The organism is Jutongia sp. (genome assembly GCF_057878315.1).
On sequence record NZ_DBLXSO010000012.1, the window covers coordinates 1 to 57,671 of the forward strand.

At 47.5% G+C, this 57,671-nt stretch carries 51 protein-coding genes and 3 pseudogenes (1 of these 54 running past the window's edge); 8 read left to right on the forward strand and 46 right to left on the reverse strand.

Translation table 11 applies throughout. The features are described from left to right. Nucleotides 1-162 precede the first annotated feature (162 nt). Both bsh and ACZLMD_RS04315 read right to left on the reverse strand, forming a co-directional pair. Nucleotides 163-1,137: a choloylglycine hydrolase gene (gene bsh / locus ACZLMD_RS04310; RefSeq protein ID WP_489495177.1), complete on the reverse strand. Its 975-nt coding sequence runs from the start codon at nucleotides 1,135-1,137 to the stop codon at nucleotides 163-165. Nucleotides 1,138-1,201: 64 nt separating this feature from the next. Continuing rightward, nucleotides 1,202-1,978 carry a helix-turn-helix transcriptional regulator gene (locus ACZLMD_RS04315; RefSeq protein ID WP_482522426.1) on the reverse strand — a complete coding sequence of 259 codons (777 nt, stop codon included), beginning with the start codon at nucleotides 1,976-1,978 and terminating at the stop codon, nucleotides 1,202-1,204. Nucleotides 1,979-2,385: 407 nt separating this feature from the next. On the opposite strand from ACZLMD_RS04315, the gene ACZLMD_RS04320 reads away from it, so the two are divergent. From ACZLMD_RS04320 to ACZLMD_RS04330, 3 genes are all read left to right on the forward strand, one after another. Next, nucleotides 2,386-3,756 (forward strand): putrescine aminotransferase, encoded by a 1,371-nt coding sequence (locus tag ACZLMD_RS04320; RefSeq protein WP_489495178.1) that lies wholly within the window; start codon nucleotides 2,386-2,388, stop codon nucleotides 3,754-3,756. A gap of 88 nt (nucleotides 3,757-3,844) precedes the next feature. Next, the gene (locus ACZLMD_RS04325) at nucleotides 3,845-4,189 is read left to right on the forward strand and encodes a P-II family nitrogen regulator (protein ID WP_243100707.1); all 345 of its coding nucleotides are present in this window, start codon (nucleotides 3,845-3,847) and stop codon (nucleotides 4,187-4,189) included. 130 nt (nucleotides 4,190-4,319) lie between these two features. After that, nucleotides 4,320-5,723 carry an APC family permease gene (locus ACZLMD_RS04330; RefSeq protein ID WP_022305169.1) on the forward strand — a complete coding sequence of 468 codons (1,404 nt, stop codon included), beginning with the start codon at nucleotides 4,320-4,322 and terminating at the stop codon, nucleotides 5,721-5,723. A gap of 531 nt (nucleotides 5,724-6,254) precedes the next feature. Here ACZLMD_RS04330 and ACZLMD_RS04335 read toward each other — a convergent pair. From ACZLMD_RS04335 to ACZLMD_RS04465, 27 genes are all read right to left on the reverse strand, one after another. After that, the gene (locus ACZLMD_RS04335) at nucleotides 6,255-7,598 is read right to left on the reverse strand and encodes a hypothetical protein (RefSeq protein ID WP_489495179.1); all 1,344 of its coding nucleotides are present in this window, start codon (nucleotides 7,596-7,598) and stop codon (nucleotides 6,255-6,257) included. A 165-nt stretch (nucleotides 7,599-7,763) separates the two neighbouring features. Then, nucleotides 7,764-8,561: an Rpn family recombination-promoting nuclease/putative transposase gene (locus ACZLMD_RS04340; RefSeq protein WP_489495195.1), complete on the reverse strand. Its 798-nt coding sequence runs from the start codon at nucleotides 8,559-8,561 to the stop codon at nucleotides 7,764-7,766. Between the two features lie 413 nt (nucleotides 8,562-8,974). Beyond that, on the reverse strand, nucleotides 8,975-9,460 hold the full coding sequence (locus ACZLMD_RS04345; protein WP_484107100.1) for a site-specific integrase: 486 nt from the start codon (nucleotides 9,458-9,460) through the stop codon (nucleotides 8,975-8,977). Nucleotides 9,461-9,481: 21 nt separating this feature from the next. Continuing rightward, complete coding sequence (locus ACZLMD_RS04350; protein ID WP_484107099.1) at nucleotides 9,482-10,594, reverse strand: tyrosine-type recombinase/integrase; 1,113 nt, start codon at nucleotides 10,592-10,594, stop codon at nucleotides 9,482-9,484. A gap of 208 nt (nucleotides 10,595-10,802) precedes the next feature. Then, nucleotides 10,803-11,297 carry a stage V sporulation protein AC gene (gene spoVAC / locus ACZLMD_RS04355; RefSeq protein ID WP_118559408.1) on the reverse strand — a complete coding sequence of 165 codons (495 nt, stop codon included), beginning with the start codon at nucleotides 11,295-11,297 and terminating at the stop codon, nucleotides 10,803-10,805. A 62-nt stretch (nucleotides 11,298-11,359) separates the two neighbouring features. Beyond that, nucleotides 11,360-11,782 (reverse strand): stage V sporulation protein AB, encoded by a 423-nt coding sequence (locus ACZLMD_RS04360; RefSeq protein WP_489495180.1) that lies wholly within the window; start codon nucleotides 11,780-11,782, stop codon nucleotides 11,360-11,362. Beyond that, nucleotides 11,779-12,402, reverse strand: coding sequence for a stage V sporulation protein AA (locus ACZLMD_RS04365; RefSeq protein ID WP_022305453.1), 624 nt, complete (start codon nucleotides 12,400-12,402; stop codon nucleotides 11,779-11,781). Before ACZLMD_RS04365 ends, ACZLMD_RS04360 begins: the two co-directional genes overlap by 4 nt. Before the next feature lie 190 nt (nucleotides 12,403-12,592). Beyond that, complete coding sequence (locus tag ACZLMD_RS04370) at nucleotides 12,593-13,381, reverse strand: sigma-70 family RNA polymerase sigma factor (RefSeq protein ID WP_022305451.1); 789 nt, start codon at nucleotides 13,379-13,381, stop codon at nucleotides 12,593-12,595. 30 nt (nucleotides 13,382-13,411) lie between these two features. Continuing rightward, nucleotides 13,412-13,837, reverse strand: a complete 426-nt coding sequence (gene spoIIAB / locus ACZLMD_RS04375) for an anti-sigma F factor (RefSeq protein WP_022305450.1) — start codon at nucleotides 13,835-13,837, stop codon at nucleotides 13,412-13,414. Continuing rightward, complete coding sequence (locus ACZLMD_RS04380; protein WP_199877048.1) at nucleotides 13,834-14,211, reverse strand: STAS domain-containing protein; 378 nt, start codon at nucleotides 14,209-14,211, stop codon at nucleotides 13,834-13,836. Before ACZLMD_RS04380 ends, spoIIAB begins: the two co-directional genes overlap by 4 nt. Nucleotides 14,212-14,472: 261 nt before the next feature. Further along, complete coding sequence (locus ACZLMD_RS04385) at nucleotides 14,473-15,918, reverse strand: tetratricopeptide repeat protein (RefSeq protein ID WP_022306773.1); 1,446 nt, start codon at nucleotides 15,916-15,918, stop codon at nucleotides 14,473-14,475. Between the two features lie 10 nt (nucleotides 15,919-15,928). Further along, nucleotides 15,929-16,081, reverse strand: coding sequence for a hypothetical protein (locus ACZLMD_RS04390; RefSeq protein ID WP_022306774.1), 153 nt, complete (start codon nucleotides 16,079-16,081; stop codon nucleotides 15,929-15,931). A gap of 62 nt (nucleotides 16,082-16,143) precedes the next feature. Then, nucleotides 16,144-18,789, reverse strand: coding sequence for a valine--tRNA ligase (locus ACZLMD_RS04395; protein WP_118559412.1), 2,646 nt, complete (start codon nucleotides 18,787-18,789; stop codon nucleotides 16,144-16,146). Between the two features lie 98 nt (nucleotides 18,790-18,887). After that, entirely contained in the window at nucleotides 18,888-19,892 is a 1,005-nt protein-coding gene (locus ACZLMD_RS04400) for a hypothetical protein (protein WP_484107097.1), read from the reverse strand. Between the two features lie 11 nt (nucleotides 19,893-19,903). Then, complete coding sequence (locus ACZLMD_RS04405) at nucleotides 19,904-20,308, reverse strand: hypothetical protein (RefSeq protein ID WP_489495181.1); 405 nt, start codon at nucleotides 20,306-20,308, stop codon at nucleotides 19,904-19,906. A 115-nt stretch (nucleotides 20,309-20,423) separates the two neighbouring features. After that, on the reverse strand, nucleotides 20,424-21,863 hold the full coding sequence (locus ACZLMD_RS04410; RefSeq protein WP_489495182.1) for an alginate O-acetyltransferase AlgX-related protein: 1,440 nt from the start codon (nucleotides 21,861-21,863) through the stop codon (nucleotides 20,424-20,426). Between the two features lie 86 nt (nucleotides 21,864-21,949). Beyond that, complete coding sequence (locus ACZLMD_RS04415) at nucleotides 21,950-23,368, reverse strand: MBOAT family O-acyltransferase (protein ID WP_482522979.1); 1,419 nt, start codon at nucleotides 23,366-23,368, stop codon at nucleotides 21,950-21,952. A 70-nt stretch (nucleotides 23,369-23,438) separates the two neighbouring features. After that, nucleotides 23,439-23,795, reverse strand: a complete 357-nt coding sequence (gene rplT / locus ACZLMD_RS04420) for a 50S ribosomal protein L20 (protein ID WP_022306780.1) — start codon at nucleotides 23,793-23,795, stop codon at nucleotides 23,439-23,441. Between the two features lie 18 nt (nucleotides 23,796-23,813). Next, complete coding sequence (gene rpmI, locus ACZLMD_RS04425; RefSeq protein WP_022225708.1) at nucleotides 23,814-24,014, reverse strand: 50S ribosomal protein L35; 201 nt, start codon at nucleotides 24,012-24,014, stop codon at nucleotides 23,814-23,816. 104 nt (nucleotides 24,015-24,118) lie between these two features. After that, nucleotides 24,119-24,628: a translation initiation factor IF-3 gene (infC, locus tag ACZLMD_RS04430; protein ID WP_118559416.1), complete on the reverse strand. Its 510-nt coding sequence runs from the start codon at nucleotides 24,626-24,628 to the stop codon at nucleotides 24,119-24,121. Between the two features lie 219 nt (nucleotides 24,629-24,847). Then, nucleotides 24,848-26,059 carry an AAA family ATPase gene (locus ACZLMD_RS04435; protein WP_484107094.1) on the reverse strand — a complete coding sequence of 404 codons (1,212 nt, stop codon included), beginning with the start codon at nucleotides 26,057-26,059 and terminating at the stop codon, nucleotides 24,848-24,850. Between the two features lie 22 nt (nucleotides 26,060-26,081). Beyond that, entirely contained in the window at nucleotides 26,082-26,918 is an 837-nt protein-coding gene (locus ACZLMD_RS04440; RefSeq protein WP_022306783.1) for a tetratricopeptide repeat protein, read from the reverse strand. 13 nt (nucleotides 26,919-26,931) lie between these two features. Beyond that, entirely contained in the window at nucleotides 26,932-28,200 is a 1,269-nt protein-coding gene (locus tag ACZLMD_RS04445) for a DUF5716 family protein (RefSeq protein ID WP_118559420.1), read from the reverse strand. After that, on the reverse strand, nucleotides 28,187-31,789 hold the full coding sequence (locus ACZLMD_RS04450) for a DUF5717 family protein (RefSeq protein ID WP_482522981.1): 3,603 nt from the start codon (nucleotides 31,787-31,789) through the stop codon (nucleotides 28,187-28,189). Before ACZLMD_RS04450 ends, ACZLMD_RS04445 begins: the two co-directional genes overlap by 14 nt. 210 nt (nucleotides 31,790-31,999) lie before the next feature. After that, complete coding sequence (gene rfbC / locus ACZLMD_RS04455; protein WP_482522982.1) at nucleotides 32,000-32,563, reverse strand: dTDP-4-dehydrorhamnose 3,5-epimerase; 564 nt, start codon at nucleotides 32,561-32,563, stop codon at nucleotides 32,000-32,002. Nucleotides 32,564-32,623: 60 nt separating this feature from the next. After that, a complete protein-coding gene (locus ACZLMD_RS04460) occupies nucleotides 32,624-33,460 on the reverse strand; it encodes a MerR family transcriptional regulator (protein ID WP_482521453.1) in 837 nt (278 codons plus the stop codon). 20 nt (nucleotides 33,461-33,480) lie between these two features. Continuing rightward, nucleotides 33,481-34,281 (reverse strand): hypothetical protein, encoded by an 801-nt coding sequence (locus tag ACZLMD_RS04465; protein WP_022306788.1) that lies wholly within the window; start codon nucleotides 34,279-34,281, stop codon nucleotides 33,481-33,483. Nucleotides 34,282-34,584: 303 nt separating this feature from the next. Between ACZLMD_RS04465 and ACZLMD_RS04470 the strand changes: the two genes are divergently transcribed. Next, nucleotides 34,585-36,708, forward strand: a complete 2,124-nt coding sequence (locus ACZLMD_RS04470) for a C1 family peptidase (protein WP_482522983.1) — start codon at nucleotides 34,585-34,587, stop codon at nucleotides 36,706-36,708. Between the two features lie 229 nt (nucleotides 36,709-36,937). On the opposite strand, the gene cysS is transcribed toward ACZLMD_RS04470, so the two are convergent. From cysS to ACZLMD_RS04495, 5 genes and pseudogenes are all read right to left on the reverse strand, one after another. After that, a complete protein-coding gene (gene cysS, locus ACZLMD_RS04475; protein WP_489495183.1) occupies nucleotides 36,938-38,344 on the reverse strand; it encodes a cysteine--tRNA ligase in 1,407 nt (468 codons plus the stop codon). A 142-nt stretch (nucleotides 38,345-38,486) separates the two neighbouring features. After that, nucleotides 38,487-39,191, reverse strand: a pseudogene (locus tag ACZLMD_RS04480) (sulfate/molybdate ABC transporter ATP-binding protein); the annotation flags it as partial. A 34-nt stretch (nucleotides 39,192-39,225) separates the two neighbouring features. After that, a complete protein-coding gene (gene cysW, locus ACZLMD_RS04485; protein ID WP_118559448.1) occupies nucleotides 39,226-40,113 on the reverse strand; it encodes a sulfate ABC transporter permease subunit CysW in 888 nt (295 codons plus the stop codon). Beyond that, a pseudogene (gene cysT / locus ACZLMD_RS04490) lies at nucleotides 40,105-40,938 on the reverse strand (sulfate ABC transporter permease subunit CysT); the annotation flags it as partial. The gene cysW and the pseudogene cysT, both read right to left, overlap by 9 nt. A gap of 23 nt (nucleotides 40,939-40,961) precedes the next feature. After that, entirely contained in the window at nucleotides 40,962-41,996 is a 1,035-nt protein-coding gene (locus ACZLMD_RS04495; protein ID WP_489495184.1) for a sulfate ABC transporter substrate-binding protein, read from the reverse strand. Between the two features lie 241 nt (nucleotides 41,997-42,237). Here ACZLMD_RS04495 and ACZLMD_RS04500 point away from each other — a divergent pair, with 241 nt between their 5' ends. Beyond that, entirely contained in the window at nucleotides 42,238-42,477 is a 240-nt protein-coding gene (locus ACZLMD_RS04500; protein ID WP_118559428.1) for an alpha/beta-type small acid-soluble spore protein, read from the forward strand. A 108-nt stretch (nucleotides 42,478-42,585) separates the two neighbouring features. Here the strand turns inward: ACZLMD_RS04500 and ACZLMD_RS04505 are convergent, their stop codons facing one another. The 10 genes and pseudogenes from ACZLMD_RS04505 to hemA all read right to left on the reverse strand — a co-directional run bounded on the left by ACZLMD_RS04505 (nucleotide 42,586) and on the right by hemA (nucleotide 51,763). Further along, nucleotides 42,586-43,140: a hypothetical protein gene (locus ACZLMD_RS04505; RefSeq protein WP_489495185.1), complete on the reverse strand. Its 555-nt coding sequence runs from the start codon at nucleotides 43,138-43,140 to the stop codon at nucleotides 42,586-42,588. Nucleotides 43,141-43,347: 207 nt separating this feature from the next. Then, nucleotides 43,348-43,617 carry an FYDLN acid domain-containing protein gene (locus tag ACZLMD_RS04510; RefSeq protein ID WP_022306029.1) on the reverse strand — a complete coding sequence of 90 codons (270 nt, stop codon included), beginning with the start codon at nucleotides 43,615-43,617 and terminating at the stop codon, nucleotides 43,348-43,350. 246 nt (nucleotides 43,618-43,863) lie between these two features. Beyond that, nucleotides 43,864-44,397 (reverse strand): annotated as a pseudogene (locus ACZLMD_RS04515) (histidine phosphatase family protein); the annotation flags it as partial. Between the two features lie 21 nt (nucleotides 44,398-44,418). Beyond that, nucleotides 44,419-45,297, reverse strand: a complete 879-nt coding sequence (locus ACZLMD_RS04520) for a LysR family transcriptional regulator (RefSeq protein WP_489495186.1) — start codon at nucleotides 45,295-45,297, stop codon at nucleotides 44,419-44,421. A gap of 39 nt (nucleotides 45,298-45,336) precedes the next feature. Beyond that, complete coding sequence (locus ACZLMD_RS04525; RefSeq protein ID WP_482521954.1) at nucleotides 45,337-45,549, reverse strand: hypothetical protein; 213 nt, start codon at nucleotides 45,547-45,549, stop codon at nucleotides 45,337-45,339. Nucleotides 45,550-45,563: 14 nt separating this feature from the next. Then, the gene (locus ACZLMD_RS04530) at nucleotides 45,564-46,988 is read right to left on the reverse strand and encodes an NAD(P)/FAD-dependent oxidoreductase (protein WP_482521959.1); all 1,425 of its coding nucleotides are present in this window, start codon (nucleotides 46,986-46,988) and stop codon (nucleotides 45,564-45,566) included. A gap of 112 nt (nucleotides 46,989-47,100) precedes the next feature. Then, nucleotides 47,101-47,703 (reverse strand): bifunctional phosphoserine phosphatase/homoserine phosphotransferase ThrH, encoded by a 603-nt coding sequence (gene thrH / locus ACZLMD_RS04535; RefSeq protein WP_022306034.1) that lies wholly within the window; start codon nucleotides 47,701-47,703, stop codon nucleotides 47,101-47,103. Between the two features lie 248 nt (nucleotides 47,704-47,951). Continuing rightward, nucleotides 47,952-49,553, reverse strand: coding sequence for a uroporphyrinogen-III C-methyltransferase (gene cobA / locus ACZLMD_RS04540; protein WP_489495187.1), 1,602 nt, complete (start codon nucleotides 49,551-49,553; stop codon nucleotides 47,952-47,954). A gap of 52 nt (nucleotides 49,554-49,605) precedes the next feature. Continuing rightward, complete coding sequence (gene hemC, locus ACZLMD_RS04545) at nucleotides 49,606-50,499, reverse strand: hydroxymethylbilane synthase (RefSeq protein WP_489495188.1); 894 nt, start codon at nucleotides 50,497-50,499, stop codon at nucleotides 49,606-49,608. 31 nt (nucleotides 50,500-50,530) lie between these two features. Then, complete coding sequence (gene hemA, locus ACZLMD_RS04550) at nucleotides 50,531-51,763, reverse strand: glutamyl-tRNA reductase (protein ID WP_482523626.1); 1,233 nt, start codon at nucleotides 51,761-51,763, stop codon at nucleotides 50,531-50,533. Between the two features lie 560 nt (nucleotides 51,764-52,323). On the opposite strand from hemA, the gene ACZLMD_RS04555 reads away from it, so the two are divergent. From ACZLMD_RS04555 to hemL, 3 genes are read left to right on the forward strand one after another with little or no spacing between them, the layout of a single operon-like run. Beyond that, the gene (locus ACZLMD_RS04555; protein WP_489495189.1) at nucleotides 52,324-53,010 is read left to right on the forward strand and encodes a LytR/AlgR family response regulator transcription factor; all 687 of its coding nucleotides are present in this window, start codon (nucleotides 52,324-52,326) and stop codon (nucleotides 53,008-53,010) included. Nucleotides 53,011-53,048: 38 nt separating this feature from the next. Continuing rightward, the gene (locus tag ACZLMD_RS04560; protein ID WP_484107085.1) at nucleotides 53,049-54,365 is read left to right on the forward strand and encodes a sensor histidine kinase; all 1,317 of its coding nucleotides are present in this window, start codon (nucleotides 53,049-53,051) and stop codon (nucleotides 54,363-54,365) included. A 12-nt stretch (nucleotides 54,366-54,377) separates the two neighbouring features. Further along, nucleotides 54,378-55,649: a glutamate-1-semialdehyde 2,1-aminomutase gene (hemL, locus tag ACZLMD_RS04565; RefSeq protein WP_489495191.1), complete on the forward strand. Its 1,272-nt coding sequence runs from the start codon at nucleotides 54,378-54,380 to the stop codon at nucleotides 55,647-55,649. 100 nt (nucleotides 55,650-55,749) lie between these two features. On the opposite strand, the gene ACZLMD_RS04570 is transcribed toward hemL, so the two are convergent. Together ACZLMD_RS04570 and ACZLMD_RS04575 are read right to left on the reverse strand one after the other, a co-directional pair. After that, nucleotides 55,750-57,264: a sensor histidine kinase gene (locus tag ACZLMD_RS04570; RefSeq protein WP_489495192.1), complete on the reverse strand. Its 1,515-nt coding sequence runs from the start codon at nucleotides 57,262-57,264 to the stop codon at nucleotides 55,750-55,752. Nucleotides 57,265-57,309: 45 nt separating this feature from the next. After that, nucleotides 57,310-57,671 carry the 3' portion of a response regulator transcription factor gene (locus ACZLMD_RS04575; RefSeq protein ID WP_022306043.1) on the reverse strand. 337 nt of this gene lie beyond the right edge of the window, so only the last 362 of its 699 coding nucleotides appear in the window; the start codon falls outside the window, past its right edge; its stop codon occupies nucleotides 57,310-57,312.

A 57,671-nucleotide genomic window follows, 5' to 3' on the forward strand; every position in this document is an offset into this window, starting at 1 on the left:
TCTCACGATGGACACCCTTGCCTTCGGCTATATCCTTCCCACTACCGGGCGGATTCGGGACTTTAACCCGTTAGAAACGTGCGCCGCTAGGCGCACATCAACAAAACAAAGTGTCCTAAAAACAGGACACTTTGTTTATTTTACGGTATAGAATCTTCTCATTTAGTTTGCCCGGTTGATCCGCTCTCCGGTCACAACCTCGTACGTTACAAGCTGCTCTCCGTCAAGATCCACGCGGTGCATATCCACCGCCGTGATCTGATGATTCTCATAGGTCGTATAATAATAGATGCCCTTTGAGGCGTTACAGCAGGATGTATAGATCGTAATCTCATACTTGTCCTCGCCCACATCACAGCAGCCCCTCGGCTGGTCCACCGCACCAAGAATATGGAAAAACTGACTGACACTCTCCGCCTCACTCTCCCCGGAAACAGAATGCTGCTTCACAAATGCCGCACGCACAAAACGGGAGGAAGAGGACAGATCTCCCGGCAGCCCCATCGCTCCCATTCCGCGGCTGTACGAGGAAAGACCAAGCTCCGGTGCAAAGCTGTTCTCCGGCTGTTTGGCAGAAAGTGACATATAATTATTGAGCTGAAACATCTGCATATCAAACGGAGGATTATTCGTCAGAATTCCTACCGGATTGTCATAAATATGAAGTCCGTCTGCCATGCTCTCCACAGTAATGCAGTCGTCCTTATCTGCAATGATCCAGTGAAGTCCCGCTGTCGGAAGCTGTGGACTAAACGATGTCCCGGTCAGATTGATCCGTTCCAGAAGCGTCCTAACCTCCTTCATCGAAGCACACTGCGATAAAACCCACGGAATAAATTCAAACTGAGCGACATTTTCCCTGTCCGCTTTTTCGGACTCATAAACAGCATTCCCCACAAAATTTAGACCTGCCATTCCGACACCTTTCTCATTGACAGCATCATAATATAACGGATAATCCGCCGCCACATGTGCCATTCCGATCAGAGCATAATGACTTTGCATCTGCCCCATATAACGAAAACGAAACGGATAATTCCGCGGGGTGATCGTAATCTGATCCCCATAAGAAAATTCATAATCCAATGTTCTGCCAATATAAAAATCCTTCGTCTGATAAGTTGCTGCTGTACACATATAATCCCTCTTTTCTGAACAAACCGCTGCGAAGCTGCAACGCTGTCTCCATCTGTTTCAAATTCTATATACAATACTGCCGGAACAGTTCCAGTCTTGATCCAACCCCCAGCTTACGCAGAAGATTCTGTATATGCTTCTGCACGGTCAGGCTGCTGATCCCACACTCTTCTGCAATCTCTTCATTCGAATAAAACTGCAGGATCTTCTCCAGGATCTGTGTCTCTCTCACCGTCAGACCGTGCATTTGCCGGATATCCTCTACTGTCCGTAAAGTGGTACTCTGCTCCCGGTCTGCCGCCAATATTTTGGGAAATACCTTATTCAGATGTACCCCAATGGAACGAAGAAAAAACATATCGTCCGACTGAAAACAGCCATCGATCCTCGTCCGAAATAAAGATAAAACCCCCAGCAGATGATGCTTCGCCACGATACTGTACTGCATCGTGTCATAAATATCATAGCTTTCATAACAAGACCTGTGAAGCTCTCCCTCCAACCGTTCCTTCTCACTTAAGATCTCACTCTCGCAGATCAGCGTGGATTCATTGCCATGGATCAACCACAGCACCGGATCCTGTGCCGCCCTCTGAATATACCGTTTCTCCGCTTCCGCAAATGTGTCCGGCACACAGACCGGCTCCGGCTGATAAAGACTCTCTGCCTGTGCCAGTGACGAGGAATCTATCCCCTCCGCCGCCAGCAGAATGCTGCAGTACGTATACGGAATCAACATACGCACCGGCACCATGAAATCCTTTTTCAATTCTTCCATACCGGTGCAGTTGTACAAGTGGTCGATCAGATCGTTATAGATCAAAAACTGATTTTTCTCCATCGTATTCTCACGCCTTTCCATTCCTATAAAAAGGGCAAAACCGGCGTTTTGCCCACCAAGAATTGCTTCGCAATTCTCGGTGTATTCACTCTACCTTACGAGCATCCTCTATACCCTAAAGGATTACTCCTATCAGAGTATGTTCTCTGCTTCTCATGATTTTCGTTCTTCCGGTACTGGAAACAGAGTACCATATTTTCTACCAGTTAACAAGTAGTTATACCTTTTTACTGGCAGAAATTGCTTGCAAAATGTCATTGCAAACAAGTATACCCGGTGCTATGATAAATGCAACAACAAAATAGCATCTGAAATACAAAGGCGTATTTGCTGAAGTTCATTCGTTTTTACAGCGAACTGATTTCAGCGGATACGTCTTTATTTTTTCCAAAAAGGAGGAATTTATTATGGCACAGAAAGAACAGGTAATTAAAGATCTCGACAAAATCATTTCTCTGATCCGCACAGACAGCGATCAGATCTCCGCTGACGATAAAAAGAAAATGGTGGATGACACACTTCACTATTTTGACAACTATGTAAGTCCGGGATGGCTCAAATACAGAAAATCCGTTTCATCCGATTCCGAGAACGGTGCCGTACTTGAGTGGCAGGATGAAGGTGCTTACTGCTACGGCTTAAACGGCGAGAAATTCATCGACTGTCTTGGTGGTTTCGGTATTTACACATGTGGTCACAGAAACCCGGAGATCCTCGATGTCGTAAAGGCACAGCTTGATCATCAGGCACTTCATTCCCAGGAGCTTCTTGATCCGCTTCGTGGCTATCTTGCAAAGGCTGTTGCTGACATCACGCCGGGTGATCTGCAGTACTGCTTCTTCACAAACGGTGGCGCAGAGGCCGTTGAGATGTCTTTAAAACTTGCACGTATCGCAACCGGCGGCAGATGGTACATTTCCACAGTGGGTGCTTTCCATGGTAAGTCAATGGGTGCCATCTCCATGGGTGGTAAGAGTACATATCGTACTCCATATATTCCAATGGTTCAGCAGGTACAGCATGTACAGTATGGTGTTGCTGAGGATATCCGCAAAGCCATCGAAAACCTTCAGGCAGTCGGTGAGAAGGTTGCCGGTGTTATCCTTGAGCCAATTCAGGGTGAGGCCGGTGTTATCATTCCTCCGGAGGGATACCTTACCGAGGTTCGTAAGATCTGTGACGAGACCGGTGTTGCTCTGATCTTCGATGAGATCCAGACCGGTATGGGACGTACCGGTACAATGTGGCGCTGCGAGGCAGAGGACGTCACTCCTGATATCATGACCTTTGGTAAAGCCTTCGGCGGCGGCATCATGCCGATCACCGGTATTATCTGCAAACCAAAGATGTGGACACAGGAGCTGATCGACAACCCATGGCTTCTCGGTTCTCCTACATTCGGCGGAAACCCTGTATGCTGTTCCGCAGCACTTGCAACGATCAAATATATGCTTGAAAACGATATTCCCGGTGTCTGCAAGAAGAAGGGTGAATTCTTAAAAGCCGGTCTTGAGAAGCTTGCTGCAAAATATCCGGAGGTCATCTCTGAGGTACGTGGTACCGGTCTGATGCTGGCTGTTGAGTTCCACACTTCCGACATTGGATATGAGTGTGCAAAGGGACTTTTCGCAAGACGTGTTATGACTGCCGGTACACTGGTAAATGCAAAGACGATCCGTTTCGAGCCAACCGCTGTTATCTCTCAGCAGGATATGGAGGATGTACTCACCCGTATGGATGAGTCCCTTGCCGATACCAAAAAGGCAATGAATCTGTAACAAACATTTGAAAATAGCAAGAATCCTGTACCAATATACCTGTCCGTATATTGGTACAGGTTGTCTTAAAAAGGAAATGGTGATCATTATGGGATTGAGCAAGATTGAAATTATCACAGGTATGCAGAAATTTAATGGTTTAAAGCGCGTGCTGAGTCAGGCAGGTGTGGGTGGTATGACATTTACACAGGTGCTTGGCTGCGGCCGCGAAAAAGGCACCCGCGAATATGAAGTGGATGAACGCTATGAAATGGAGCTTCTTCCAAAACAGCAGATCAATGTTGTTGTGGATGACAGTCGTCTCGATGAAATTCTGGATCTGATCAAAAAAGAATTATACACCGGACACATCGGAGACGGAAAGATCTTCGTCTATCACATTGACAATGCAATCCGTGTCCGCACCGGGGACGAGGGCATTGATGCACTCTGATGCAGACGTTGTATTTATTTCATATAACAGAATAACAGCACAGATATTTTATCTATGCAGGTCGTAAAGGGAGGTAATACTCGCTGATACAGACTTAACGTCTGTACCGATGTGGGGATCGGAGGTACTTATGGAAGAGAAAAAACTGGGAGTCAGAAATGTGGTATCTGTCTCCGTGGGGTTAGTTATCGCAACAAGCTGTCTTGTCTCTTTGGGACAGGGAGCCGGCAATATCGGTGTAGTCTTTATCTTCGCGATGATTATAGCCTGCATGTTAAATATGATATCCATCGCGTCCATGTCTGAGTTGAATGCATTGATGCCAAATACGACCGGTGGTCTGGCACAATATACACTCACAAGTCTCGGACCGGTGCCAACCATGGTCTCCATGGTCGGTGGATATATTTTATGTAATGTCCTCTCTGCCGGCGTAGAGGCTTCGATCTTCTCCTATGCAATGGGAGAGATCCTGCATCTTCCCATCTCCAATTTCTGGTACACCTTTCTTGTAACTTCAGTTCTTCTGATTGCAAACCTAAAAGGCGTTGACATGTTCGCCAAGATCCAGGATCTTGTTGCCTATCTGCTGCTTGGTTCCATGTTCTTCATGGGACTGATCGGTGCTCTCGGCATGGGAACCGGCGTCAAGGTTGACCAGCCTTATTACATGACGACTAATCCTGCCGATATCGTTCCGATGATCGCGGTTGCTTTCTGGCTTTTCATCGGTGCGGAGTATGCGATCCCAATTTCCAAGGATGTCAAAAACGCCAAACGCAATGTGCCTCTTGGCATGTTCATTGGTCTGGCGATCATGTGTGGCGTGCAGTCTGTGATGATCTTCGGGTTCCACAATTATACCACATGGAAGGAGCTGACCGAGTCACCGGCACCTCACCTTCTCTACGGTATGAATCTTCTCGGAACTCCGGGTAAGCTCTGGATGACACTTGTGGCCGCACTCGCTGTTGTCAGTACGCAGAATTCCAGTGTCCAGGGACTTGCCAATATCTGTCAGGGCATGGCGAAAATGAATATGATGCCGCAGTTTTTTGCGAAAACAAACAAGAATAATGTTCCATATATCGGTGTGTGGTTTGTGAGCCTTTTAATCCTTTTCTTTGGATATATCAGTAATGATTCCTCCAAGCTGATCAGCTTTCTGATCCTTGTCGGTTCTGTTTTCTGGATGGTTTCCTACATCTTTGCGCATATCGACGTCCTCGTCCTGCGCCACCGCCTGCCAAAGGCGCCGCGCACCTTCAAGGTTCCATTCGGTCCGGTGCTTCCATTGATCGGTATCGCCGGCACGGTCTATATGATCATCAATATCTCTACCGATCCTGCTGAGCGTCTGATGATCTGGCTTGTCACCGGCATTACATTCCTGATCCTTTTCGTTTATTCGGTAATCTGGATCAAGTTTAAAATGAAGATACCCGTTTTCAAAAGTGTTCCTCTGGAAAAGGTCATGGCGATGGAAAATGAAATGTACTATATCATCCGAAAGAGACGAAAACTCTGTCGGTAGTGTGGTCATATTATTTCTTATGACCAATTATCCACATGATATTTTGCCATCCCAAGGACTGAAAAATCCGTGAACTATAACGAAAACATTGACTTGTCACTTACGGATTTCGAGAAGTCTATATGCTTTGCTGCTTTGATTTTTGATAAACGCATCCTACCGTACTCGCCCCGAGGTGGGATTCAGATGTTTCGAAAGGCACTTGCACCCGCCGGTACTTACGCCCCAAGTTTTAAATATATATTCTTAATTTGTTTAGTACTTGGGGCGTTATGTACCGCTGCGTGGTGCAGTGGTAGCGGGAGCGTGCCGTCCGAAATAGCTGAGCCCACCTACGGGGCTCAGTCGTGCGGATGCGTATTTATCAAAGCATTGCAAAGCAAAGACTTTTCAGAAATCCTACTGATCTGCGTCAATTTTTTCGTTATAGTTCACGGATTAATTTATTTTTTGAGGCAAAATGTCTATTTGATTTTTCTGTCATAAGAAATAATATGACCACACGTTTACCATCATTTTAAGTGGTATCTTTTAATTTGTATAGGCAACATCGGAGTCTAGTTTATAGTCGTAGCGTTCCCATGTGACGTCGACGGCGGTTGTTTTGCCGCGTTGATATTCTATGTTGATCATCGCCTTGCGACCGCGATATGCAAACATGCCAAGACTTACAATGTTGCTGCTTCCATCGCTTCCATACAAATAGTTTTCGAAGGATTGATGATCTTTTCTTTCCAGTCGGATATACATGGTCTTTCCCGGTCGGATGACAATTTCATCGTCATCGGCAAGCTTCTGATAGGTATCGTCCTTCCTCTGCTTATACGATATATCCATCTGGTCGATCGAGTTCACACCGTCTCCGAGACCTCCCATTTCCATATCTCCGACAAAGAAGTCGAAGCCCCCGCCCCAGCTTGTCCGGCTGTTATATTTCTTTCCAAAACAGATATCTCGTTCGTCCGTAGAGTGGATCTTAAATTCATAATATTTGATTCGTCTGGCATTCTTTACATTGATCTGAGCCATGCATTTTCCATCGGAATTATCGGTTGCGAGCCAGCGCACCTCGGATCTTTCCCCAAGCTTACGTTCGCCGCCAACGATGACATATGGTCTGACCTGATAAGTGTACACCTGCTCCGGCTGTGCCGTGTAATCCTCATAAAGAAAACCTCTTTTCCCCGTGTCAAGCTTTGTCTTCTGAAGCTTTTGTTTCTTCACAACGTCAATCCTTTGCATATTACTCTTTGTCGTACCGCGGTATATTTCAAAGCCATCCGCTTGAACCGAGCCAAAGGTTCGGAATACGAGACGGGAAAAGCCTTTGTCTCCTCTGATGTCATCAATTGACTGATCCAGCGTTGTGCCATACATTTCACAGAATATCTCGCGGCTGTTTCCCTCGCTCTTCGGATCTAAAAGCCACATCCCCCCCTCCTGGAATACCTCGATCTCATAACGAAATACATCGCCGTAAGAAAACTTCTGTGTAAACTCATACTGCTTCTTCCCCGGCTTGTATGTTTTTGTCATTTCCATCCGGTCAGGTTTATCGTCCCGGACGCGGTATCTGGTCAATCGATATTCTTGTGCCTTGGTCAGCGCCTCCCAACTCACCTTGATCGTCTGTTTCTTCTGATCGAGCTTTACCTGCAGATAATCTTTTCTATGTACCATTGACAGAATCTCTTCCTCATCTGCAGCCGGCGCAGCTGTTGGATCCGGTGTCTGCGCCGTATAGGACTGCTTTCCGGTACCACCGCGCTGCCGCATGATTCCCTCACGATCCGTCCACAGGATTGCGCCGATTACTATGATACCCAGTAATATAACACCTGTCACTATAAGAATTTTCTTGTTTATTGTTTGCATGGCACCACTCCCTTCCTGCAAAAAAGGGCAAAACCAGCGTTTTCCCCTCCAAGAATTGCTTCGCAATTCTCGTTGACATAACACTACGCTACGAGCATTTTCCTATATATCAAAAAGCTGTCCCACATTTATGAGACAGCCTCTTACCTTTCACGCTGATCCATCTTACACTTGCGTGAATAATTCCTGCTCAACAGCTTGCAGTTCGGCTTCGGAGTAATCCATAGAAAGGATCATTTCACGGGATAATCCGCTTCCCAGCATTTTGCGTATTGCCTCCAAACGCCCTGCCGTCAATCCTTCTGAACGTCCCTCAGTCAATCCCTCCGAACGTCCTTCTTCTCGAACGATTTTTTCACGTTCTTCCGCATAATTTTTCGCATAATCCTCTACTGTTTTGCACATTTTCCCCAAACCTCCCTCCGTCTCTTTGAAATACTTAACTGCTTTGCTTAATGCGGGGAATCTGGCATCTTCAAATACATCTTTTCGTAAAAATAACTGGAGTAGTTCGGATTTGTCCGAACCATCCTTCACTACTGTATTGGCAAAGAAGATATCTTCCCCGTCATCTACAGGAGCATACCCCTCATTTGTTTTCATGCACCTTTTCACATGTGTGATCATCTGCCCGTTATGTAGAGCGTCATACTCCGTAATATATAAGATGGTTACCTGCGGGATATCCGAAAAATCGGTTCCCTTTGGCGTATATGCTGCCGTAGTTGATGATGCATAAAACCAATTCCTCTTGATATCGTCATTACCGGAACCCTTCTGCATCTCAATGTTCATATATGTTCCGTTTTCCAGAATACAGAGTACATCCAGAATAATCTCTCTGTGTAAACTCGTGATAACACACTGCGGTGTTACGCTTACCACTTTTAGCTGTGGCCGGTCCAACAGTGTGCGGAGTATCTCCTGGCAGACTTCCTTTCGTTCCGCCACCAGCCGGAACATGGCATCATCAATGATCCTTAAATTCTCTGCTGTTTCTCTTATCGCTTTTGAATATTGTTCAGTACCCACTGCCTTACCTCGCTTCCCCTACTTATCGTAGACGTGTTACAAAACAAGCAAGGTTCAGTCTCTGAGGTCCGACATCCCCGCTTGCTTTATGGGGATACCTGGCCCGGAAGGTATCATATGAGCTCTGCTTGAGAGACTCATTTAAGTTCTTTGTTTATATGTTCATCATATCATCATTGGTCACGCAAATCAACACCGACTCGTTAACCGGTGGTGTAAATTTATCTTTGGATTGTGTGTTGCAGAATATGCCTGTCGTGCTTGGAAGCACTAAATGCGAATAAATAGGTTTATTATACTCTTTTTTGCATTATTGACAAGCCCGTTTTTAACTGGAAACGATACTAAGGATATGTAACTGAGAAATGACTTCGTACAAGCTGTCTCTTCAGGTTCTGCGGATATACCTTATCCGTCACCGCAAAAATCTGTATCATCAGTACCTGTCGGTAATTCTTCTGCTCCAACGCCGTACGAAGCAGCGCCTCATATTCCTCCTCTGTCAAACGGTTCTGAATATCTTCGTGGTTGCTCTTTTTGCGGATATTGAGGCTTTTGCACTGCAGATCTGTACGACCGGCAAACTTACAATACGACTTAATACTGGCAATGATCGAATTAATACTACGCGCCTCATATCCTGCTTCCGGCAATGACTTCAAAAACGCATCCAATGAATTCTGAGACAAAGTCTGTGTTTGATCCGACAAAAAATGTGCGAGCTTTTTCACGTCTCGCACATACTTTTTCGCTGTATTCAATTTTACGTTAGAATCCATCAGATACGATTGAAACTGTTTGATATCTGATGAAGTGAGTGAATGAGTCATAATACATATTATGTCGCTTTTTTATAGAATCGTTGGAAAGATCCTGTTTTTCCTGCTTCCGGCAGCATTATCGCTTTGTTCAATCTTCTGATACCACTGCTCCCATTTCTTTTTGTCCGATCCGGAAAGGGTACTCATAAAACACATCATCTCCAGAGGAAATAATATCCGCTGTGAAAGATAGGTGTTGTCTGCCATAACACGGACGTTTTCGGCTGTTGCCAGTATGATCCCGGATTCTGTTATCCGTACCGGCTCATTCCCTGCCAGCCCCCCATCTTTGTGGTCAACGACCATGTTCATCTGATCAAGCTGCTGCTTATGCTCCTTTCCGGTTGATTTCACGTAGATGCGGGTTGTGTCAATGCTGCTGTGTCCGAGTACATCAGCGAGCTTGACGATATCTCCTGTCTGCTGATAGAACTCCCTTGCAAACAAATGGCGCAGATTATGGGGAAATGCTTTGCCGGAGGGCACTCCGGCTGCCATTGCCGCTGCTTTCATCCGCCGCCATACTTCCCTGCGGTCAACCGGCTGATGGTTGCGGTTCTGAAAGACGGCACCTTCACAGATATTATGCTTCTGTACATATTCTTTCAGCAGTTCCTGCAGGGCGGACGGTAACAGGATCCGGCGCACCTTTCCCTTGTTATGGACATCGACCATGCCGTTTTGTAAGCATGCTACATTGATGTAGCTGAGTTCACCGACACGGATGCCGGTTCCGGCGATCGTCTGCAGAAGTCTTGCTGTCTTCTCTTCTCCCTGGCGGCTGGCTGTGCTGACCATTCTTTTATATTCTTCCATGGTCAGCTCTTTTTCTTCGTTTTCAAATGCGGTTCGCTGTACTTTGATCGTCTTGATGCACAGATCGTTCCATTTCATAACGATGCAGAACCGATTGATCGCTGTGAGAAATGAGTTGATGCTGTTCGCTTTATAACCACCCTGTTCCTCCAGTTCTTTTTTGTATGCGATCATCAGGTCTCTGGTGAGACCTCTTCCGTCAGCATACGTCTGCAGTTTCCGCACATCACGTACATATTTGTGGATGGTGTTTGGTGTTTTTTCGGATTTTTTTAATTCTTTTTCAAACCGGGCGATATTCTGCTCTGTTACGATTTTTTCTTTCATCTTTTGTCCTGCTTTCTCCAATAAATGGCATATTTTCTATCATTATATCCAAACAAACCCGGAAGCAAAAGAAGAGAGTCCCTCCCCCTGTTTTTCTGCCTGAAATAATTCTTCAAAAAAATATACTCGTAAGAAAGTAACTTACGAGTATATTTTTTAACCCTTTAAAAACAGAGGAAAAATTTCCACAATCGCCTACAATAACCGGTCACATAATGCTCCCAAGCCAGTAGATCACCCCGACCACCCAGCTGCAAAATATCCCATACAATATCACCGGTCCCGCGATCGTAAAGATCTTGCAGCCGATACCAAAGACCTGTCCCTCTGCCTGAAACTCGATCGCCGGGGATACGACGGAATTGGCAAAGCCGGTGATCGGTACGATGCTTCCCGCACCGCCAAACTGCCCCAGCTTCTGATAGATGTTTAGTCCGGTCAGGATAATGCTTAGCAGGATCAGAGATAATGTGGTATAAAGCCCCGCCAGCTCCTTATCATTGCCGAGATACTGATAAAGACTGTTAAAGCCTTCTCCCACGACACAGATCGCACCGCCCACCAGAAACGCCTTGGCACAGTTTAAGAAACGATTGCTTTTCGGCGTAATATTGCTGACGTAGTCATTATATTTTTGCTTCTGTTTTTCGCTGTCTTTCTCCTGAAGAACCTCCTCAATGGATGGGTCATTATTTGAATTCATATCACTCTCTCCTTTTCTCTGTCCAATTTTACGGACACGTCAATTTTATGGACATATCTGTTTTAATGCTGCATCCGGAAATATAGTTGATAGAAGCAGGCAATCGCCTTGCCAAGTGCAAGCGCCAGGATCACAAGCGGAAGTCCCACCGCGAGCTTTACTCTCTGTACCAGAACCGGAATGACCTTAAGTGTTTCCGCCAGCGCCATGGCAAGACAGCCCACAAAGATGCCGGAAAATAGTCCGAACACAGCTAATGTCGCACTTCCAAACGGAATGGAAATGTGAAATACCGTCAGTACTGCCCCTGTTACACCTCCCAGAAATATACAGTTTTCCAGAAAATAGACACGGTTCGCTGTATGCAGACGGCTCGCCAGCCTCGGCAGCATTTCCAGAATAGAGATAAATGCGAACACGCCGCCGGCAACACTGATTCCGCCCGCAAATCCGATCACTCCCAATAAGATCAACTTCCATATCATGAGATTTCTTTGCCCTCCCTGGATGCATTTTTGATGATCGCATTGTTCATTTCCTGCTCATAATTGCGCATTTCCAGATGAAGCGGTGTCGGATCATCCCTCTCATTCCGGGCAGAGAAATGATTGTAAAAGCCGAGGATTCCTATGGCAATCCCCACGCAGTAGGTAATCTCCATGATGCTGCCCTTGGTCTGCTCCGTCCCCATGACCAGCCTGTAGAACAGAGAAAATACATCACCCACGCTGACATCCGTGTTAAATGTCATAATTGTAAAACCTGCGCCGAAAAATATGATCAGACTGACAAAGGCAGCCTTGACAATCTCCAGCCACTTGGCAGGCTTCGGTGTGTCCTTATATTCTACGATAAAATCCGGTTCTCCGATATTGATCACCTGCAGACCCGGGCGCTGTTTCTGCAAAAGCTCAATGACCTTCATCGCCGAAAAGACAAGCTTTTGCTCTTTCTCCTGCGAAAAAGTATAAAGCACCAGCTTGCCGGATTCCTTCTGCAGCGTCTGATCCGCAGTCAGGATCTCGGCAACATCCTCCAGTAGAACTTTTTTGTGTGACACCTGACTATTTTGTTCCAATTTTAAGTAGATAATATCTGACTTCATTGTCGGTTCCCTCCTGCTCCACAAATTTGCCGTTTGCATAGGTTGTCCGTGCATTACGCATAATTGCTATATAGCAGACGGTACTTAAGGTCATGATGCCAATGAGCAACACATAAAACCACATTTTCTTTTTCCGCATTGCATACACCGCCTTTCTCTTTTGTGTAAAGCATTTCCAAAATCGGAAATTTTATACTAGTTGTTGACGCAATCGAAGCAGGATTTTCTTTTCCAGGCGGCTGACCTGCACCTGACTGATCCCAAGCTCAGCCGCCACCTGCGTCTGCGTCATGTCCTCGTAATAACGCAGACGGATCAGTTTGCGTTCCTTGTCGCTCAGCGTATCAAGAAGCTGTTCCAGCAAAACATGATTGATCACATGCTCTTTTTCTGCATCAACTCCGGAGTCTGTTTCTCCGGTATTGGCTCTTGCAACTGCTGTTCTTGACACATAACCGACACTTGCATTCTCCCCGGCAACCACCTGATCGATCAAGCAGATCTCTTTGCCCTCCGGCTGATAGACCGGACGATAGATAGAGTCCACATCCCTGTTTGCCTCGATTGCCACTGCGATCTCCTCCGGTGCCAGCTCGGTTGCAGCCGCAATCTCATCAACCGTCGCCTGCCGTCCAAGCTCCTGCCCCAGCCGCTGCGCTGCCACTTTGATTTTCCATCCGTTCTCTTTCATGGTACGACTGATCTTTATCATTCCGTCATCCCGCATAAACCGCTTTATCTCCCCCATGATCATGGGCACTGCGTATGTACTGAACCTGACCTCAAAGTCCAGATTAAAATGATCGATCGATTTGATCAGCCCGATGCAGCCAATCTGAAACAGATCCTCCGGATCATATCCTCTTCCATTGAAACGTTTCACAATATTCCAGACAAGTCCCACATTTTCTTCCACCATACGATCTCTTGCCTGTCGGTCTCCGGCACGGGCTTTTTTCAATAATTCTATCGCATCCATAGGATCCTCCATACCTCTGAAATTCCCATTTTACAGGGAATTTTCACACGAATTGCCGATACGCTTACTGAGTTTTACCCGCGTGCCTTTTCCCACCTCCGAATACACCTGCAGCTCATCCATGAATGCCTCCATAAAGGCAAAACCCATCCCTGACCGCTCCCACTCCGGCTTAGTTGTATACAAAGGTTCCATCGCTTTTTCGATATCCGGGATCCCGACTCCGTGATCTGTGATCTCCACAAATACCTCCTGCCCCTTGATCTCACAGGTAATCTCGATCAGTCCCTCCCCGTTGTTGTAACCGTGAAGAATGCTGTTTGTCACCGCTTCCGAAACTGCTGTTTTGACATCCGCCAGCTCCTCTAATGTCGGATCAAGCCTTGTAATATATGCCGCCACAACCGTTCTTGCAAATGCTTCATTCTGCGAATTGCTATCTATGATCAGCTTCATTTGTCCTGTCCTCCTCTTTTATTCAGTCCTGCCACCGCCTGCTCCGGCGTGGCGTACCGCTCGATGATCTTAAACAGCCCGGACAGCCGGAAAATCCGCTCTATTTCATTTCCCACATTAGTCACAGCCGCCTTGCCGCCCCGAAACATCACTCTCTTGTAACGTCCCATGATCAGACCGATTCCGGAACTGTCCATAAAATCGGTCTTTGCAAAATCGAAAATAATATGTCGAATATTGCCGGCATCGATCAGCCGGTCCGACTGCTCCCGCAGCAGATTCACCGTATGGTGGTCAAGATCCTGTGATATGTAAATGATCAGACAATTCTGCTGTATTTCATAATGGATCGATTCTCTTTCTTTCTGGTTCAAAATATCTCCTCCTTCTCTCCAAAAATATAAAGCCCATAAAGAGTCGCTTGCGACTCTTTCGCGCTCGAGCGGTGCTGTTTACAGCTAACTTCTTCTCCGCGAGATGCGCATCCTCGCGGAGCGTTTTTTGCTTTATAGGAAACGAGAAGTTTCCTATAAAGCAAAAAAGACCTGCCAGAGTCATACGTTCTGTATACTCTGACAGGTCTCCCTATCATTTTCTCATGCGATATTCTGTGGTTTCCCACCTTGTCTTATGTGTTACTGACCAATCTCACGCAGTCTGCTCTTTGCCTCCGCAACTCTTGAGGAATCCGGATAATCATTGACCACCTGATCATAATACTGCTTTGCTGTTTCAAAATCGGACTTCTGCTGATAGCTGCGTCCCAGAAAATACATGGCGTCGGTATTATCCGCGTTGAATTTGAGGGACTTTTTCAGAAGCTTGATCGCCTTATCATAGTCCTTCTGTCCGGAATAATCACCCTGACCATTATAGCAGTCTCTTCCCTTTTCAAAATAGGAGGTCGATGCTGTATCGTAGGTTTCCTTCTTGATCTTGTTATAGAACTTCTTAGCTCCGTCACCGGACAGACTGTCGGCATCCACCTTGTCCAGTGCCTTTGCCGCTGACAGCTTATCATCATTCATGTAATACTGCATTGCCTGAATGAGATTATCATAGACCGCCTGAACACCGTCCAGATCAGTCGGACTGCCACTCTGGTAATCGGATAACCGCTTTGTCAGCTCATCCACCTGCTTCTGAAGCTCCGTGTTAGCATTCTTCAAGGTACTGACATCGCTTTCTCCGGATGCCAGATTCTCGCTATAGGTCTTGAATGCCTTATTATCGTTGCTGCTTGATCTCTGCTTCAATGCCGGTGTGATCAGAAACTGCATGATCACAATACCTGCGATCAGACCGAGAAGCACATGAACAAACGGCAGAACGGAAGGCTTCTCCTCCTTGTACAACGTAATCGGCTTGTACGCATTGTCATCCACTCTCGGAAGTGTTTTGCGTGCCGGCTGCTCACTTGTCTTTTCTTCCTTCGGCGTACCGTTCTCCCCTTTGATATGGACGTCTGACAGCTCCTTCAGATAAGCGAGTGTCGTTGTATTAGTCACATCGACACCGCTGATGGATTTCAACAGCTTGTAAGCACGCACGCGGTTCTCCTTCTTGCCGGTCTTCATATAAAGAAGTGCCAGAAGCTGATGCGCACGTATAAACTTCGGATTGGTGCTGACTACCTTTTTGAGCTGGATGATCGCCATATCCTCATCGCCGTTCTGCGCAGACATTAACGCAGAGTTGTACTTTTTGACCATCTGACTGTATGTCTCCAGACGGTTTGGATTGGACTGAACCAGCTGAATGTAGTGGTCTGCCTCGTTATGCTCCTCCTGAAAATGCTTACTGATCACCCACTCACTCAGTGCGGAAACGATCTCGCCCTCTTCAAAATAAATGAGTCCCAGCAGGTTTCTTGCGTTGGTATTTAATTTGTTAAATTTTAAGCTTTTGTGCAAAGATGCGATCGCTCCGGACAGATCTCTGACCTTTGCCTGTTCCAGACCGCGGTTATAGCAAATATTGGACGCACTGAGAACTCTGCGGTAATTGCGCAGCTCCTGTCCACAATTGTCACAACGATCTTTCTTGAAAGACACCTCTGCATTACATCTTGGACATCTCATGTTTCTTCCCCTATTCTGCTTTCTTTGAGCCTGTATTCACATCTGCCAGAATACTCTGGAGCAGATCCATCACATCGGTTGTACTGTTTCCATAAATGGCATCCTCCGCCTGCTCAATATCAAGACTAGGCTGAAATTTTTCTAATTCTGCCTCGAAATCCATCTTACACTACCTCCATTTATTCATCAAATCATTTTTGCCGCAATAATCGACATTCATCGGAATTATTTGTCCAATGCCTTTAATTCTTCTTCCACCTTTGCCATCATGCTGGTGTATTTCTCTAATTTCGCTTTCTCCTCAGCGACCTTTGCCTCCGGTGCCTTGCTCATAAACTTCTCGTTGTTCAGCATTCCGTTGACACGCTTTAACTCGCCCTCCAGACGCTTCTTCTCCTTGGTCAGACGTTCCTTTTCCTTCTCGAAATCAACCAGATCAGCCAGTGGCATATAAATGGTTGCCTTCGGAATAACAACAGAAACAGCATTGTCTTCTACACCTGTCTTATCCATCTGTACAAACAGCTCAGATGCATAGATCATATGCTCATAAGCATCTCGACTTCCCTCGAGTACCTTACAGGTCTCCTCATCATCTGCCACGATATATACCTGCGCCTTGCGTGCATTGGCAACGTTCATCTCGGTACGGATGTTACGGATACCGCGGATCACGTTCTTGATGTGCTCTGCCATTGTCTCTGCTGCAGGATTGTTCCACTCCTCCTTATACTCCGGCCATGAAGAGATCATGATAGACTCCTCCTCTGACTGGATCGTGCAGAAGATCTCCTCTGTGATAAACGGCATATACGGATGAAGCAGCTTCAGAGAATCGATCAGCACGGTACGGAGTGTCCAGAATGCTGCATTTGCAGATGCCGGATCCTTTTCCTGCGCAAAAAGTCTTGGTTTAACGATCTCAATATACCAGTCACAGAACTCGGTCCAGATAAAGTCGTTGATCTTCTGAACCGCAACACCGAGTTCGTATTTCTCCATGTTCTCGGTAACTTCCTTTGCCAGAGTATTTACCTTGGAAAGGATCCACTTATCTGCCTCCTTGAGTTCCTCATAAGCAGGCTCTGTGATCGTATTATCACCCAGATGCATCATAATGAAACGGGATGCATTCCATACCTTATTGGCAAAGTTACGGCTTGCCTCAACACGCTCCCAGTAGAAACGCATGTCGTTACCCGGCGCATTACCTGTAACAAGGGTGAAACGAAGTGCGTCTGCACCGTATTTATCAATAACCTCCAGCGGGTCAATACCATTGCCGAGGGACTTACTCATCTTACGTCCTTGTGAATCACGAACGAGTCCGTGGATCAGAACCGTATCAAACGGAACCTTTCCGGTATGCTCAAGTCCTGAGAACATCATACGGATAACCCAGAAGAAGATAATGTCATATCCGGTAACAAGTGTACTTGTCGGATAGAAATAATCCATCTCCTCGGTGTTGTCCGGCCAGCCAAGTGTGCTGAACGGCCAGAGGGCGGATGAGAACCAGGTATCAAGTGTATCCGGATCCTGACGCATCGGCTTGCCACACTTCGGACAATTGCAGCTGCTTTCCTTGGTAACAACCATCTCGCCACAGTCATCACAGTAAAATGCCGGAATCTGATGTCCCCACCAGAGCTGACGGGAGATACACCAGTCACGGATGTTCTCAAGCCAGTGATAATATGTCTTATCGAAATGAGGCGGTACAAACTTGGTATCACCGTTCTTCACTGCATCGATCGCAGGCTTTGCCAGATCCTCCATCTTCACAAACCACTGAAGAGAAACTCTTGGCTCAACCGTTGTATGACAACGATAGCAGGTACCTACATTATGCTCATGATCCTCGATCTTAAGGAGTGCTCCCTCTGCCTCCAGATCCTTCACGATTGCCTTACGCGCCTCGTAACGATCCATGCCTGCATACTTTGGATAATCGTCCACAATCTTCGCATCGTCTGTCAGGACATTGATGACCTCCAGGTTGTGACGCTTTCCAACCTCGAAATCGTTCGGGTCATGTGCCGGAGTAATCTTTACAACACCGGTACCGAACTCCATATCTACATAATCATCCGCGATGATCGGGATCTGACGGTGTACGATCGGCAGATCAAGCATCTTACCAACCATATCTTTGTAACGCTCATCGTTCGGATTAACAGCAACTGCCGTATCACCGAGCAGTGTCTCCGGACGTGTCGTTGCAAGATCAATATATCCGGTGCCGTCTGTGGTCTTATAACGCAGATGCCAGAAGCTTCCTGCCTGATCCTCATACTCTACCTCAGCATCGGAAAGGGATGTCAGACAATGCGGACACCAGTTGATGATACGCTTTCCACGATAGATCAGACCCTTATTGTAAAGATTAACGAAAACCTCCTTGACTGCCTTAGAGCATCCCTCATCCATGGTGAAACGCTCTCGATCCCAGTCGCAGGAAGAACCGATTTTCTTAAGCTGTTCTACAATACGTCCGCCGTACTGTTTCTTCCAGTCCCATACATGCTCCAGGAACTTCTCTCTTCCGATATCATCCTTGGAAATACCCTGCTCACGAAGCTTCTCTACTACCTTTGCCTCTGTAGCGATGGATGCATGGTCTGTTCCCGGAACCCAGAGTGCCTCATAGCCCTGCATTCTCTTAAAACGGATCAGAATATCCTGAAGTGTGTTATCCAGTGCATGTCCCATGTGGAGCTGTCCTGTGATATTTGGCGGCGGCATAACGATCGTAAATGGTTTCTTGCTGCGATCTACCTCCGCATGAAAATATTTTTTCTCCTGCCATTTGTCATAAGTTCTTTTCTCAATGTCCGCAGGATTGTAGTTTTTCTCCAGTTCTTTTGCCATTATCTTACATCCTTTCTTCTCATTATCTATAAAATTATATGCTTTATCATCACTTGGCAGAGCTTCAAAGCCCCTTAAGATGAGCTCATCAGAGCTCCTTAGATCTTACGTTTGTCCACCGGGTTAAGTCCAAAGCTTTCATACGTACAGTCATAATACTTCCAGAAATCCTTCGCCTTGGAAAACAGATTGTCATATACCCTGCCGTTTAATTCCACCCACGCATGACTGGTGTCGTGGCAGACATATACATTCCGATAACCGATCTCATGAAACAGAAATGCCAGTGCCGAGGATTCAGACACGCAGCAGCCTGCATGATGCTTGAAAATATCATTGGCAAAGGTACATTCCCAGCCCTTTTTCTTGTAGATCGGCTCCAGAAAACGATAACGGCGGTAATCACATTTCATGATGTACCGGTAACATTTCATTTTCTTTTGCTCCATCGTATCCGACGGCTTTGTGATCTTTGCTGCGAGCCTTGCCGCCGTGCGCATCGTGTCGATCTTTCGTACATTCAGCCTGCTTTTGACCGCATGATCCTTCCGGATACGGATACCGTCCACCTTTCCCTGATGTACCATCACACCACTTGCACGGTCAAGATAATAATACTGACCGGCTAATTTCAGCCAGCCCTTATGCATATCTCCGCTTTTATCGAAATAATATGTCTTCTTCCGTATGGTAATAAAAGAATGCTTCAGCTTCTTTCCACCGCAAAAAACATAATTCGTCGTATATTTCCTGTGCACAAGCCTGCCCGGCACCGGCGTTACTGTCGGTTTGACCGTCGGCGATGGCTTTACTGTGGGCGGCTTGCTCTCTGCCGGCTTCGCCGTGGATGCCGCTGCAGGACTTTCCGACAAAGCTGCATCCGCCAACTCCGGCGAATTCACAGACTTTACTGTCTCCGGAGTGTTCTCCGGGCTGTCGACTCGAAAAACACCTCTGGAATCATCATAAAAGGAAATGCCTGCATGGACATTTGCCTCATGTTCCTTTACGGCTGCCTCACCGGTCCGCACTGCACCTCCGGTCAAAAGCAGGATTGCCGTCAATGTCAGGACGGTTCCCATCCAAAATCTGTTCTTATTCATGCTTCTTCCGCCTATTCTACACTATCTACGATCCATGTCTTTCTGTTCTCGGTGTGACAGTAGACGACGAAACCATCATATTTGGCAATACCATCATATTCATTCTCATAATAGCAGCTTGCTGCTTTGGAAAGCTTCTTGTACTTTCCGATGGCTTTTACAAGACTGGTCAGCTTCTTTCCAATATATTTCTTCGCCTTTTTCTTCTGCTGCCGGATCTTCTTCCGGGATTTCTTTGTCTTCTTCCCGGAAGTCGTTGTCTTCTGCGTCTGTGTCGTCGTTGTTGAACGGCTGGCAGCACTGACATATACTGTTTCCGTTCCTGCCTGACCGGCAATATCCGATGTCGGCGCCGTCATGCTGACTGCCAGAATACATGCCAACAGACTTGTAAGTGCTCGTTTATTTTTTTTCATACTAATCCTACATCCTTTCTCAGTCCTCAGATTTCGGACCGCTGGCACAATATCTGCAAAGCACATGATCTCATACGATTGCCTCTTTTACAGATCAATGCCTACAGTATCATGCTCATTTTATCACATATTCCCCCAGAAATCCAGTTGTGTAGTAGTTTCTGTCTTTTTTTGTGATAATTTCCAGCCGATAGTCATCTGACGGCATGGAGGAGATATCAATATACGCACCGTAGCTGTAGGAACGGTCTGCTTTTTCGTCCATCGGATCATAGACTGACGGAAACGCCTCAAACATCAGAAGGTTCTTTTCCCCATAGAAGCTGATGTAAACCGGCGAATCGTCGTCCGTAAAACGGGGATCCGTCTGACCGCTGACCCGGAGCACCCCGTCCTGCTTCTCCGTTTCCATTGTGGCAATTGTTCCTTTGATCTCTTTCACATCCTTATCAAATGAAACGCCCGGTGCCATCATATACGGCACTCCCTCCAGTAATGTCGGGATCTGCCGCTGCGCCAGCTCAATCACCACATCATCCACCTTACTCTGTGACAACAGGCTCAAATCATACGGCACCTCCTTGGTGAAAAATCCCTTCTTATACTCCTGTGCCACAAACGGGACAAGCGCATTGCCAAAGGAATCCCGGTACATTAAAATGTTCCGGTGCTTTGTTTTCTTTCCTCCGGCAGATGAGTCCACAGATTTATTCTCCGTTCTGATCTCCATCTGCTCCGTGGACACCACCTTATTGGTATAGCGGTAATCCTGCTTTTTCGAATAGATCACGTTCCAGTCCTTTTTACTGCTCTTCGGAAACAACATCCCCTGAAGATCTCCGGCAAAACTTTTCTTTCTGGTATATGCCTCCTTCTCATAGGAGGTATGCTTCTTTCCAAGGGCATCCAGAATATTCTCACAGGCAATGGAGGCTCCGATATTATTCCAATGTGTGTCCAATTTATGGTACACCTGCTCCTTCTGCTCAGAAAGGACTTCGCGCAGATCGACATAATGAACCCCCTGCTCCTTCATTGAAGTGATCAGAGCATTCAGATTACCCTGTCCGTTTAATGGGACATACCGGTCCGGCATATATTCTCCGTAAAGCGTGTTCTTATTCGGTGCTGCCACAAATACAAAATCAGCATCACAGACCGCAACGCCCTGTTCAATCAGCTTCAGGACTCTGGCACAATTGTGGATCTGCCGTTTATTCAGACAGTTCCGTTTCATATAATCGTCTAATGTCTCCTCAAAAAACAGCCATCCATCCTTGCCGACGATCACCTTTTCATTTGCCGAGCTTTGAAACAGATCCGCCTTCACCCCGGCATCTGCCGTGATAAGTTCCTGCCGGAATGCAAAATGATCCGCCATATAATCGGTCAGCTCCTGAAAAAACTGCAGATTCACCTTTCCGTCCGTCACCGGCTGTGGCAGTGCTTCGTCATGCTTCTTCTCTATGCTCAGATCCGCCTTGTAGAAGCGCATTCCCACAAATGGAACAAGAAGCAGTCCCATAAATATTATGATAAAAAGTTTCTTCTTCATCAAGCCATCCTTTCCTCTGCTCAAAACAAAAAGTGCAGCGAAACAATGTATCCGGTTCTTCGCTTTCTGCAGATCAGCTTCTCTTTTTAGAACCGGAAATAAATAAATGGGTTATAAGCCGCTCCGGCAAGACTGCAGACGCACAAAAACAAAAGTACCAGTACACCGAGATACTTAAGTACCTCCCATACCGCCGCATATCTGTCCCGCAAGCTTCCGGTACATTTCAAAAGCTTTGCCGTCACCGGATAGGAAAACAGGATTCCACCGGCGATCAGCACCACCGTATATCCATCAAGCTGCTCCATCAGAAAGCTGCGGGACACCAGATCAAACCGCAAGCCGGTAAACATCGTCCGGATCATCCTCCAGCCATACGCCGCCGTGTCTGCCCGAAACATAACAAATGCCGTGATCGCAATGATCCATGTATACAGATTCCCGATCCACTTAAACCGGCACTTACGGATCGGCAGAACCGTATCCTCCAGTACGTTCATAATACCGTGGATCATTCCCCAGATCACAAAGGTCCAATTGGCACCATGCCATATTCCTGTCAGAAGAAAAACAAGCAGCTTGTTGCATTCTGTGCGAAGCTTTCCCTTTCGGTTGCCCCCGAGCGGAATATATACATATTCCTTAAACCAAGAGGACAGGGAGATATGCCAGCGACGCCAGAATTCATGAATGCTGTCCGCACTGTACGGATGCTTAAAATTCTCCTGAAAATGAAATCCAAACATGGATGCCATACCGATTGCCATATCGGAATATCCACTGAAATCATAAAATATCTGAAGCGCATAACACACAGCACCCAGCCAGGCAACCGCCATCCCGTACTGTCCGATATTCAGGGCAAATACATGATCTGCCACCTTCCCCAGTCCATTTGCAAAGATCAGCTTCTTAAATAGACCTTTCACAAAACGGCAGATGCCATCTGCAATCTCTGTCTCATTCAGACAGCGGTGATCGATCTGCTCCTCGATCTCATTCCACCGGACGATCGGACCGGCGATCAACTGCGGGAAGAATGAAATGTAGAGAAGCACCTTCATGAAATCCTTCTGACACATGTCCCGATTTCGGTACACATCGATCACATAGGACATTGCCTGAAATGTGAAAAAGGAAATCCCAACCGGCAGTCTGATCGCCGGAACCGGAAGTGCAATTCCAAACAAAGCATTAACATTCGTAACCGCAAAGCCCGCATATTTGAATACACCGAGAACAGCCAGATCACAGATTACTGCAAGCACAAGGAGCAGTCTTTTCATCCTCTTACCGCGAACCGCCGCAATGCCTCTGCCAAAGCCATAATTGACGCCTGCCGATGCGATCATCAGAAATACATACACCGGCTCGCCAAATGCATAAAAGATCAGACTTGCCAATGTCAGAAATGCGTTCTGCGCCCACCGCTGCCGGATCAGTAAACTGCCGATAAATGTCAATGGTAGAAACGCAAATAAAAATATCGCCGAACTAAATACCATCTTTTGTCCTTTCCGATACTAGAAGAAAAAGAGCCCCGAAGGACTCTCCTTGATTTATATTCGTATGGAATTATGCAAGTTTGCTCTTAGCAACCTCAACGAGAGAAGCGAATCCCTCCGGATCAGAGATAGCCATCTCAGAAAGCATCTTTCTGTTGATATCAATCTCAGCGAGCTTCAGACCATACATGAACTTGCTGTATGAAAGACCGTTAAGTCTTGCTGCTGCGTTGATACGAGCGATCCAAAGACGTCTAAACTGTCTCTTTCTCTCTTTTCTACCTGCGAAGGAAGAAGTCAGGGCTCTCATAACAGACTGCTTAGCCACTCTATACTGCTTAGATCTTGCTCCTCTATATCCCTTTGCAAGCTTTAAAACTCTATTGTGTTTCTTCTTTGCATTTAATCCGCCTTTAATACGTGCCATTTGTCTTTCCTCCTTTTATTATTTAGAATATGGTAAAATGCGCTTCATCATCTTAGCGTTTGTTGCATCTACCTCTACAGCTTTTCTCAGGTTTCTCTTTCTCTTTGTTGACTTCTTATTCAGGATGTGGCTCTTGTAAGCTTTCATCTTCATAAGCTTTCCTGTTCCTGTAGTTTTGAAACGCTTTGCAGCTGCGCGCTTTGTTTTCATTTTTGGCATGATAGTTTCCTCCTTATTTGCATAATATTTATAAACCGGTGTATCTGTCTGCGACAAAACACCATCTTGAAAGCCTTGCTCACCGGTAAACGGTCAGCCAATCTTTACTGTCTCTTCTCTGATAAGAACATTACCATGGTACGACCTTCCATCTTGGCAGGCTTGTCAACAACGGAAATGTCCTCAAGCTTCTCATAGAAGCTGTCCAGAATCTGCTTGCTGTAATTGATGTGTGCGAGCTCACGACCACGGAAACGAAGCGATACTTTAACACGGTCGCCCTTACTCAGGAACTTTCTCGCCTGATTTGCCTTTGTGTTCAGGTCGTTGACATCGATATTCGGAGACAAACGGATTTCTTTGACTTCCATTGTTCTCTGCTTTTTCTTTGCCTCTTTCTCACGACGTGCCTGCTCATAACGGTACTTACCGTAATCCACGATCTTACATACCGGCGGCTTTGCGTTCGGTGCAATCTTTACCAAGTCAAGATCTGCTTCTCTCGCAAGCTTCATGGCATCTCGTGCTGACATGATTCCCAACTGTTCCCCGTCCTCGCCGATCAGACGAATCTCTCTGTCTCTGATCTGCTCATTTACTGCTGTCCTACTAATGATTCTGCACCTCCATAAAAAAAGTGGATAAGCAAAGCTCTATCCACTGATCCTATCACAAATCCCAAACCTGAGATTGATGTCATTATTTAACCCGAGTCACGCTCTGTGCTAAGGTGAGAGTGGATTTCTCTGCTTTGTTGTTATATTCTCCGTTGTACATCGGCTGTATTTCAGCACATTTACTGCACAACAAAAATCATATTATCATATGTTTTTTTATTTGTCAAGCACTTCTTTGATGATTTCCGAACCGTTTTCACTGCTTCCAGCCACTTCACGGATCTGCTTTTCATAATCCTCTTTGACTTCGGTGTTATAACGGATCTGCTCACGCAGCTTCTGCCGTCTCTGATTCAGGTCATGACGGATTTCCACCATCTCGCGGTCATCTAAGATTGCGTAGGTCTGCACCAGCCATACCTCGGTGTCGGAAACCTCATGGCGGTCAAGCTGCTGCTGCAATGCATCATTACTCTTAGAAAGCTGCTCGGTGTTTTCCCGGAACCTCCGCTCGTATTCCTTCGCCTTACAGTATTCCCCCCAGAGTTCTTCAAAATCAGCAGCATTTTTCACACCAAACTTTTCACGGTTATAATCAAGCACACTGACATTGTTGACATACTTGATCTTCGTCCTGTTCAACAGCTCCACTGCCTTGTTATATTTTTTCTCGGACAATGTGATCTCGTACCGGTTCTTGTTAGACTCAGTAAAGATCACAACCGCAGATACCGCCGCAAGTGCCAGTGTCCCAATATATGGATAGGTCATGTTGCTGTCCAGATTAAAGTACAGCAATATAAACAGCACGATCAGCGAGCCGATCAGACCGGATATGCCCTTGGCAAGCTTTTTTAAAAAGTCCTGTCTCCCGGCAATCTCTCTCTGATTCTCCTTAATATATGCCTTTTCTGCCTCGAGATGCTTCATATCACTGTCGATCGCCTTCTGGTACATCTCATTCTCATACATTTTCTTGATCTCATCGATCAGCTCGTCCTGATACCGGTCAAACCGCCGCATCTGACGCTCTGTGATCGTGAGTGTCCGGTTCTTATATTGATTTCTCTCCTGCAGCAGACGCTGGATCCGTTTGCAAAGCTCGAGCAGTTTTTCTCTTTCTTCACCTGCAATCCGGTCAATCTTCTGAATGTCCGTCAGGTATTCCGTCACCTGCCCGTATTCTGCACGGGCAATCTCTGTCTGCCGCTCACATTCCCGGATCGACTCGAGACAGGCCTGTACGAAGCGCTTCTGCTCCGCTTTCCCCTTTGGAACCACACGCTCTGCCGCAAGCTCTTTCTCGGAAAGACGTTTCTCTTCTCCAGTCATCTCTTCTGCCACTTCCTGCGAAAGATTCTGCTCCTGTGCATTCTCCTCCGCCCGGAGACTATTTTGCTTTTTCTTTTTCCGATGCCAAAATGCCATCTGTGATAACCCCTCTTTCTACCTATGAAAGCATGCTTTTGCGGTACTCGTCTTTCCACTGAAATACCAGCTCAGCTGCCTGCTTCCGATAAGCTTCATCGCCCTGTTCCTTCATCCGCCGTATCCTTCGCACCACACGGCACTCTCTGCTGTCCACACTCTGTCTGAGTGCCTCCTCATACTGTGCCTCCATGAAGGTCTGCTGTTCTCTTGTCACCCCAAGCTCCTGAATGCGTTTCTGATATTCTTCAGTCCGCCCCGAAAGCTTGAGGCAGTAAAGACAGGATTCCAGTGCCTTCTGATCATTGACATATTCGTAGGATTTCTGGAATGCCTGCGCCGCCTGGCGGTATTCTCCCATGCCTGCCGCCGCTGTTCCCAGCCGGTAATACAGATCTGCATACTCCCCGGACTGCGCATTTAACATATCCGGGCTTTTCAGGATACGCTCATACTCCTGTCTTGCCCGCTCGAGACTGCCGCTTTTCAAATAGGTGTCCGCCTTGATCTTCTGTCTTCCCCTCATCGGCACATTCTGTGTCTGATCCATAATGACGATCAACTCATTGATCTCACTCTCCGTATAATAATCGCAGCTGCAGCACAGCGTAACAACAATATCCTTGAGATTATTGTGATCCTCCCGCATACGGTCAAGCTTATCGGCGGTCTCCTCCATGCCAAGCTCCCCTCGGATCCAGTCCGCGAACCCCCGGTCAAAGACCTCCTCCTGCATCATATAAATATTATTTCTAATGTAATAGCAGACCTCCTCGATGGAATACACCTTCGTCTTCGTCATCGGAAAACAGTAGGGATTCTTCGCAATGACACTGCTGCATAATATTAACTTTCCCATGAAATTCCTCCAATCACAGACTGAGATAACGTTCCCAGATACGATTGCTGGACGGACAATACTCTCCAAAGCCATTATCCTTCAGCGTCACAATGCAGTGAGAAGCATCGGCAAATCGAAGCCTCAGCGTAAAACGCGTCATTTTATTTGGACGCTCGTCAAAGCCCTCCAGCGATAACAGATGTACCGTTGTCTCTCTTCGAAGCACATTCTGTATCGTCAGCTGCAGCTCCTCCTCGTCATCCGTAATAAAATCCACACTGACATCTACATCCTTCCACGGAACTCCTGCTCTGACCAGAGGCAGTTCCTGCATTTTGGCATCCTTATAGACCCGCAGGGAAATGCCGGTGTGGATCATCTCCTGATCCAGAAACAGAAAATCGCTCATCACACCTTCCCCGGCAAACTCCCTCGCCGCAATGCAGGCACCCTTTGTAAACAGATTTCCACCACGAAAAACACGTCTGCCGGTACACAGCTGGCTTAATGCGGTATTGGCCCATTCTCCCTGAAAACCCTCCCCGGTCACATAGATCGTGGAGATCATCTGCTTATGCATCTGTGTGTTGGCAAGATTGACAAACGCATATTCCATCTTGAAGCTGCTGTCATGCTCCATCATATCCCAGTTCAAATTCTGGCTGAGATCGATCTTTTTGACGCCGACAATATACGGAATATTTCTGCGGTCAATATGGATCTGCGAATAAAACAGACCGTCCCTGCCAAACTCAAACAACGCCACATCATTGAGCCACAGCTCTTTCTTCTGGCTGAGTGCATAATACATATAACTCTGCTGGTGCAGCTGAATCACATAGCGTTCCTCGCCGATCCCGATCCTGTTCAATGCCCCCTTGAGCGCATTCACCAGATTGTCCGTTTTATCGGACACTGAGATGACCAGCTTACGGATCGTCTCACTCGGAAAATATTCCTTCAGGCAGCTTAACAGCTTGACAAAAAAACGCACCAGTGCATCGACCGGTTCAAGCTCCATATCTCCTGCCGTGACCTTGTTCTTCTCGGAGATCTGTTTTAACATGTCCCGAAAAAGGTACACCTCTTCGCGCTCTGCTGCCATCAGTGCCTCTGTTCCAAACAGCCACTCTTTCTTGACCGGCTGCCAGGATAAAACGGTTGGGCATTCATATTCTCTCTCTCTTCCAACCAGACGCCCTGCCGGTATCACCTTGTCAATATCCCGTCGATAGCAGGACAACTGTGTGAAATCATTACTCAGATCAACTCCTACCAGTAATTTTCTATCTTCGGTCATTTATTCCTCTGCCTCCATCATCCGGTTTCATCAATAGCTTTACGATCGCCCGTTTCTCTGCATACTCCTGCATCAGATCCAACAGTTCCTCATCTCCGGTATTCTGTCTGGAAAGCATATTGTTTAACATACGGTAACCATTGATGCCTTCCTCTTCACCCATCTGATCCACATAATTTAAGCAGACAGGCTCCGTGCATTTCTCGTTGCCGTCCTCATCAATCTCCAGCACCTGATACTCTACTGTCTCATCCTGAAACAGGATAAAGCCGCGGACACGGATTCCTTCAAACACATCCGGCATCACCTCCGTCACCGTCGGCTGATGCTGTCCGTCCACAATATAGGTGTACCGGATTTTCACCTCATGCGCCGGATCTGCCGTATATTCTACATACTGCTCCTTTAGCAGGGTATCCGGCAGGACAAGCTTATCCTTAAACTTCTGAAAATAAGGAAGAATAATATTCTTTTCGTAGAGCTGATGCAGATTGTAATCCACAAACACAGCCTCCGAGCCGGCAAGCATACCATGATCCGACAAATGCTTCAGCACTGCCAGCAGACACGGCCGGTTCTCCTCGACCTGCACATGTTGGTAGAAGGAAGCGAAAATCTCCTCCGGCAGCGTTTCTCCTTGCACCAGATAGCGATATGCCGCTCTCTTCAAAAAAGCACGGATCAGCTTCCTGTTAAAACCGTTCTCCTCATAGGAAAAGAATACCTGATACGCCTCCGGAACCATCTGATCCGTAAATAGGATCTGTGCCAGAAGTCTCTCTGACAATATCTGGATATTAATCCCGAACTCCCGGCAGGCATTCCAGATCCGCACCATCTCCGGAATCGTCCCGCTGTAATGATCGCACAGATACATCAAGACCGGCTTGTCAAATTCTCCGGCACGAAAAATGTACCACGCAAGCTTCGTGAGTGTGACATCCTCACCGGCACCGACAAAGGCATGACCGGCGATCTTGAGCACACGTTTCGGATCCATACCTTCCCAGCCAAACATCATAAGACCTTCCATGCCTTTTTCATACTTATGACGCACCGCACAATACTCGATAAATTTGCCACGGTCTCTCGACAGAACCTGTTCCCAGTCCATATGCTCCAGTTCCCGGTCCAGAAGCTCCCCCTGAAAATTATCAAAATAATATTGCATTTGTATGGCAAACAGGGATCTCTTCCATTCCGGTTCCAGCCCCGCAATCCCAAGGATCCGTCTGCGCATTCCGGCAATATCCTCTCCGGTGCGGTTTTCACTGACCGCTTTTTCGTACAGATGCAGGAGCACACGCACATTATCTCCGACATACGGAAGGCATTTTACGATCAAATGATCCAGATGCACCATGCGGTGTACCGTATAACCGATCGAGGAGGAATAACGCCTTCCAAGCCGATCCGTCAGGAATATCTGCGGCTGTGCCGTAAACACCGCGATCATCGCTCTGCCATTGACAAAGGCAGCCGTCTCCTCCTGCTGAAGCTGGCGATGACGTACAACGACGCCTGCGATATGCGGATCATCACAGCGGATCTCTCTGGCAAAAAGAATTGCCGGTAATGCAGCAGCAAGCTGCTCATCCACATCCTCCTCGCCGATAAATTCCTCATAGATCACCGCCAGATGATCATTGAGCCTTCCCTGCAAAAGCTGCTCTCTGGCAAACTTTTTCATCGTATCGCAATAGTGATCGTAGGTCGACTTATCGCGGTCCTTATGGCGGATCACATAGGCATAAAGCATCGCCTTCTTAGTCGCATTCAGTTGATTATTATAAGAAAAATAAAGCAATATGCGGTTCGGAAGCACCATATCCGGCGTCTCCTGAAGTGCATAAATATAATTTTCATAAAGATCGGTGATCTTTAAGTTGTGTTCGATTCCCAGAAGGTACCATTTGACATTCTCCGCAGATGCTCTGCGCTCCCGCATCAGAAGCTGGCAGATCATCGTCAGCAGATCATCCGATGGCTGCTCCTCATACATCCGGTACATATCCTGCAGCATGACCCCGGAGAAATCTCTCGTCCGGCTGATCAGATAGGCATAGCGGAACTTTAATTCTTCCTCCAGCATACGGTTTGCAAGTCCCCAGTGAAATACCTGCGCCCTGGCATCGGACAACTCCAGTACAAGCTCCGGCGTACTGTTATAAAGACGGCACAGCTCCAGATACATCAGCGGACTGTGGCAGCCTGCCTCTATCTGCTCTAACACCGCCTCCTGCCGCTTCACGGAAATCTGATACCGTTCATCCATCTGCAATAAAAACCACAGGATCAACCAATGATGGGACTGCGTCCGATAGCATTCCCGGATCTGTTCCAGCGCCCCTGCTCTTTGTGCCGCCTCCGGCTTCCACAGATACATCAGATAATAATAAGAACAGTATAAGAGCGGCTCCTGATTTCGGATTTCTATAAGATTTCCCTCTAACTGGGACATTTCCAGATGAAAGATTTCCTCCATGCCGTTAAGAAGTGCCAGATGGATCCGAAACACTCTGGCAAGCCAGCCGTATTTATCTCTGTCATGCTCCGGCTGATCCTGCTCAGACTGAGCAAGGCTGCCGACATTCTTTTCGACGGATGTGGCATAATCCTTTTCGGATAATTTTCCTGCCTGATAATAGACAAAGCTTTGATACAGGCTGCTGACCGCCTTCTGCTGCGTAATCTTCTCTCTGCGCTCCTCGTCCGACATGCAGTACCGGCGTGCGATCACCCTGATCTCCAGCGTCTGTCGGGCACTGCTGATCGTGATGCGCGCAAAATTGTGTCCAATCGACATGCAATCCGGATTGATCACAAACGGCAGCTCATAGACGTCCCCGGCAAAGTCTGTCGTACGGACACAGGAACGGTCAAAACGCACAAATGCCGCATCCGACTTTACCTCATATTCACCGTAACCCCAGGTGTCCCTGCGAAGTACAAGCTTGTCCGCAAATACTTTCTCGCAGTTCGGGTACTGCAGCTCCCTCTTCTCCACCGTAAGCTGTACCGGTGTTTTCTTATGCGCAGCGATCAGAAACTCCTCTAATGCCATGCTTTTGTCGTTGCCCTTCATGAGACCGTGGTAGCGCTCCAGATATGTCTCCTTATTCTGCAGAAAGATCCTTGCAAAGGACGGACTCTGAAAAAGACGGAGTGCCTCCACATAATGGCTGCGCACCAGCTCCGTAAACTGATTCAGATCGCGGATACGCCCCGCAGAGGTATCACATGCAGGTACGGCAACGTTCACGGTAAATGCAAGCTCCGCCACGCCGCAGTCCGAAAGGATGCGGATCCTTCCGTGGATCACATCTCCCGGCTCACAACAGGTTCCCCGGAAGGCGAAAGAGATTTCATTGTCCGTCCCCTGAAATGCTTCCTTTTCCAGTATCATACTTCCACAATCCGTGCAGACGATCCCCTTCATGCTGCGTCCCGCACTGTTGGAAACCCGGAAGCTTCCCTGCGCGATCTCACCGGCATCCACAGACACAGAAAGTGCAGAAGGCGTCATAATCACCTCCGGCATATGATATTCAAATATTCCCTTTGCATACTGATCGATCTTCTCTTTCATGCTGCCTCCCGTAGCTTACTTGCATACCAAGCATAATTATAAAAATTATACCATTTTGGCAGGGAGCATTTCAAGGGTAATGTCTTGAAAAAGGACAAAAAGGTCTCCGGCTGCTGCCGAAGACCCTGATGATACAAACTATAAAATTGTGTTGCGATACGGATGCAATCATATACATCATTCCATATCCGAAAAACATCGTCCGAGGGATCAATAATCTAATGCGATATCCTCTGAAAATACCGGATGCTTTCCATCCTTCTCGGAAATATTCGGAACGACTCCCTCCGGAATCGGCCACTTTACACCGATCGTCTCATCATTCCACATAATGCCTGCCTCGGAAGAAGGATCATAAAAGTCCGTACACTTATATGCAAACTCTGCTGTATCAGACAATACATAGAAGCCGTGAGCAAAGCCTTCCGGAATATAGAACATGTTCTTCTTCTCTGCGGTCAGTGTCACACCGAACCACTTGCCGTATGTCTTGGAGCCGCGACGGATATCCACTGCCACATCAAAAACCTCACCGCTGAGCACACGGACCAGCTTGCCCTGTGTATGATTCTTCTGATAATGAAGGCCACGAAGCACGCCCTTTGTTGAGCTGGACTGATTGTCCTGTACAAATACCATATCAAGACCAGCTTCCTTAAATGCATTGTAATTATATGTCTCCATGAAGTATCCGCGGTTATCACCAAATACCTTTGGCTGGATCAGATAAAGACCCTCGATCTCACCGCATTTTTCAAATGTAAAATTCCCCATTGTTCTCACCTTTCTTGGTTTTCTCTTGTTTTTCTGTGGCTCATTATACCACTACGGCACTTACTTCGCAAATAATTTTTTCCTCTTCGCCTTTTTTCGTTCTTTTCGCCGCTCCCTGTGGCAAAACTGCGTCACATCCCCCGTATTTTCCTGTGCGGCTGCAATCTCCTTCGCCGCCATTGAAGCATCCCCGTTTTCAGGCTGCATCTGTCCGCCGGAAACGTTTTCTTCCTGTTCCCCCTTGACCTGCTGTAAAATTTCCTTCAGAAGATGAATCTGTTTTTCCTGCAATTCCTCCTTCTGCATCAGAAGATAATTCATCTCCTTCTGCATCCGCACGGAAACCTCCTCACAGATCCGCTGTTCGGACTCCCTGCCGACCTCCTCGACCGAGGACCGGATCATCTGGCGAAGCATTGTCTCAAACTGGCGAAGACGCTCTAATGAAGCCGCCTGCGTCTGTCCATAACGGCTCTGCACCGGCTCCTTCTCCCGGCTCTGCTCCAGTTCATAGCTTTTCTCCTGCCATGTTTTCTGCCGCTTCTCATAACGGTCCCTGGCATGTTCGATCGAGGTGACGGATCCTCTGGCATGCTCCATTGCCTCCCGAAGCACCTCCCCATTCAGCTCCTCCCGAAGCTGATACAGCATCTGCGGATCCATATTCTCCACCCGTTCCAGATCCGGCAGAAGCTTTTTGATCGCCTTAAGCTGAAAACCCTGCTCCTTTAAATCCTTCACAGTCCGTAACAGTTTGATCTCCGAATCCCTGTAAAAGCGATGTCCGAGTTCATTGCGCGGGATCGGCAGTTCCAGTTCCTCCTCCCAGTACCGCAGAACGTGATTTTCCACCTCCAGCATTTTTGATGCATCCGATATCATATATCCCTTTTCCATGTCCATCCTCCATTTTCATTCTACATATATTCTTCTAATATCTCCTCAAACAGCCGCGCCTTTTCCGCCGCTGTCTGTTCGGATAATGCATTCTGTTTTCCGGCGATATCCCGGTCAAGCTTCATTTCCTCCCGGAAGGTTTCCAAAAGCTCCTTTAACTGATTGAGTGCGGAAAGCTTTGCCGCAGCCCCCTCGCCGTTTCCTTCCTCCAGAGCTGCAGCGGTGGCGGCAGCATCCTGCGTATCCTCAAAATATTCCCTGCGATACTGCTTCGTTGCCTCCTGATTGAAATATTCGTTTTCCAGACGCGCCCTCATTGTATTTTCCATGTAATCGATCAACTGGATCCGGAACACCCGCAGACATTTGTGGGTATCAAAAAACAGCTCCGATGCTCCCTGCACGCACAAAAGCAGGAGACTCACAAGCCCCGTCACCCAGAACCATTCTGCCGTCATCCCATAATATCCCGCCAGAAAACAGGAAAGTCCCGTTCCCGCCAGAAGCAGACCCGAAAAATAGTAGCCGGTGTTTTCCCAGGTCTGCAGGGAAAGCCCCAAAAACCGGTAATGATACAGGTAACGGTCCACAAAATTCTCCACATTATGTACACTGATATGCAGCTTATAATACGCTTCAAACTTTGACATCATTGCTTTCATCCAACGGTTTCTCGTTGTCCCCATCTGATTGGAATCCCATAGCAGCTTATGAAACATTCCGTAGCTTACTGCCTTCATCAGAACCGCAAATGCACAGATTCCCATCAGAACAAATAACACATTGTAATTTTCCAGTTGTGCCTTCATATCCATCCTCATTCTTTCCTCCCTTTTCCTCGATGAAATAACCAGCTTCACCCGCCTGTCACAAAAAATAATTTATGGTATTTTCTTTAACAGGAGATTCAAACTGTTTCTTTCATGATAGCGGCAGGAGACGGTTCTGAACAGACGGCATCGCTTGTCATTTTCATGTTTCTTTCGACAAAATGTGATTCCGACATCTTTTTTTCATGTTTCTATGGTAAAATGTATAATATAGAGATTGTGGAAATTGCCCGGCAATGGAGCAATCCGTATCATCACTTGGAATATCATATTTTACAGAAAGGGGGGCTCTTTTTGAAAAAACATACCATTACCGCGGTCCTTATGACCGTCGCCCTTACCGTATCCGGCTTTAACTGCGTTCCTTACACACAGGCATCGGATACCTCCACACTGTCGATCATCCGCCGCATTGATACCAAAGGCACCGGCGGGCTGATCCACTCCCGATACATTGACGAAGACGGCGAAGAGGTTTCTATCGAGACACACTCCTCCAAAACCGGTTCCCGCCGAAAGGCTGCCGCACTCCCGTCAAGCTATGACTCCCGCGAGTACGATCTTGTCACACCGATCCGGAATCAGGGCGTCACCGGAAGCTGCTGGTCCTTTGCAGCTATCAAGGCACTGGAATCCGACAGCATCCGTCAGGCGCTCGTCTCCCTGAATACTGCAGACTTTTCCGAGAGCCATCTGGTCTGGTATGCTTATGATCCTCTGTCCGATATTACGGACAGTCTTTACGGCGACTGTCTGACTGACTCCTCAGATCCGGACAGCTATTATAAGCTCGGCGGTAACGCTTATATTGCCAGCTTCATATTAGCGAACTGGTGGGGTGTGGTATCCGAAAGTGCCGCTCCGTTTTCCGCAGGAAGCTCACAGGAATTAAAGCAGATGGTCAGCGATATGTCCCAAAAACCGGACACATTGCGTACGCAGTCCGAGCTTCATCTGAAGGAAGTAAATTTCTATGATACCAGTGATATTGCCGGCATCAAGAAAGCTGTCATGGAGCATGGTTCCGTTGATATCTCTCTTTATTTTGACAGCTCCAATATGTACCATGATGACACCGTCACCTCTGCCTACGAGCACAAACGTACCGCAGATGACGCCAACCACTGCGTCACGATCATCGGATGGGATGACAGCTTTAATCAGTACTCCCGTGAGGCTCCGGGCAAGGGAGCATGGCTGATCGCCGGAAGCTACGGCGAGAATTACAAGTACAGCACCAATGGCTATTACTGGGTATCCTACTATGATACTTCTCTGTGCGAGGCATGTACCTTCGAGGCAGAACCGGCAGACCGTTATGATACAAATTTCCAGTATGACGGCATTGGCTGGGGCAATATGTTTTATGATTCCTCAGACATTTCCTTTGCGAATATATTCACGAATGATACCGACAATGCCTGCAGCATCGGTGCCGCCGGTTTCTACACCTATACCGATGATCAGCCGTATCAGATTCAGGTATACCGCCATATCACCGGCACCCGCCCGACAAGCGGCACACTGATCTCGCAGTGTACCACTTCCGGGACAGCAAAGCATGCCGGTTACCATACGGTTTCTCTGACCACTCCTGCTGCGATTGCTACCGGCGAGAGCTTCTCACTGGTCATGACCTATTATGCGGGAAACGGTAATCAGGTCTATGTTCCGATCGAGGGATCCAACGATTCCTCTACTCTTGCCACATATCACAGCCGCACAGGACAGAGCTTTCTGTACACAGACGGAAAATGGATGGACAATACATCCTGCACGATCGGACACAAAACCTACAATATGAATAATGTCTGTTTGAAAGCACTGGGAAACAAGATCTCCGGAACGGAATATGATGCCGTGGATAATTGGAAAAACACAGAGGCTCCATCCTCTGCTTCACCATCAGTCACTCCTGCTCAGACCGGTTCGGCTGCGCCGGTGCCTTCCGCCGTTTCCTCCCACGATCCGGCAGCATCACACACCCCGGCAATATCACGTATCCCGGCAATATCACGTACCCCGGCAGTATCACCTGCCCCGGCCGCTTCATCGTCAGCAGCTCCGTCCGGTTCCGCTTCAACATCACCTTCTTCTTCATCCGCTCCGTCTGATCCATCCGTCTCTGACACACAGACGAGTGCCAAAAGCGGAACAGTAACGGTGAAACTGAAGAAGAAAACCATCCGGATCAAAAAGGGACGTTCTAAAAAGCTGCCGATCATCGTAACCCCTTCCGGTTCATACCGGAAGCTGACCTTTCAGAGCAAAAACAAACGGATCGCATCCGTCAACAAGAAGGGAAAAGTTAAAGCAAAGAAAAAGGGAACAACAAAGATTACGATCCGGCTTCCGAACGGCAAAAAGAAAACGATTAAGGTGATTGTCATGCGTGCGGCGCGCAAAAAGGCAAAGTGATAACACCTTCCTAATACGGTAAGAACAAAGTGGGCTTGCCCACTTTGCGCGTCACCGCACAATTGCTTATGCAATCTTCCTCTGTGCGGTGATCGCATCCTCGCGGAGCTTTTTGACATTATAGGAAACTTGTTGTTTCCTATAATGTCAAAAAACGGAGATTTCTCCCGGGCTTTCGCCCGGAAGAAATCTCCGTTTTATTAATCATAGGGAATGACCCTTGTTCTATTTACACCAGGCTCCATACGGTTCCCTCACGGGTATCCTTGATCGCAATCCCCTTGTCCAGAAGCTCCTGACGAATCGCATCCGCCTTTGCAAAATCCTTTTCCTTTCTGGCTGCCTGACGCTCGGCGATCTTCTCCTCAACAAATGCTGCAAGTGCATCGTCCGCCTGATTCTCTTCCTCCTCTAGGGTCAGATCAAGAGAGAATACCTTATCGAAATCCTCAACCAGATAACGCTTCGTTGCATCGCTGATATCTGCCTTTAAAACATCATACAATACCGTCAGGGCCTGAGAGGTATTGATATCGCTTCCCATTGCCTCTGCAAATGCATCCTGATAAGATGCTGCTGCCGCCAGATCCGGCTCACCATCCTTCGACAGTGCTGCCACACGCTTGCGAAGCTTCTCGTATGCCACCTTGGAATTATCTAACACATCGTATGTGAACAAAAGAGGCTTGCGGTAATGTGACTGAAGACAGAAGAAACGGTATACCAGAGGGTTGTAACCCTTCTCCTCCAGAAGAGAAACCGTCAAAAACTCGCCCTTGGACTTACTCATCTTGCCGGACTTGTCATTCAGATGCTGTACATGGAACCAGTAGTTACACCACTTGTGTCCCAGATAAGACTCACTCTGCGCGATCTCATTGGTGTGATGCGGAAAGATATTGTCCACTCCACCGCAGTGAATATCCAGATATTCGCCCAAATGCTTCATGCTGATGCAGGAGCACTCAATATGCCAGCCCGGATAGCCAACACCCCATGGACTGTCCCATTTCAGCTCCTGATCCTCGAACTTAGACTTGGTAAACCAGAGAACAAAGTCTGTCTTATTGCGCTTGTTCTCATCCTCCTCAACGTCATCACGCACACCAACCTGAAGATTCTCCTCATTCTGACCGGAAAGAACATAGTACTCTTTAAGCTTACTGGTATCGAAATAAACATTGCCGCCTGCGACATATGCATATTCCTTCTCCAACAGCACCTCGATCATATGGATAAATTCCGGAATACAGTTGGTTGCAGGCTCTACAATCTCCGGAATCTTGATATTTAACTTCTCGCAATCTGCGAAAAATGCCTTGCGGTAGAACTCTGCAATCTCCATAACGGACTTGTGCTCACGCTTTGCACCGGCAAGCATCTTATCCTCTCCGGTATCTGCATCGCTCGTCAGATGTCCGACATCCGTAATGTTCATACAACGCTTCACATCATATCCCGCATATCCCAGATACTTCTCCAGAACATCCTCCATCATATAGCTGCGGAGATTACCGATGTGGGCGAAATGATATACGGTCGGTCCACAAGTGTACATCTTCACCTTGCCCTCTTCGATCGAGTGGAACGGCTCCACCTTCTTCGATAATGTATTATAAAGTGATAATTCTCTCATGACTATGTCCTTTCCTTTCCAAAATACTGCATGCTTCGGATTGCAGTCATCATTTTTCTTTTAGAATCTCACTCTATACTGTACAGGATTTTTGCCATTTCTTCAAGTCCTACTTTGCCGCCATCAACGCCTCATAGCGTGCAGAATCTATAAATTCATCCACAAACGCCGTTGCCGGATGCAGACAGATCTCCTCCGGTGTGCCGATCTGCTCAACTCTACCCTCGTTGGTGACAATGATCGTGTCTGCCACCTCCATCGCTTCCTCCTGGTCATGCGTCACAAATATGCTCGTCACACCGACCTGACCGATCATTTCCTTCAGCCAGTTTCTAAGCTCCCGCCGCACCTTTGCATCGATCGCCGCAAACGGCTCATCCAACAGAAGCAGATGCGGGTTCGGTGCCAGTGCTCTTGCAAAGGCAACTCTCTGTCGTTGACCACCGGACAGCTGGTGCGGATATCTTTTTCCAAGATCCTTCATCGAGGTCAGCTCCAAAAGCTCATCCACCCGCTCTTTGATCTCCTTTTTGCTCTTTTTCTGGATCTCCAGTCCAAACGCAATATTCTTCTCCACAGTCATATAACGAAACAGCGCATAATTCTGAAATACGAAGCCGATCCCCCGCCGGCTTCCCGGAATCTCATTGATCCGTTTCCCCTCTACCAGAATATCTCCGTCATCCGGACGGTCCAGTCCGGCGATCATGCGGAGAATCGTTGTCTTACCGCTGCCACTCGGACCGAGCAGAGCCGCCAGATGACCTTTTTCTATGCCGAAGGACACATCTCTTGACGCATGAAAGCCGTCAAAGGTTTTATTGATATCTTTCATTTCTACATACATAATTTATCCCTTTTTCCTTTCTCCGACAGCCCTCTTACACTGCTTCGGATGCATTTTTACCGCTTATCTCCACGATCAGGGTGCGGATCACAAGGATCACGACCGCCATGATCACAAGAAGCGAAGATACTGCAAATGCCGCCGTTGTATTAAACTCATTGTAAAGAATCTCCACATGCAGCGGCAGAGTATTCGTAACGCCACGCAGATGACCGGAAATTACGGAAACTGCGCCAAACTCTCCCATTGCTCTTGCTGTACACAGAACGATGCCGTATAACAGCGCCCATTTCATATGGGGAAATGTGATCCTTGAAAAGATTCTCCATTTACCGGCACCCATCAGTGCCGCCGCTTCCTCCTCGTCTGTCCCCTGACTCTGTAAGACCGGAAGCACCTCCCGGAATACAAACGGAAAGGTTACAAATATCGTTGCCAGAATGACACCCGGCACCGCAAATACAATCTTGATATCATGCGCCTGCAAAAATCCTCCCATCCATCCCAGATTGCCGAAGGTCAGGCTGAACACCAGACCGGCGATGACCGGTGAGATGGAAAACGGAATATCAATCAGTGTCGCAAGCACCTGTCTGCCACGGAAATAATATTTCGAAATCAGAAGGGAAGCAAAGATGCCAAAGATCGTATTGACCACCACGGCTGACACGGTCGCAAGCACGGTCAGGCGCAGCGCCTTGATCGTGTACTCGTCAAGCACCGCCTGAAGATAGGCATTCCAGCCATCCTTTAACGCACTTGTTACCACAAGGATCAAAGGCAGAACCATCATCACCGCCATAAATAAAACGGCTGTCCCGATTAGTCCCCATTTCACGGCACTGTGGCTGTCCTTATCATAGGCTTCGACCACCTTTTTCAGAGAACCGCCATTCTCTGCTCCCCCCTGAAAGCGCTGCATATACACCTGAACAGAATTGATCAGCAGCATGATCACAAACGAAAGGATCAAAAGTACCACAGCAATTGCCGTCGCATCATTATACTTATACTGCTCTAACTTCGACATAATAAGAAGCGGTGCGATCTGTGTCTTATACGGAATATTTCCCGCAATAAAAACAACACTTCCGTATTCTCCGACCCCTCTTGCAAGAGCAAGCCCAAAGCCTGCTAACGCCGCCGGAAAAAGCTCCGGCAGTATAACCTTGAAAAAGGTTCTTGTTCTACCGGCTCCAAGCATCTGTGCTGCCTCCTCGCAGCTTCGGTCAAGCTTGACAAGCACCGGCTGCACGCTGCGCACAACAAACGGAATACCGATAAAGATCATCGCGATCGTAATTCCGGCACGGGTATAAGCAATCTTGATCCCCGCCTTGGCAAACAACGCTCCTACCCATCCCTGATCGGAATATAATGTTGTCAGCGAGATGCCTGCTACCGCTGTCGGCAGCGCAAAGGGAAGCTCGATCATTCCGTCCAGCAGTCTCTTGCCCGGAAACTCGTAGCGCACTAACACCCATGCGAGGATCACTCCGAACACCACATTGATCAACGCCGCTGTCAGTGCGCAGGAAAGACTGACCGCATAACCGGACATTACCTGCTTCGAAGTTACCACCGCAAAAAACTGTGCCGGGCTTAATTTGCCGGCTGACCAGATAATGGAAGCGAGCGGGATCAACACCAGACAGCTAAGCATTGACAATGTCACACCAAGCGTCAAACCAAATCCCGGTATTACCCGGACCCCATGGGGATTTTTCTTTTTTATGATTCCCTGCATTTTCGTTCCCCCGTTCCCATGATTTATTCACTGTAAATCTGATCGAACACGGCACCATCATCAAAATAGTCCTTGAATGCCTGATCCCAGCCGCCAAAATCATCAATAGTTACCAGATTCATGTCCAGATTAAACTGATCCGAAAACTCCTTTAAGATCTTCTCATTCGATGGACGATAATAATTCTCCCCGGCAAGACGCTGTGCATCGTCGGAATACAGATAGTTCAGATACTCCCTGGCAACCTCCTCGGTTCCGCGCTTCTTTGCCACAGAATCCACGACTGCCACGGATGGCTGCGCCAGAATACTGATGCTTGGCGTCACGATCTCATAGTCGTCCGGATACTCTTCCATCGACAGATATGCTTCGTTCTCCCAGGCGATCAGAACATCGCCCTGACCTTTTTCTACAAATGTAGAGGTTGCTCCTCTGGCTCCGGAATCCAGTACCAGCACATTCTGATACAGCTTCTTCATAAACTTCTTGATCTGTTCCTCATCGTTGTCAAACTGCTCTCTGGCATACGCCCATGCTGCCAAGAAATTCCAGCATGCACCACCTGAGGTCTTCGGATTCGGCGTGATCACGTCCACACCGGTTCTGATCAGATCGTTCCAGTCATGAATATCCTTATCGTTGCCCTTACGCACCAGAAAAACAATTGTTGAGGTGTACGGTGAACTGTCCTTGTCAAACTCATCCATCCAGCCGTCCTCGATCAGACCGGAGTCCTGAATTGCCGTGATATCATGTGCCAGTGCCAGCGTCACAACATCCGCCTCGTTGCCCTCGATCACGGAACGTGCCTGGGAACCGGAGCCGCCGTGAGATGCGGTAACCTTAACGGTCTGTCCTTTCTCCTTCTGCCAGTGCTTCTGGAACAGCTCATCATATGCTGCATAAAACTCTCTGGTCGGATCGTACGAAACATTTGTGATCGTTATCTCCTTTGCGTCCTTAGAAGCAGTCTCTTTATTTTGTCCACTGCAGCCGGTAAGCACCGTCCCTGCTGCCACAACGGTTGTTAACAATAATGCGATTAATTTATTTTTCATCTGTGATTTCCTCCATTTCATTATTTCAATCGATTGATTTAGGCATAGTATATGCTCCCCGAAGCAAAAAAGCAATAACATATTCCAAATTATTTATGAATCCATATGTAAATCAATATGTTTCATTAAAAACCCATACGGGAACACTTATGATGATAACAATCCGGATTTATCCCGGATAACGATTTCATGCCTGCGCACCCCCGGATTCACAGGCATTCGGAAAGGTATGGTGATCCACATGATCAAAAAAGAAAAACCGGAAATCAAGACAATGGACGATGTCCGTCTTCTGCCCCGCGAGGAACAGACCAAATGGGAGATTGCAAACGAGCTTGGCTACTTTGACAAGATCGTAGCCTCAGGCTGGAAATCCCTAACCAGCCGCGAAAACGGACGCATCGGCGGCGTTTTGTCCGCCCGTGCCAAAAAGAAGGAGTCCGTAAATAGCACAAAAAATGAGCCGGAACACGGGAAATAACCCGCCTCCGGCTCAGTACCATCCAATTTAATCCACAAAATATCAGTAGTACTTTTTCGGAAAATCCCAGCTTACAAAATACCGGCAATCTCCTCAAAAAATCGCGCTTTATAATATATTCGCGATATTCTCCCGGTTGCCCGGCATAAACAAAAACGGAAGTTTGCGCGACTCGTCGCCGTAAATATACCTGGCATAGCGTCTGCACATTGTCTCATATGTCTCTGAGGTATACTTGACGTTCAACGCTCTCGCCATGCGGTGAAGCACAAGCGGCGCAATGCAGTGTCCCCAGAGCTCACCGTCTCCCTGATTGAACATCTCCGGTGTGATCGTCATCCGTTCCTTCGTCCGGTCATTGACCACCTCCAGACGGACAAAATCATTGTCCGGATCCACCGAACACTCAAGCACACAGACATCCTCACCCTGACGCACCGTTACGAGTTCTGCAAGTGCCCCCGATACCTCGCCGATCGTTAGGATCTCCTCGTTCTTAGCTCTGCCATCGTTAAAACGAAGCATCTCCAACAGCTTGTCAATGCTCGCCTGATTGAGAACAGAGCTGTCAACCGCCCCTCTCTTATCACTGATAAATTCGATCAATGTATCAATTTCCGACTGCGAAAGCAGCGAAAAATCCTGATTCTGTGCATTTTCCATAATTCTTCCTCCTTTCAGTTCCGTATCGTCTGCCTGTGTCTCCTGACACGATTCGATTCTGTATCATATGTAAATGATAATGGGCTCAAAAGGTATTTGACCCTTGCATCATATAAATGATTCTTTTCCTTAAAACGCTTTCATATACACATCATGATAGCACGGATCTGACCCTGCCGCAAGGATTTCCTTCCCCTTACGAAGGCGTTATATCCAGTTATAATCTCCACCGGTGACCGCCAGACTCAGGAGCTGATCATACTTCTCGATCTCTTCCTCTCCCTCAAGCATCTTCACCAGCTTTGCATCCTCACTGATCTGTGGCATTTCTTCGTCCGGTCCGATCTCCATATCCGGCTCTTCTCCACAATACGGGCACACAAGAACCGGTCCGATCTTAATGTCAAGAAAACGATTTCCACAGCTTTTACATTCATAATAACCACAGCGTGTGGTTCCATCCGGCACATAAAACATATCTCATCTTCCTTTCTCTGTCGCATGCAGCGTTTTATCGCTGCCGATCACTACCCTTGCTCCCTCGTCAAGCTTCCGCTGATACATCATGGCGTCCTCCATCTCAAGAACCCGTTCCATCCCCTGCTCATCCTTAAGATAGACCTTCACCATCGGAACATAGCCCTCCGGTCGTCCCTCACATCCAAAATCAGCCTCCTCGATCCGGGTGATCGTATATATTGTCTGTTCTTCTTCCGTACAAAGATCAAATTCCAGCAGGGAACAGTTGTCGATTCCGAATGCCGCAAATTCCTCATTGGTCATTTCCCGAAAATAGGACTGCACAATTCTTGCAATACCGTTATGCGCCACCAGAAGATAAGTCCTGCCCGACGGATCATGCTTAATCTCATCCAGCAGATTGTAGATCCTCTGTGCCATCTGAAGCATCGACTCCCCACTGCCAAAATGATTGATAAAACATGCCTTTGCCCGGCGAAATTCCTCGCCATTCCGGGCAGTCCCCTCATATATTCCGAAATTCTGCTCCTTCAAACGCGGCTCCTCGCGCATCGGGATTCCTGTTTCCTCGCTGATATGACGGGCGGTTTCTGCTGCACGCACCAGTGGCGAATAAAGAATCTCATCAATTGCATAGCCACCCTCTCGGATCAATTTGCCGGCAGCCACCGCCTGCTCATGTCCCAGCGGCGTCAGCGCAATATCCGTGGCACCGCAGATCTTATTTTCCACATTCCAGAAGGTCTGTCCATGTCTCGTAAAATATAATTTCTTCATGTTATTCTCCGTTTCTCTCTGTCATCCTTTTATGTCCTCAAGCATGTCAAAAAACTCCTGCATCGTCGGTGAAACAAATTTATTTTCATGATAGATCAACGAATAATGACGCTTCAGATCCAGATCGCGGATCGTGAACGAAGCGATCTGATGCATGCGAAGCTGCTTCTCCAGCATTCGTTTCGGCAGGATCGAAATCCCAAGCCCGATCGAAACCGCATTGATCAGTGCCGCGGTACTGGTGCTCTCCCAGGCCGGCTTGATCTGAAAGTTCTTCAGCGCAAAGCTGGAATCCGCAAGCTGACGCGTACCACTGTTTGGCTCACGCATCAGGAAATGTTCTTTCTTAAGACTGTCAAGTTCGATATCCTCGGCACCGGCAAGCGGATGAAAACGACTGCAGACCGGCACAAGCTCATCATCCAGAAACACAGAGGACTTAAGCTTCTCCGAATGCACTGAGCCCTCGATCAGCGCAAAGTCCAGATGATTCTCCAATATATTCTGTTCGATCACATCCGAGCTGTCGACCTTAACGTAAAGCTCCAGCTCCGGATACTTCTTGGAAAAGCGGTTGATCAGCTGCGGCAGAATGCAGGAACCGATACTGATACTGGAACCGATCCGAAGTCTTCCTGAGGTATCCCAGTTTTTCATTTCAGCATCCATCTCATCATACAGGGACAAAAGCCTTGCCGCACTCGGATAAAGCCTTGTTCCCGCAGACGTCACACGGATTCCGCGCCCGCTTCGCTCAAAAAGCTTTGTGTGATAATATTCCTCCATCTCGCGGATCGCAAGGCTTGTCGCCGGCTGCGTCATATGAAGCTTCTCCGCCGCCCGCGTAATGCTCTCCTCCTGATAAACCGTCACAAATATCCTGATATGCTTTAGTGTCATGTTAAATCAACATTCCTTTCTCCGGCCGGCAGATTTTCTTTACTGCAGCTCGATCTTACATTCATACTTATTGCAGAAGGCAGTCGAATTCATTTCATAATTCTTTTTCAGGCACATTTTCTTACAGTGATCGTCAAATTTCCAGGTATTAGACCGTGGATTCTTCGGCTCGATCGCACTGTTCGTCGGATCGTACCAGTATTTGCAAAATGCACATCGTTTTGCCGTTTTCAGATTAAGAACCATACTCATGATCATTCCTCCCCTTACGCTATGTTGTCTGCTGACTCCTCGCCGATAATGTGTCTTGCCACATACACACCGCTTGCCGATGCATGTGACAGAGAATGTGTCACGCCGCTGCCGTCACCGATCACATAAAGTCCCCTATGACAGCTCTCAAGGTTTTGATCCAGCTCTACCTCCATGTTGTAGAACTTGACCTCCACACCGTATAACAGCGTGTCGTCATTGGCGGTACCCGGAGCAACCTTATCCAATGCATAGATCATCTCGATAATTCCGTCCATGATACGCTTCGGCAGGACAAGACTTAAATCGCCCGGTGTTGCGGAAAGTGTCGGCGTTACCAGATTCTCATTAATACGCTTCTCGGTGCTTCTCCTTCCACGGACCAGATCACCAAAGCGCTGCACGATCACACCGCCGCCCAGCATATTGGAAAGTCTCGCGATACTCTCGCCGTAGCCGTTGCTGTCCTTAAACGGTTCTGAAAAATGCTTTGCCACCAGAAGCGCAAAGTTCGTATTGTCTGTTTTCTTCTCGTTGCCTTCATAGCTGTGACCATTGACCGTAATGATCCCGTTGGTATTTTCATTGACCACGATACCGTTTGGATTCATACAGAAGGTGCGCACACGATCCTCAAACTTCTCGGTGCGGTAAACGATCTTGCTTTCATATAATTCATCTGTCAGATGTGAGAAAATCACAGCCGGAAGCTCCACACGCACACCGATATCCACACGATTCGATTTCGTTGGAATGCCAAGCTCCCCGCAGACCTTTTCCATCCATTTGCTTCCGCTTCGCCCAACCGACACGATACATTTATCACAGTCGTAGCTTTCCTTGTTCTCGCAGACGATCCGATAGCCGCCATCAATCTCCCGAATCGTCTCGACCGGTGTATCAAAATAAAAGTCCATATGATCCTTCATCTTCTCGTACAGGTTGCCAAGCACGATGTAGTTGATATCCGTTCCCAGATGGCGAACCGATGCATCCAGAAGATTCAGTTTGTTCTGCAGACAAAGCTTTTTGAACTTCGTTCCTGCGGTGGAATAAAGCTGCGTTCCCTCGCCGCCGTTCTCCATATTGATCTCGTCCACATACTGCATCAGCTCCACTGCCTGCTCCTTGCCAATGTACTCATACAACGTGCCGCCGAAATCGTTGGTAATGTTATATTTTCCATCCGAAAATGCCCCGGCTCCGCCAAAACCGCACATGATCGAGCAGCGCTTACAGCCTACACAGCTCTTGATCTTTTTGCCGTCAATCGGACATTTTCTCTTCTCGAGAGAATAGCCCTCCTCAAATACAGCCAACTTTAAATCCGGCTTCTTTTTCATCAGCTCATATGCTGCAAAAATGCCTCCCGGACCAGCCCCAATTATTATCACATCATATCTCATACGCCAAGTTCCTTTCTCCTGATAATTCTCTATCAGTATACAACATTTTCGTCATTATGAACACCATAAAAAGGTCACAAAAAAAGAAGCGTACACCGACAGATCTGCCAATGCACACTCCTTATCCTACAGCCTTTATACTTCCTTATCCGAGTGCTTTCTTGATCGCAGCAAGCAGCTCATCATATGTCTCATATGCCGGGAGCTCCGGATGATCTGCCTTGATCTGATCGGTACTCTTAAACAGGAAACCGGCCTTACTTGCCTCGATCATGCCAAGGTCATTGTGGCTGTCACCGCTGGCGATCGTATCATATCCGATGGACTGCAGTGCCTTTACGGTTGTGTACTTTGACTTCTCGCAGCGCATCTTAAAGCCGGTGATCTCTCCGTCCGGAGCAACCTCCAGAGAATTACAGAAAATTGTCGGCCAGCCCAGCTTCTTCATCAGTGGACTTGCAAACTGTGTGAAGGTATCGCTGATAATAATCACCTGTGTGATGGAACGAAGCTCGTCCAAAAACTCCTTTGCGCCTGGGATCGGATCGATCTTTGCGATCGTCTCCTGAATCTCCTTGAGTCCAAGACCATGCTCCTTGAGAATGCCCAGACGCCATGTCATCAGCTTATCGTAATCCGGCTCATCTCTCGTTGTTCTTTTCAGTTCAGGAATCCCACTTGCCTCTGCAAATGCGATCCAGATCTCCGGTACTAATACTCCCTCTAAGTCCAAACATACAATATCCATTTTCATCCTCATTTCTGCACACGTTGTTGTAATTGTCAGAGACCGTCTGTGTGCCGGACATATCATCTCTGTTTAATTATGGTAAAATCTTACAGCGCAACGCACAACAGATACGAAGCATCCGTATTTTGCAGTTATTATAGCACAAACCTATTCCTCTATACAATGATGCTCTGGAGAAAAATTTAATTTGCAATATGCACCGTTTGCCGGCACAAATTTTTCCGGCACATCCTTTGTCCGCAGCCTCAGGTTGGAGGTATTGACACATGAATCTCTGTTTCTGTCCTTCCGGTTTCATTTTCCGGTCTGCCCTTATGAATCTGCATCTGATCCATAAAAACCACCGCTTCCACCAGCGAATCCTCGTCCGCCTGCTCTGCCACCTGTGCCGCGATCCCATACCGGCGTGCTTCTTCTTCCGTGCGCTCTCCGATGCAGACCACCCGCATCCGGGCACGGACATCCGGAGTCATCTTCTTTACGGTTCCCCGCACAGTCGAAGCACTTGTAAATACAAACACCGCACGCTCATCCTCCGCAAGTGTCTCCATAGCAGTAAGATCAAATCCTGCATTCTCCGATTCACGATCCACCGCCTCCGTCCGGTAGATCGCGATATCGTCCACCGGATGAATGAAATCCTTCTGCAGCCTTGCAAGAAGATCCGGAGAACCTGCCTCCGCTCTGGCGATCAGTATCTTTTCCGCAGCTCCCGCCTGCTTTGCCAGCGCATCGCCTAACGCCGCGGCAGAATATTCTTCCTGTGGGATCAGATCCGGATAGAGCCCGTGCTGCTCAAGCTGTCTTGCCGTCCCGGAGCCAATCACTGCGATCTTAATCGCTGATAATCTTCGTATATCAAAATGATATTCCAGACACCGTTCAAAAAACACATCTATCCCGGACGGACTTGTAAAAACAAGCCAGCCATACTGTTCGATCTGCTCGAGTGCCGCCTGCAGTCTATCTGTCTCCGAAATCGGGCAGATCCGGATCGATGGCAGCTCAAGCACCTCTGCACCCAGAGTACGAAAACGTTTTGAGAGCCGTTCCATCCGTTGTCTCGGTCTGGTCAAAACCACCTTTGTCCCTGCTAACGGAAGCTTTTCGAGCCACGCAAACTCCTCCGCCAGCGCACAGACCTTTCCGATTACCAGGATTGCCGGTGTCGGGAGCTTCTCCTCCTGCATTCTCTGCGGCAGTTCAGACACGTTGGACACAAGACGTCTCTGTCCTGCCGTTGTCCCCTGTGACAGGAGAGCTGCCGGCATCTGCGGATCCATTCCGGCGTCAATAAGTCCCCAGCAGATTTCCGGTGCTGCTGCCACACCCATCAAAAAGACAAGCGTTCCATTCATCCGGCAAAGTGCCTCATAATCCAACCGAAGCGGCTGCCCCTGTCGTTTATGCCCGGTAATAATATGCAGAGAGGAGCAGTAATCCCTGTGCGTCACCGGAATGCCATTGTATGCCGGAACCGCCAGTGCCGATGTAACTCCCGGCACCACCTCATAATCAATGCCACCGCGGATCAGCTCCTCAATCTCCTCGCCGCCTCTGCCAAACAAAAAAGGGTCGCCTCCCTTTAAGCGGACTACGTTCTTCCCCTGCTTTGCAAGCCTGACAAGACACTGGCTGATCTCCTCCTGTGGCATGGCATGATGGGAAGAACGTTTTCCCACATAGATCTTGTCCGCCTCCTCCGGAAGCTTCGCAAGGATCGCCTGTCCCACCAATGCATCATAAACGATCACATCTGCCTCCTGAAGCACACGCACCGCCTTCTGTGTCAACAGCTCTGCATCTCCCGGACCGGCTCCCACCAGCCAAACCTTTCCCTGTTCCATTCTGATTCCTCCTGCTTTTCTTCGGACAATTGCTTTATCTCCGATTCTCTCTTTACTTTCGGAAACACTCCTTAAAGTTACGCATAAGCTCACAGGCAAGCTTTTCCCCCAGCTTTTCCGGCTCATCCACGCTTCCTGTCATCACACCGGTCACATATCCATCCTCCCCGGTTCCAGCGCTGTACATTCCACGCAGAGTAAGCTCTCCCTGCATGATCTGCGCAAAGGCTGCCACCGGCGAAGAGCACTCACCGCCGACACCACGGATAAAGCTCCGTTCACATTTTACGATGCATTCCGACCCTTCATTCACATAGCCGCGGAATACTTCACAATCCATGTCCGCCCGTCCCTGTAAGGCAAGAATCCCCTGTCCGGCGCACGGTATGATCTCCTCCGTTGTAAAATATCGTGAGATCCGCTCAGATAGCCCCAGTCTTTTCAGACCTGCTGCCGCAAGGATCAACGCACTGTACTCCCCACGATCCAGCTTTTGAAGCCTTGTCTGCACATTGCCGCGCACACTCTGAAACGTCATGTCCGGATACAGCTCCTTCGCCTGCAGCACACGTCTCCGGCTCGAACAGCCGATCGGCAGCTTAGGATCTAACGTATCCTTTCCCATTGGAAGGACAAGCACATCCCTTGGATCCTCCCGCTTCGAAAAGCCGATCAGTGGAAGCTTTGAATTTATCTCCACCGGCACATCCTTCAGGCTGTGAACCGAGATATCACTTCTACCGTCAAGAAGTGCGGCGTCCAGCTCCTTGACAAACAAGCCCTTGCCACCCACCTGATCCAATGTCCGGTCCAGTATCTTATCCCCCGTCGTCTTCATCGTTACGATCGGTGCCTGCACTCCCTGACTCTCCAGATATTTCTGCACCAGCTCAGACTGAACCACTGCCAGCCTGCTCTCCCTGCTTCCGATCCGTATGGTTCTCATCACTCTCATTCTCCTCTATCCATAAATGCTTCTATCGTTCCGTCTCTTCCTCGTAAAGCTCCCGCATCGCATCAACACACTCTCTGAAAGTGGACACATCCACAGAATCCCGCACCGCAAACATCAGCTTATTAACCACCTTTTGAACCGCTGTACTCACCATATCCTCCACGGCATCCTGCTGCTCCGGCACCGACTTTCGCAGCTTTTTGTCGATCCGCGCGATCACATCCTCCGATGCCTGTCCGCTGATCGTAAGAAGCATCGGCACCACATCCCTGGCATCATACCAGCTTTCAAACTCTGCTGCCTTTGCCTCCAGCAGCTGTCTTGCCTGTGCTAACGACTGCTTCGTCTCCTCCGGAAGCTCAACCCCGAAATCATCAATATCATAAAGAGTTACGCCGTCCATTCCGCCGACAGCCTCCTCAATATCTCTTGGCACCGCCAGATCTACGAAAACCGTATTCTCCTGCAGCGCACACGCATCCAGTTTATCCGCCGTGATTGTTGTGTTTGGACTTGCCGTTGCCGAAAAAACATAGCGGCATTCCGGAAGCTTTTCATAACGCTTCGAATAATCAATCCTTGCTGCCTCCACCGGCACATCCACAATCCCGCTGCGGTACTGCCGGATCGTCACGGTAACATCTGCACCACGGTCCAGCAAAAGCTGTGCTGTCAGTCTTCCCATCGCACCATTTCCGATAACAAGACAACGTTCTCCTTTAAATGTGGCTCCCTTTTGCTCCAGACCGGATATCGCCGCAAGCGGAGCGGAACGATTGGACGAGGGCAGGTTAATGTTCGTTTTGATCTCCTTGCCTGCTGTTACTGCCATGCGAAACAACGTTTCTAAGATCTTATCTGTTCCAAAGAATTTTCTCGAAAAATCAGCCGCATCCTTCATCTGTGTCAGAATCTGATCCTCGCCAAGGATCTGCGACTTTAAACCGCCCGCCAGCGCAAACAGATCCTTCACCGCATCCATTCCACGGCGCAGATGCAGATATGAACCATACTCTTCCACACTCTGCCCCTTCAATTCACAGAAAAGAGACCTTTCCTCCCGCTCCCATTCCCTTGTCCGCGACAGTACAAGCTCCGTCCGGTTACAGGTGGATAACAGAATGCAGCCTGAAATTCCTTCCTTCTTCCTGAGTGCCGTGATCGTCTTCTCCTGCTCCCTCTTGGTATAGCTGAATTTCCCGCGTATATCTAAACCGGCATCTGTATAATCAATGCCAACCATTGTAATGTCCATGTGCCACCTCATTTGTATCATATTGATCTGTCTTAGAATCATAAGTAATATAGCATTTTTTGTTCTGCGGCGCAATCATCCCCGGAGCACTGCCGATGCACATCCATACTCACCGTCACACCGCACTGTCCCAAAAATCTCCCACCAAAAGGGCAAAACCAGCATTTTCCTATACCATAAAAAAGAAGAACCACAGAATAAACTAAATTATTCTGTGGTTCTTCCCGCTGCGGTTTGGAATCCTTCCTCACGGTCATATAAAAGGATTCTCTATGTCGTCTAAAACACTTCCTACTCCCTCAGAAAATATTTCGACATTTTCATACCCAATTCGCTTTTTATTTCTATTGCCACCCTATTTGCCCTCATATTATCACGACTTTTTTCATTTTTCCAGCGTTTTGTCATGAAATATACCATTTTGGTTATGAAAAAAACAATTTGCCTTATCTGTCCACTAAGTGGTACAATGCTTTACAAATAGAAATGACGTATTTCGACTCTTTTTTCGTCTAAAATATATCATATTACTAAAATTAGACACTTGAAAGGAACTGACAATGAACCCTTCTGTTTTCATATTGGAAGACAATCCTGCTTTTGCAGAAGCACTAATTAAAATGATCGAAAAATATCCGATCCGGATCGATTACACATACGCAGCCAATTTAAATATGGCACTCAAGAAAATTGACGAAGCTGTACATTACACGGCGTTTTTTATTGATATCGCACTGGATGATAACGTCGAAAATACCGATGGTTTATCCTTTGCGAAATTCCTATCGGAAAAGTCCGCTTATAAGGACACACCTGTCATCTTTACAACCAGCTTTCCTGACTATGTTTATGAGGCATTAAATCATCTTCACTGCTATGCCTATCTTTTAAAACCTTTTCAACAGGAGGATGTATTCCGCCAGCTGGATCAGATCCTGAGAACAAACGATTCCATCCGATTCAAAACGGCTGACGGAATTTATATGAAGCTTGACACCGATGAGATTTATTATATTCAGGCATTTGGGCGCAATATGCATTTTATGACAAAGCACGGTGAGATCACCTCAAGACAGTACACGATGAAATCCCTGAATGATATTCTGTCCGGCTCCTTTGAGCGGTGCCATAAATCTTTTCTTGTCAACAAGAAATATATCCAGTCGGTCAACCCAAGAACAAAAACACTGCACCTGCGTGGTCTTGATGACGATATTCCTTACGGAAAGGATTTTCACATCGAATAACTGAGACTACACGGAGCATCAGTAATGGAGGTATCACATTGGCAGCACTAATTCCATACTTTATTTCAAATATTTTTCAGATCGGTGCGTATGCTTTCTGTATAGCATATCTGTCCGATGAAATTGCTGAGCTGAAGAAACGTCCGCTCACAACCGGCATCAGCTTCATCGTCATGTACTTTACGTCGATCATCATTCAACGTTACGACAATGACTGGGTGGCCATCGGACTCTCGCTGATCCTGAGCCTTTACTGCCTGCTGCTGTATCTAAACACCTCCAAAACTCTCAGCCAGTGCTTTAACATCGTTATCTGCGGGTATCTGATCGAAACACTCTGCCAGTGCATCTTTATTTTACTTTTTACCATTCTGCATGTTCCTTTGGACGCCAATGGATACAATGATCCCATCTCCCTGTCGATCGTCTTTCTGGGTGCACTGCTTCTGATTCCTGTGCTTTATTTTCTTCCTGTCCGAAAATGGGTACAGTCTCTGGCGAATATCTCCTACTCGACCTCGCTTATCGTTGTCCTTGTCATGATCATAATCTCCGTAATGAGTCTGAAATATAACGATGTGTCGCTTGGTCTTTTGCTGCCAACCGTTACCTCGATCGCCTTCTTCTTTTTTCTCGGCGTTCTGATCATTATGCAGAGTCTTTCAGACCAGCGGCGCAAGCAGGCGATCCGCGACTATGAAACCTATATGCCGATCCTGAATGATATGATCCAAAATATCCACAAACAGCAGCATTTATACAATAACCAGATTGCTTCTCTGGTGCATCTTGCCGACTCGTATCACGATTACGATTCACTCAGCCATGCACTGAAAAGCTATTCTAATTTCGAAGAAAATATCATTGATAATGAATCGTATTCTTTTCTGCATATCGAAAATAAACTGTTAGCCAGTCTGCTGTACTGTAAATTTCACGAGGCTGCATCCTCCGGCAAAAATCTCATTGTCACCGTCGATGATTACCATTACGAAAGTCCCTGTACCGACACCGAGATCGTTGACATCGTCGGCATTTTGATCGATAATGCACTGGAGGCATCCGCCGAAAACGATACCATCTATGTGACTCTCGGAAAACGTTCCGATTCCGGAAATCCGTTCTTCATTAATGTTGCAAATCCCGGTCCCCTGGCGACCCCGTCATTTGTCCATGATATTTTTGCCACACGCTATACCACCAAAAGAAATCAGGTCAGACACGGTCTGGGACTTGATCTTCTCAAAACCTTTGTCGATACATATAACGGATCTATCACGGTTGGAAATACCTATCCCGATGAGATCTCTTCATCCGTGCATGAGCAATATATCTTTTTTGAAGTAGAAATATAAGGAGGCATTAGCATGACACAATCAGAAGCACTTTTTAACGAAGCCGTTAAATATATCCCGGGCGGAGTCAATTCTCCGGTTCGGGCATTCGGTTCCATCGGAAGCACACCACGCTTTATCACAAAAGCGGACAAGGCATATATGTGGGATGAGGATGGCAACTGTTATATTGATTATATCGGTTCCTGGGGACCGATGATCCTTGGTCACAACCATCCTGCCGTTTTAGAAGCTGTGCTTGACGCGTGCCGTCTCGGCTTAAGCTTCGGTGCTGCCACCCGTCCGGAAGTCACCATGGCAAAGCTGATCTGTGATATCGTCCCATCCATCGATATGGTGCGCATGGTCAATTCCGGCACCGAGGCAGTCATGAGTGCAATCCGCACCGCCAGAGGTTACACCGGCAGGGATAAGATTGTCAAATTCACCGGATGCTATCATGGACATTCTGATGGTCTTTTGGTCAAAGCAGGCTCCGGTGTAATGACCGCCGGCGTCCCTGACAGTTCGGGTGTTCCTGCTTCTGTTACAAAAGATACGCTGACTGCGGAGTACAATAATGTGGACAGTGTGCGTACATTGTTTGAGCAATGCGGCGAAGAAATTGCTGCCATTATCGTGGAACCGGTCGGTGCCAACATGGGTGTAGTTCCTCCAAAGGAAGGTTTTCTGCAGTCACTGCGCGAAATCTGCAATGCATACGGAAGCGTTCTGATCTTCGATGAAGTAATCACCGGTTTTCGTCTTTCTCTCTCCGGCGCACAGGGTTATTACGGCGTCACTCCTGACCTGACTACCTTCGGCAAGATTATCGGTGCCGGCATGCCGGTCGGTGCCTACGGCGGCAGACGAGACATCATGGAGCAGGTTGCTCCGGTCGGAAATGTCTATCAGGCAGGAACCTTAAGCGGCAATCCGGTTGCCATGGCTGCCGGCATCACACAGCTTACTCTTTTAAAAGATCATCCGGAATATTATACCGAATTAAATGAAAAGTCTGACCTCTTTTTCGGACAGATCAAAGAGCTTCTCCGCCAGAAGGAGCTTCCATGGCAGGTAAATCATGTCGGTTCTATCGGAAGTATTTTCTTTACACAGTCACCGGTTACCGATTATGCCAGTGCTAAGACATCGGATGTCAGTGCCTACGCTGCATACTGCAACAAGATGCTCGCACACGGTATTTATATTGCACCGGCGCAGTTTGAGGCAATGTTTATTTCTCTGGCTCACACGAAAGAAGATATTGATATAACTTTAAAGACAATGGCAAAATGCCTGTAACATAAAAACAACCAATTCTATCCTAAAAGAACCTGATTTCTGAGTACTATAAAATAGCTCAAAAGTCAGGTTCTTTTTCATTGCTGTCAACAACATTTCTTTACATACTCTGTGCCTCTGCATCCTCCACGGAACACTCCGTAAATACAAAGGAAAATGTGGTTCCTTCTCCCGGTGTGCTTTCCACCGAAATATCGCCGTCATGTCTTTTGGCGATCTGCTTGGCGATCATCAGACCAAGTCCTGTTCCGTTCTGATTCTGCCGTAGCTTTGAGGTATAAAATTTTTCAAAGATATACGGAAGCTGTTCCTCGGGGATGCCAATGCCATGATCTTTGATCTGTACAAAAAGCTGTACACTTTCTTTCTGCTCCTTTCGCATCAGAAAAATTTCAATCCTTCCATTTTTCTCTGAAAATTTCACAGCATTGTCCACAATAATCAGAAACATCTGACGCAGCCTGTCATAGTCTCCCATGATCAGACACGGCTCGTTCTCCGGCATATCTACAACAAATTCAATACCCTTGTCCTTTCCAAGAATACGACCATGTCTCACCACATCACTGAATATCTGAATCAGGCTGATCGGCTCTTTCTCAATCTTAAAATCGGGATTCTGCATTTTCGATAAAATGAACAGATCTCCTACCAGACGTTCCATCCCCTGACATTCCTGTACTATTCTCTGATAGTATTCCTGCTCCTGCTCCTCTCCGGCAACCACACCATCGGCTAATGCCTCCGAATAGCCGCGCATTACCGTGATCGGTGTCCGAAGTTCATGTGAAACATTGGCAAAGAAATCCTGGCGCACATGATCCAGATTCTCCCGCTCCTCATTGATCTGGCGCAGACGTCCTGCAAGCTCATCCAGTGCCGACTCCAACTGCCCGAGCTGAGTGTCCCGGCGCACAGTGTTCCGATCACTGTAATCACCATCCACCAACCGCTGAATGTCCTTTCTTATCCGTGCGATCGGCCGGGACAGATATTGGGATGCGCCCAGTGCAATAATGCAGGATATCAGCATTGCCAGCAATGCGCTCAATGTCAGAAGATACTTGCCCTGACTGACACCCATCTGCTGCCGGTCAAGCATACTGACCATCATTACTGCTCCTGCCGCTTCCTTGTCATTCTCATGGACATAGATCGGCGTTGCAATCCGCAGGATCACCATACCATACACTTTATCAAAATTAGAGCTGTGAGCTGTTTGTCCCCGAAACGCCTTATCCAGTACATCATACATTTCATCGGTCAGACTTTCCGTGTCCGCATTGGTGTAATCCGGTGTCAGCGGATTTGCCGCCTTTTCATTGCTCACGATCCACACATCGATCTCATCTGCCCTCTGCAATTCATCGATATCCGCCGAATATCTGGAAAACCGCGCCTTCCTGTCCTTTTGCGCAAGCTTTCCCACACGTCCCGCAATGACAGAACACTGCCTGCTCAACGTCTTCGTATAAGAACGCATATAATTGGTTTCATACAATCTCATGAATATGATTCCGATCAGTGCTACCGTCACGGCAATCACCACAATAAATGACAGATATATACGGATCACAATATCATTTCTGCGAAACATACAAATCAAACGCTTCATGACAATAACCACGCCTTTCCAATCATCTGCTTTTCACTTTGTCCATTACTCTGCTTCTTTTACTTCAAACTTATAACCAACTCCCCAGATGGTCTTAATCCCCCAATCCGGATGTTCCACCGAGTCTAACTTTGAACGCAGTCGCTTGATATGAGAATCGACGGTCCGGCTGTCCCCGTAATAGTCATAGCCCCACAGACTATCCAACAGATTATCTCTCGTAAACACCTTATTCGGATGGCTCGCCAGTGTCCACATCGTCTCGATCTCTTTCTTTGTCAGAGGAATCCTCTTGTCGTCCACCTTAAAGGTATACTCCTCCAGATTGATATACAGATTCTTCATCCGGATCACACCCTCCTGCTGCTTCTGCTCCTCCGGCGGTGTAATACGGCGCAGCACAGCGC

Bases quoted from the DNA above. Each gene is read 5' to 3' on its own strand.
- hemC (WP_489495188.1), bottom strand. From the start codon at position 50,499: ATGAGAACCATACGGATCGGAAGCAGGGAGAGCAGGCTGGCAGTGGTT.
- ACZLMD_RS04495 (WP_489495184.1), bottom strand. From the start codon at position 41,996: ATGAAAAATAAATTAATCGCATTATTGTTAACAACCGTTGTGGCAGCA.
- ACZLMD_RS04330 (WP_022305169.1), top strand. From the start codon at position 4,320: ATGGAAGAGAAAAAACTGGGAGTCAGAAATGTGGTATCTGTCTCCGTG.
- hemA (WP_482523626.1), bottom strand. From the start codon at position 51,763: ATGGACATTACAATGGTTGGCATTGATTATACAGATGCCGGTTTAGAT.
- hemL (WP_489495191.1), top strand. From the start codon at position 54,378: ATGACACAATCAGAAGCACTTTTTAACGAAGCCGTTAAATATATCCCG.
- ACZLMD_RS04520 (WP_489495186.1), bottom strand. From the start codon at position 45,297: ATGACACTAAAGCATATCAGGATATTTGTGACGGTTTATCAGGAGGAG.
- ACZLMD_RS04350 (WP_484107099.1), bottom strand. From the start codon at position 10,594: ATGAAAGAAAAAATCGTAACAGAGCAGAATATCGCCCGGTTTGAAAAA.
- spoVAC (WP_118559408.1), bottom strand. From the start codon at position 11,297: ATGAATTCAAATAATGACCCATCCATTGAGGAGGTTCTTCAGGAGAAA.
- ACZLMD_RS04400 (WP_484107097.1), bottom strand. From the start codon at position 19,892: ATGAATAAGAACAGATTTTGGATGGGAACCGTCCTGACATTGACGGCA.
- ACZLMD_RS04555 (WP_489495189.1), top strand. From the start codon at position 52,324: ATGAACCCTTCTGTTTTCATATTGGAAGACAATCCTGCTTTTGCAGAA.
- rfbC (WP_482522982.1), bottom strand. From the start codon at position 32,563: ATGGGGAATTTTACATTTGAAAAATGCGGTGAGATCGAGGGTCTTTAT.
- ACZLMD_RS04320 (WP_489495178.1), top strand. From the start codon at position 2,386: ATGGCACAGAAAGAACAGGTAATTAAAGATCTCGACAAAATCATTTCT.
- ACZLMD_RS04325 (WP_243100707.1), top strand. From the start codon at position 3,845: ATGGGATTGAGCAAGATTGAAATTATCACAGGTATGCAGAAATTTAAT.
- ACZLMD_RS04345 (WP_484107100.1), bottom strand. From the start codon at position 9,460: ATGACTCATTCACTCACTTCATCAGATATCAAACAGTTTCAATCGTAT.
- rplT (WP_022306780.1), bottom strand. From the start codon at position 23,795: ATGGCACGTATTAAAGGCGGATTAAATGCAAAGAAGAAACACAATAGA.
- ACZLMD_RS04510 (WP_022306029.1), bottom strand. From the start codon at position 43,617: ATGTTTTATGTGCCGGATGGAACCACACGCTGTGGTTATTATGAATGT.
- bsh (WP_489495177.1), bottom strand. From the start codon at position 1,137: ATGTGTACAGCAGCAACTTATCAGACGAAGGATTTTTATATTGGCAGA.
- ACZLMD_RS04505 (WP_489495185.1), bottom strand. From the start codon at position 43,140: ATGGAAAATGCACAGAATCAGGATTTTTCGCTGCTTTCGCAGTCGGAA.
- ACZLMD_RS04405 (WP_489495181.1), bottom strand. From the start codon at position 20,308: ATGAAAAAAAATAAACGAGCACTTACAAGTCTGTTGGCATGTATTCTG.
- cysS (WP_489495183.1), bottom strand. From the start codon at position 38,344: ATGAGAGAATTATCACTTTATAATACATTATCGAAGAAGGTGGAGCCG.
- ACZLMD_RS04500 (WP_118559428.1), top strand. From the start codon at position 42,238: ATGATCAAAAAAGAAAAACCGGAAATCAAGACAATGGACGATGTCCGT.
- ACZLMD_RS04525 (WP_482521954.1), bottom strand. From the start codon at position 45,549: ATGAGTATGGTTCTTAATCTGAAAACGGCAAAACGATGTGCATTTTGC.
- cobA (WP_489495187.1), bottom strand. From the start codon at position 49,553: ATGGAACAGGGAAAGGTTTGGCTGGTGGGAGCCGGTCCGGGAGATGCA.
- ACZLMD_RS04360 (WP_489495180.1), bottom strand. From the start codon at position 11,782: ATGATATGGAAGTTGATCTTATTGGGAGTGATCGGATTTGCGGGCGGA.
- ACZLMD_RS04460 (WP_482521453.1), bottom strand. From the start codon at position 33,460: ATGGAAAAGGGATATATGATATCGGATGCATCAAAAATGCTGGAGGTG.
- ACZLMD_RS04385 (WP_022306773.1), bottom strand. From the start codon at position 15,918: ATGAGATGTCCAAGATGTAATGCAGAGGTGTCTTTCAAGAAAGATCGT.
- ACZLMD_RS04445 (WP_118559420.1), bottom strand. From the start codon at position 28,200: ATGACCGAAGATAGAAAATTACTGGTAGGAGTTGATCTGAGTAATGAT.
- ACZLMD_RS04365 (WP_022305453.1), bottom strand. From the start codon at position 12,402: ATGAAGTCAGATATTATCTACTTAAAATTGGAACAAAATAGTCAGGTG.
- ACZLMD_RS04440 (WP_022306783.1), bottom strand. From the start codon at position 26,918: ATGGGAAAGTTAATATTATGCAGCAGTGTCATTGCGAAGAATCCCTAC.
- ACZLMD_RS04410 (WP_489495182.1), bottom strand. From the start codon at position 21,863: ATGAAGAAGAAACTTTTTATCATAATATTTATGGGACTGCTTCTTGTT.
- thrH (WP_022306034.1), bottom strand. From the start codon at position 47,703: ATGGATATTGTATGTTTGGACTTAGAGGGAGTATTAGTACCGGAGATC.
- ACZLMD_RS04340 (WP_489495195.1), bottom strand. From the start codon at position 8,561: ATGTTCCGGCTGGTGGCGGAACGAAAGGAAGTCTGCCAGGAGATACTC.
- ACZLMD_RS04570 (WP_489495192.1), bottom strand. From the start codon at position 57,264: ATGAAGCGTTTGATTTGTATGTTTCGCAGAAATGATATTGTGATCCGT.
- cysW (WP_118559448.1), bottom strand. From the start codon at position 40,113: ATGCAGCGCTTTCAGGGGGGAGCAGAGAATGGCGGTTCTCTGAAAAAG.
- ACZLMD_RS04415 (WP_482522979.1), bottom strand. From the start codon at position 23,368: ATGGTATTTAGTTCGGCGATATTTTTATTTGCGTTTCTACCATTGACA.
- spoIIAB (WP_022305450.1), bottom strand. From the start codon at position 13,837: ATGAAGCTGATCATAGATAGCAATTCGCAGAATGAAGCATTTGCAAGA.
- ACZLMD_RS04370 (WP_022305451.1), bottom strand. From the start codon at position 13,381: ATGGATGCGATAGAATTATTGAAAAAAGCCCGTGCCGGAGACCGACAG.
- rpmI (WP_022225708.1), bottom strand. From the start codon at position 24,014: ATGCCAAAAATGAAAACAAAGCGCGCAGCTGCAAAGCGTTTCAAAACT.
- ACZLMD_RS04395 (WP_118559412.1), bottom strand. From the start codon at position 18,789: ATGGCAAAAGAACTGGAGAAAAACTACAATCCTGCGGACATTGAGAAA.
- ACZLMD_RS04450 (WP_482522981.1), bottom strand. From the start codon at position 31,789: ATGAAAGAGAAGATCGATCAGTATGCAAAGGGAATATTTGAATATCAT.
- ACZLMD_RS04335 (WP_489495179.1), bottom strand. From the start codon at position 7,598: ATGCAAACAATAAACAAGAAAATTCTTATAGTGACAGGTGTTATATTA.
- ACZLMD_RS04390 (WP_022306774.1), bottom strand. From the start codon at position 16,081: ATGGATTTCGAGGCAGAATTAGAAAAATTTCAGCCTAGTCTTGATATT.
- ACZLMD_RS04465 (WP_022306788.1), bottom strand. From the start codon at position 34,281: ATGAGGATGGATATGAAGGCACAACTGGAAAATTACAATGTGTTATTT.
- ACZLMD_RS04435 (WP_484107094.1), bottom strand. From the start codon at position 26,059: ATGGCATTTTGGCATCGGAAAAAGAAAAAGCAAAATAGTCTCCGGGCG.
- ACZLMD_RS04315 (WP_482522426.1), bottom strand. From the start codon at position 1,978: ATGGAGAAAAATCAGTTTTTGATCTATAACGATCTGATCGACCACTTG.